The 57,671-nt window shown below is 73.2% G+C and carries 47 protein-coding genes and 1 pseudogene (2 of these 48 cut by a window edge); 28 read left to right on the plus strand and 20 right to left on the minus strand.

What is annotated here, in order from left to right; translation table 11 throughout:
- Positions 1–264 carry the 3' portion of a helix-turn-helix transcriptional regulator gene (locus tag O7599_RS31515; protein ID WP_281619010.1) on the plus strand. 21 nt of this gene lie to the left of the window's left edge, so only the last 264 of its 285 coding nucleotides appear in the window; its start codon lies beyond the left edge, outside the window; the stop codon is at positions 262–264.
- Positions 265–357: 93 nt separating this feature from the next.
- Positions 358–1,200: a hypothetical protein gene (locus tag O7599_RS31520; RefSeq protein WP_281619011.1), complete on the plus strand. Its 843-nt coding sequence runs from the start codon at positions 358–360 to the stop codon at positions 1,198–1,200.
- A 48-nt stretch (positions 1,201–1,248) separates the two neighbouring features.
- Here the strand turns inward: O7599_RS31520 and O7599_RS31525 are convergent, their stop codons facing one another.
- From O7599_RS31525 to O7599_RS31535, 3 genes are all read right to left on the minus strand, one after another.
- Complete coding sequence (locus O7599_RS31525; protein ID WP_281623595.1) at positions 1,249–2,133, minus strand: PfkB family carbohydrate kinase; 885 nt, start codon at positions 2,131–2,133, stop codon at positions 1,249–1,251.
- A gap of 106 nt (positions 2,134–2,239) precedes the next feature.
- On the minus strand, positions 2,240–3,148 hold the full coding sequence (locus O7599_RS31530) for a pseudouridine-5'-phosphate glycosidase (protein ID WP_281619012.1): 909 nt from the start codon (positions 3,146–3,148) through the stop codon (positions 2,240–2,242).
- 41 nt (positions 3,149–3,189) lie between these two features.
- Entirely contained in the window at positions 3,190–3,681 is a 492-nt protein-coding gene (locus O7599_RS31535; RefSeq protein WP_281619013.1) for a hypothetical protein, read from the minus strand.
- A 106-nt stretch (positions 3,682–3,787) separates the two neighbouring features.
- Here O7599_RS31535 and O7599_RS31540 point away from each other — a divergent pair, with 106 nt between their 5' ends.
- Positions 3,788–4,357 carry an HAD domain-containing protein gene (locus O7599_RS31540; RefSeq protein WP_281619014.1) on the plus strand — a complete coding sequence of 190 codons (570 nt, stop codon included), beginning with the start codon at positions 3,788–3,790 and terminating at the stop codon, positions 4,355–4,357.
- An 85-nt stretch (positions 4,358–4,442) separates the two neighbouring features.
- Here O7599_RS31540 and O7599_RS31545 read toward each other — a convergent pair whose 3' ends face one another.
- Both O7599_RS31545 and O7599_RS31550 read right to left on the minus strand, forming a co-directional pair.
- A complete protein-coding gene (locus O7599_RS31545; protein ID WP_281619015.1) occupies positions 4,443–4,985 on the minus strand; it encodes a DUF1697 domain-containing protein in 543 nt (180 codons plus the stop codon).
- Between the two features lie 127 nt (positions 4,986–5,112).
- Positions 5,113–5,640, minus strand: a complete 528-nt coding sequence (locus O7599_RS31550) for a methylated-DNA--[protein]-cysteine S-methyltransferase (RefSeq protein WP_281619016.1) — start codon at positions 5,638–5,640, stop codon at positions 5,113–5,115.
- A gap of 239 nt (positions 5,641–5,879) precedes the next feature.
- Here O7599_RS31550 and O7599_RS31555 point away from each other — a divergent pair, with 239 nt between their 5' ends.
- Positions 5,880–6,734, plus strand: a complete 855-nt coding sequence (locus tag O7599_RS31555) for an MHYT domain-containing protein (RefSeq protein WP_281623596.1) — start codon at positions 5,880–5,882, stop codon at positions 6,732–6,734.
- 43 nt (positions 6,735–6,777) lie between these two features.
- On the opposite strand, the gene O7599_RS31560 is transcribed toward O7599_RS31555, so the two are convergent.
- The gene (locus O7599_RS31560; RefSeq protein ID WP_281619017.1) at positions 6,778–7,704 is read right to left on the minus strand and encodes a glycerophosphodiester phosphodiesterase family protein; all 927 of its coding nucleotides are present in this window, start codon (positions 7,702–7,704) and stop codon (positions 6,778–6,780) included.
- A gap of 299 nt (positions 7,705–8,003) precedes the next feature.
- Between O7599_RS31560 and uvrB the strand changes: the two genes are divergently transcribed.
- The 4 genes from uvrB to O7599_RS31580 all read left to right on the plus strand — a co-directional run bounded on the left by uvrB (position 8,004) and on the right by O7599_RS31580 (position 14,277).
- Positions 8,004–10,133, plus strand: a complete 2,130-nt coding sequence (gene uvrB / locus O7599_RS31565) for an excinuclease ABC subunit UvrB (RefSeq protein ID WP_281619018.1) — start codon at positions 8,004–8,006, stop codon at positions 10,131–10,133.
- A 194-nt stretch (positions 10,134–10,327) separates the two neighbouring features.
- A complete protein-coding gene (locus O7599_RS31570; RefSeq protein WP_281619019.1) occupies positions 10,328–10,906 on the plus strand; it encodes a TerD family protein in 579 nt (192 codons plus the stop codon).
- Between the two features lie 76 nt (positions 10,907–10,982).
- Positions 10,983–13,046 (plus strand): TerD family protein, encoded by a 2,064-nt coding sequence (locus tag O7599_RS31575; protein WP_281619020.1) that lies wholly within the window; start codon positions 10,983–10,985, stop codon positions 13,044–13,046.
- A 229-nt stretch (positions 13,047–13,275) separates the two neighbouring features.
- Positions 13,276–14,277, plus strand: a complete 1,002-nt coding sequence (locus tag O7599_RS31580) for a TerC family protein (protein ID WP_281619021.1) — start codon at positions 13,276–13,278, stop codon at positions 14,275–14,277.
- A gap of 63 nt (positions 14,278–14,340) precedes the next feature.
- Here O7599_RS31580 and O7599_RS31585 read toward each other — a convergent pair whose 3' ends face one another.
- The 3 genes from O7599_RS31585 to O7599_RS31595 form a co-directional block, all read right to left on the minus strand.
- Positions 14,341–14,562, minus strand: coding sequence for a DUF397 domain-containing protein (locus O7599_RS31585; RefSeq protein ID WP_281619022.1), 222 nt, complete (start codon positions 14,560–14,562; stop codon positions 14,341–14,343).
- A gap of 1,265 nt (positions 14,563–15,827) precedes the next feature.
- Positions 15,828–16,484: an MBL fold metallo-hydrolase gene (locus O7599_RS31590; protein ID WP_281619023.1), complete on the minus strand. Its 657-nt coding sequence runs from the start codon at positions 16,482–16,484 to the stop codon at positions 15,828–15,830.
- 12 nt (positions 16,485–16,496) lie between these two features.
- Positions 16,497–17,192, minus strand: coding sequence for a maleylpyruvate isomerase family mycothiol-dependent enzyme (locus O7599_RS31595; protein WP_281623597.1), 696 nt, complete (start codon positions 17,190–17,192; stop codon positions 16,497–16,499).
- 225 nt (positions 17,193–17,417) lie between these two features.
- Here O7599_RS31595 and uvrA point away from each other — a divergent pair, with 225 nt between their 5' ends.
- A complete protein-coding gene (gene uvrA / locus O7599_RS31600) occupies positions 17,418–20,390 on the plus strand; it encodes an excinuclease ABC subunit UvrA (RefSeq protein ID WP_281619024.1) in 2,973 nt (990 codons plus the stop codon).
- Between the two features lie 472 nt (positions 20,391–20,862).
- The gene (locus tag O7599_RS31605; protein ID WP_281619025.1) at positions 20,863–24,222 is read left to right on the plus strand and encodes a phosphodiester glycosidase family protein; all 3,360 of its coding nucleotides are present in this window, start codon (positions 20,863–20,865) and stop codon (positions 24,220–24,222) included.
- Between the two features lie 53 nt (positions 24,223–24,275).
- On the opposite strand, the gene O7599_RS31610 is transcribed toward O7599_RS31605, so the two are convergent.
- Positions 24,276–25,220: a carbohydrate kinase gene (locus tag O7599_RS31610; protein ID WP_281619026.1), complete on the minus strand. Its 945-nt coding sequence runs from the start codon at positions 25,218–25,220 to the stop codon at positions 24,276–24,278.
- Between the two features lie 74 nt (positions 25,221–25,294).
- Complete coding sequence (locus tag O7599_RS31615) at positions 25,295–25,909, minus strand: hypothetical protein (RefSeq protein ID WP_281619027.1); 615 nt, start codon at positions 25,907–25,909, stop codon at positions 25,295–25,297.
- Between the two features lie 166 nt (positions 25,910–26,075).
- Here O7599_RS31615 and uvrC point away from each other — a divergent pair, with 166 nt between their 5' ends.
- From uvrC to O7599_RS31680, 13 genes are all read left to right on the plus strand, one after another.
- Positions 26,076–28,094, plus strand: coding sequence for an excinuclease ABC subunit UvrC (gene uvrC, locus O7599_RS31620; protein WP_281619028.1), 2,019 nt, complete (start codon positions 26,076–26,078; stop codon positions 28,092–28,094).
- Between the two features lie 18 nt (positions 28,095–28,112).
- Positions 28,113–29,069: an RNase adapter RapZ gene (gene rapZ / locus O7599_RS31625; protein ID WP_281619029.1), complete on the plus strand. Its 957-nt coding sequence runs from the start codon at positions 28,113–28,115 to the stop codon at positions 29,067–29,069.
- The gene (yvcK, locus tag O7599_RS31630; protein ID WP_281619030.1) at positions 29,066–30,100 is read left to right on the plus strand and encodes a uridine diphosphate-N-acetylglucosamine-binding protein YvcK; all 1,035 of its coding nucleotides are present in this window, start codon (positions 29,066–29,068) and stop codon (positions 30,098–30,100) included. Before rapZ ends, yvcK begins: the two co-directional genes overlap by 4 nt.
- Complete coding sequence (gene whiA / locus O7599_RS31635) at positions 30,091–31,068, plus strand: DNA-binding protein WhiA (protein ID WP_027771335.1); 978 nt, start codon at positions 30,091–30,093, stop codon at positions 31,066–31,068. The genes yvcK and whiA overlap by 10 nt, the downstream gene beginning before the upstream one ends.
- Before the next feature lie 178 nt (positions 31,069–31,246).
- Complete coding sequence (locus tag O7599_RS31640) at positions 31,247–34,234, plus strand: M14 family metallopeptidase (RefSeq protein WP_281619031.1); 2,988 nt, start codon at positions 31,247–31,249, stop codon at positions 34,232–34,234.
- Positions 34,235–34,434: 200 nt separating this feature from the next.
- Positions 34,435–35,439, plus strand: a complete 1,005-nt coding sequence (gap, locus tag O7599_RS31645; protein WP_281619032.1) for a type I glyceraldehyde-3-phosphate dehydrogenase — start codon at positions 34,435–34,437, stop codon at positions 35,437–35,439.
- A gap of 190 nt (positions 35,440–35,629) precedes the next feature.
- Complete coding sequence (locus O7599_RS31650) at positions 35,630–36,850, plus strand: phosphoglycerate kinase (protein ID WP_281619033.1); 1,221 nt, start codon at positions 35,630–35,632, stop codon at positions 36,848–36,850.
- 8 nt (positions 36,851–36,858) lie between these two features.
- A complete protein-coding gene (gene tpiA / locus O7599_RS31655) occupies positions 36,859–37,644 on the plus strand; it encodes a triose-phosphate isomerase (RefSeq protein WP_281619034.1) in 786 nt (261 codons plus the stop codon).
- A 146-nt stretch (positions 37,645–37,790) separates the two neighbouring features.
- The gene (gene secG, locus O7599_RS31660; RefSeq protein WP_281623598.1) at positions 37,791–38,018 is read left to right on the plus strand and encodes a preprotein translocase subunit SecG; all 228 of its coding nucleotides are present in this window, start codon (positions 37,791–37,793) and stop codon (positions 38,016–38,018) included.
- A gap of 160 nt (positions 38,019–38,178) precedes the next feature.
- Positions 38,179–38,466, plus strand: coding sequence for an RNA polymerase-binding protein RbpA (locus O7599_RS31665; protein WP_027742945.1), 288 nt, complete (start codon positions 38,179–38,181; stop codon positions 38,464–38,466).
- A gap of 243 nt (positions 38,467–38,709) precedes the next feature.
- Positions 38,710–39,936: an MFS transporter gene (locus tag O7599_RS31670; RefSeq protein WP_281619035.1), complete on the plus strand. Its 1,227-nt coding sequence runs from the start codon at positions 38,710–38,712 to the stop codon at positions 39,934–39,936.
- 10 nt (positions 39,937–39,946) lie between these two features.
- The gene (gene pgi / locus O7599_RS31675) at positions 39,947–41,599 is read left to right on the plus strand and encodes a glucose-6-phosphate isomerase (RefSeq protein WP_281619036.1); all 1,653 of its coding nucleotides are present in this window, start codon (positions 39,947–39,949) and stop codon (positions 41,597–41,599) included.
- 110 nt (positions 41,600–41,709) lie between these two features.
- Complete coding sequence (locus O7599_RS31680) at positions 41,710–42,771, plus strand: PP2C family protein-serine/threonine phosphatase (RefSeq protein ID WP_281619037.1); 1,062 nt, start codon at positions 41,710–41,712, stop codon at positions 42,769–42,771.
- On the opposite strand, the gene O7599_RS31685 is transcribed toward O7599_RS31680, so the two are convergent.
- Positions 42,741–43,502 (minus strand): SIS domain-containing protein, encoded by a 762-nt coding sequence (locus O7599_RS31685; protein WP_281619038.1) that lies wholly within the window; start codon positions 43,500–43,502, stop codon positions 42,741–42,743. The genes O7599_RS31680 and O7599_RS31685 overlap by 31 nt on opposite strands.
- A 110-nt stretch (positions 43,503–43,612) precedes the next feature.
- Between O7599_RS31685 and O7599_RS31690 the strand changes: the two genes are divergently transcribed.
- The gene (locus O7599_RS31690) at positions 43,613–44,551 is read left to right on the plus strand and encodes a BadF/BadG/BcrA/BcrD ATPase family protein (protein WP_281619039.1); all 939 of its coding nucleotides are present in this window, start codon (positions 43,613–43,615) and stop codon (positions 44,549–44,551) included.
- A 5-nt stretch (positions 44,552–44,556) separates the two neighbouring features.
- Here the strand turns inward: O7599_RS31690 and pgl are convergent, their stop codons facing one another.
- The 5 genes from pgl to tkt are packed head-to-tail and all read right to left on the minus strand — an operon-like array spanning position 44,557 to position 51,265.
- Positions 44,557–45,339 (minus strand): 6-phosphogluconolactonase, encoded by a 783-nt coding sequence (gene pgl, locus O7599_RS31695; RefSeq protein ID WP_281619040.1) that lies wholly within the window; start codon positions 45,337–45,339, stop codon positions 44,557–44,559.
- 11 nt (positions 45,340–45,350) lie between these two features.
- Entirely contained in the window at positions 45,351–46,454 is a 1,104-nt protein-coding gene (gene opcA, locus O7599_RS31700) for a glucose-6-phosphate dehydrogenase assembly protein OpcA (protein ID WP_281619041.1), read from the minus strand.
- Entirely contained in the window at positions 46,451–47,980 is a 1,530-nt protein-coding gene (gene zwf, locus O7599_RS31705) for a glucose-6-phosphate dehydrogenase (RefSeq protein WP_281619042.1), read from the minus strand. Before zwf ends, opcA begins: the two co-directional genes overlap by 4 nt.
- A 6-nt stretch (positions 47,981–47,986) precedes the next feature.
- Positions 47,987–49,105, minus strand: coding sequence for a transaldolase (tal, locus tag O7599_RS31710; protein WP_281619043.1), 1,119 nt, complete (start codon positions 49,103–49,105; stop codon positions 47,987–47,989).
- A 60-nt stretch (positions 49,106–49,165) separates the two neighbouring features.
- A complete protein-coding gene (gene tkt, locus O7599_RS31715) occupies positions 49,166–51,265 on the minus strand; it encodes a transketolase (RefSeq protein ID WP_281619044.1) in 2,100 nt (699 codons plus the stop codon).
- 252 nt (positions 51,266–51,517) lie between these two features.
- On the opposite strand from tkt, the gene O7599_RS31720 reads away from it, so the two are divergent.
- Both O7599_RS31720 and O7599_RS36930 read left to right on the plus strand, forming a co-directional pair.
- On the plus strand, positions 51,518–52,459 hold the full coding sequence (locus O7599_RS31720; RefSeq protein WP_281619045.1) for a heme o synthase: 942 nt from the start codon (positions 51,518–51,520) through the stop codon (positions 52,457–52,459).
- Between the two features lie 25 nt (positions 52,460–52,484).
- A pseudogene (locus O7599_RS36930) lies at positions 52,485–52,790 on the plus strand (hypothetical protein); the annotation flags it as partial.
- 282 nt (positions 52,791–53,072) lie between these two features.
- Here O7599_RS36930 and O7599_RS31730 read toward each other — a convergent pair.
- The 3 genes from O7599_RS31730 to O7599_RS31740 all read right to left on the minus strand — a co-directional run bounded on the left by O7599_RS31730 (position 53,073) and on the right by O7599_RS31740 (position 55,865).
- Positions 53,073–54,053, minus strand: coding sequence for a COX15/CtaA family protein (locus O7599_RS31730; RefSeq protein ID WP_281619047.1), 981 nt, complete (start codon positions 54,051–54,053; stop codon positions 53,073–53,075).
- Between the two features lie 88 nt (positions 54,054–54,141).
- Positions 54,142–54,933 (minus strand): ABC transporter permease, encoded by a 792-nt coding sequence (locus O7599_RS31735; protein WP_281619048.1) that lies wholly within the window; start codon positions 54,931–54,933, stop codon positions 54,142–54,144.
- Positions 54,930–55,865 carry an ABC transporter ATP-binding protein gene (locus tag O7599_RS31740; protein WP_281619049.1) on the minus strand — a complete coding sequence of 312 codons (936 nt, stop codon included), beginning with the start codon at positions 55,863–55,865 and terminating at the stop codon, positions 54,930–54,932. Before O7599_RS31740 ends, O7599_RS31735 begins: the two co-directional genes overlap by 4 nt.
- Before the next feature lie 180 nt (positions 55,866–56,045).
- On the opposite strand from O7599_RS31740, the gene O7599_RS31745 reads away from it, so the two are divergent.
- Entirely contained in the window at positions 56,046–56,807 is a 762-nt protein-coding gene (locus O7599_RS31745) for a metalloregulator ArsR/SmtB family transcription factor (protein ID WP_281623599.1), read from the plus strand.
- A protein-coding gene (gene sufB / locus O7599_RS31750) for a Fe-S cluster assembly protein SufB (protein ID WP_281619050.1) crosses the window boundary here: on the plus strand, positions 56,804–57,671 show its 5' portion. It continues 563 nt past the right edge of the window; the window shows 868 of its 1,431 coding nt (coding positions 1–868); it begins with the start codon at positions 56,804–56,806; the stop codon falls past the right edge of the window. The genes O7599_RS31745 and sufB overlap by 4 nt, the downstream gene beginning before the upstream one ends.

Consider the following 57,671-nt stretch of genomic DNA (forward strand, 5'->3'; position numbering starts at 1 on the left):
CCCGAGGAGCGCCGCCGCGGCGAGCGCTTCGGCGCCCTGCTGCGCGCCGCCCGAGGCGAGCGCAGCATGACCGACGTCGCCGCCGCGGCCGGCATCTCCGCCGAGACCCTCCGCAAGATCGAGACCGGCCGCGCCCCCACCCCGGCGTTCTTCACGATCGCCGCGCTGGCGGCCACCCTGGGCGTCTCCCTCGACGCACTCGCCGGCGCCTGCACCGCGCCCGAGCCGGAGGCCACCGCCGACAGCACCGTCCACGCGGCGTAGCGCGGGGTCAACTCCCGTCCCGGGCTGCGCCCGACCCGGTGACTCCGACGCCGGAACGCCGTAGCGGGACGCCGCGGCGGGCATGGCGCCCCCATGACGTACGCGAACGGCACCCGTGACACCCGTGAGACCCGCGGCGGCGGCTGGGAGGCGCGCTACCGCGCCGCCCTGGAGCGCGGCGCGGGGCGCGGAGAGGCCCTGCTGACGGGGGTGGCGGCGCTGGCGCTGTACGGGTTCCGGGGCGTGCCCGCCGCCGCGGACGTGCGCGTGGTCGACGTGCTCGTACCGCCTCGCCGCCGCCTCACCGCGCCGCCCGGCATCCGCATCCACCACGCCCCGCGCCGCCTGCCCCCGCCCGTCCGCCTGCCACCCGGACTCCCGGCCGCCCCGCCGGTCCGCGCCGCCGCCGACGCGCTGCGCGGGGTGCTCGACCACGACCGGACCGCCGCCCTGCTCCGCGAACTGCTCGACGCCCGCGCCACCCCGCCCGCCGCCGCGGCCACCGCACTCCGCGCCGCCGGCCTGCACACCCGCCCCGACGTCGCCGCCGCACTCGCCGCGCTCGGCTCCGCCGCCCGGCCACCCGCCGAAACGCGCGCCCGCGCGCTGCTCCACACCGCCGGCCTGCCGCCGCCGCTCTGGCACACCCCCCTGCACCTCGACGGGTACTGGCTCACCACCGCGCACGCCCACTGGCCCCGCACCGGCGTCCTCCTCCACCTCACCGAGCCGCCGTACCGCACCGACGACGGCACCGTGGAGCACCACAACGCCCTCGAAGCCCTGGGCCTGCACCTCGTCCACACCACACCGCGTCAGTTGTTCCGCGAGCCGGACGCCTTCACCGCCGCCGTCCGCGACGCCCTCGCCGCCGCCCCGCACGGGCCGGACCCCGGCCGCCTGCGCGCGCGCCCGCGGCGCAGGCGCGTGCGTTGAGGCGCGGTGCCCGCTGCGGGTCGCCACCGCGCGCCTCCCGGCCCGCCGCTACGCCCCCTGCCCCGGCCGTCCGCCCGGCGTACGGACCGCCGTTGCCGCCGTGGCACAGCCCGCAGCCGCAGCAGCGCGCGGGGCGCTGCCCGCCTGCACGGCCGCCAGATAGGCGCCGGCGAAGGCGTCGCCCGCGCCCGTGCTGTCGAGGGGCGTGACCGGGCACGCGGGGACGTGCACGGCGGGGACGCCGGGGGTGGCGAGGTGCGCGCCGTCCGCTGCGGCGGTGACCACGGCGGTGGCGCCGAGCGAGGCGGCCAGGGCCCCGGCCGCGGCGGCGGGGGAGGGGAGCCCGGTGAGCAGCGCGGCCTCCGCGGAGTTGGGGAAGAGGGTGTCCGCGTCGGCGATCGCGGTGAGGAACGCTCCGACCCCCGACGCCGAGAGGAAACCGGCCGACGCCGGATCCACGCTGACCGTCGCCCCGCGCGCGTGTGCGGCGGCGGTGGCGAGCGTGGCGAGGGCGCGGCCGGGAGCGGTGAAGAACAGGTAGCCGGAGAGGTGTACGTGCGTGACGCCGGCCAGCAGCCCCGGCTCCCAGTCGTCCGGGCCCAGCCGGGACGACGCCCCGCTGTCCGTCAGGAACGACCGCTCCCCGTCGCCGTCGACCAGGGCGACGACCTTGCCGGTGGGCGCCTCCGGGTCGACGCGGACGCGGGCGTCGACCCCGGCGCGTACCAACGCGGCGCGATGCCAGTCTGCGGAGTCCCGGCCCGCGCGCGCCAGCAAACGCACCCGCGCGCCACAATGCGCCGCCCACGCCGCGACGTTCGCGCCGGCGCCGCCGGGCAGGATCGCGATCCCCGCAGGAGTGTCCGTGCCGACGGCGAGCGGGGCGGTGTGGCGGGCGACGACGTCGGTGACGACGTCGCCGATGACGAGCAGGACGGGGCGGCGAGCGCCGTCCGCGGACGATCCCGTCCGCCCCCGCGCCCCTGTCTCCGTACGGTCCTCAGCCCGGCGCTCCGTCCGGTCGCTCACCCCCGGCCCCTCACACCCCGCCCCGCCCGCCCTGCACCGCGATCTCCGCCGCCAGCTTCACGTTGCCCCGCACCGCCGCGAGGTTCGCCTCCAGCGAAGCCCCGTGCGTGTGCTCGGTGAGATACCCGAGCAGGAACGGCGTGATCGCCTGCCCGCTCACGCCCCGCCGCGCCGCCTCGCCCAGGGCGTCCGCCAGTACCGCGTCGTGCACCGCCGGGTCCAGTTGCTCGGCCGCCGGCACCGGGTTGGCCACGATCACCGCCGACGGCTCCACGTCCAGCTCGCGTTGGGCGCGGAGCACGGCCGCGACCTCCTCGGGCGTACGGACCGTCCAGTCCACCGGCTCCCCGGACGTGCGGAGATAGAACCCCGGGAACTCCGCCGTGCCGTAGCCGAGGACCGTCACACCCAGCGTCTCCAGGCGCTGCAGCGTCGCCGGCACGTCCAGGATCGACTTCACCCCCGCGCACACCACGGCGATCCGCGTCCGCGCCAGCAGCCGCAGGTCCGCCGACTCGTCCTGCGACTGCGTCCACTCCCGGTGCACCCCGCCGAGACCGCCGGTGGCGAAGACCCCGATGCCGACGCGGGCCGCGAGGAACGCCGTGGCCGCGACGGTCGTCGCGCCGCTCGCGCCGAGGGCGGCGGCCGGCGCGAGGTCGCGTACGGTCAGCTTGCGCACGGAGTCGTCGGACGCGATCCGCTCCAGTTGCGCCCCGCCGAGCCCGACGTGCGGGGTGCCGTCCAGGACGGCGATGGTGGCGGGCACGGCGCCGGCGGAGCGGACGATGTCCTCCAGCTCGGCCGCCACCCGCAGGTTGCGCGGGCGGGGCAGGCCGTGGGCGATGATCGTCGACTCCAGGGCGACGACCGGCCGCCGGTCCGCGAGCGCGGCGCGTACCTCGTCAGTCAGGTGCATGCGACCACGGTACGTGCCGTCCGTACCCCGGTGATCAGCGCCTACGTGTCGTACAGCCCGTCCCACGGCTCGTGGAACCCGAGCCGGTCCGGGTACAACTCCGCCCAGTCCGGCTCGCCTTCACCGGCGTCCGGGCCGCCCGCGCCGCCCGGCGCCGGCTCCGCGTGCCGCTCCGCGACCAGCCCGAAGCGGATCCCGTCGACCGAGACCTCGAACGGCCTGATCGCGATGTCGCAGAACGCCAGCCCCGGCAGCTCGTCGAGCCAGCCCTCCATCTTCGCGTCCAGCCGGCCGTCCGCGGGCACGCCCGGGCCCGGGGTCCAGATGTCGGAGCCGGTGTGGTGGCCTTCGGCGTCGAAGCGGTGCAGCACGGCGTACCAGCGGCGATGCTCCAGCCAGTCGGGGCCCATGCGGTAGTCGGGCGGGTACGCGGCGGTGATCGAGGCGAGGAACTGCCCGTCGTCGTAACGGCCGATGTTCTCGGTGCGGTATCCGGGCTCGTGACGTATCGGGATGACCTCAGGGATCGCCATGGCCCAGACCCTAAGGGGTGGCCGCCGGGAGCGGCATCCGGGTCCCGCCCGGACGGACGGCCGCGCGGGGGGATACGCGGAGGGCGTCAGCGCTTACCTTCGGAGGATGGACGACGTTGACCGCGCTGCCGCTCCTGACGCCGCCCCCCACGCCTCCGCCGCCTCCGCGCGCCCGCTCCTCCTGCTGGACGTCGACGGCCCCCTCAACCCGTACGCCGCGCACGAACAGCCGCCCGGCTACGGCGAGTACGTGGTCACCGGCATGCCCGCCGGGCCCATCCGGCTGTGGCTGCGGCCGGCGCACGGGGAGCGGCTGCTGTCGCTGCCGTACGAGCTGGTGTGGGCGACCACGTGGATGCACGAGGCCAACACCGTCATCGGCGACCGGGTGCTGGGGCTGCCGCCGCTGCCGGTCATCGAGTGGCCGTCGATGTTCACCACCGACGACCCGGACGGGCTGTACTGGAAGACGCGGCACGTCGCCGCCTGGGCCGCCGGCCGGACGTTCGCCTGGGTGGACGACGAGATCACGGCGGCCGACACGGCGTGGATCGCGGAGCACCACGCGGGGGAGGCGCTGCTGCGGCGGATCGACCCGGCGCGGGGGCTGGTGGAGGAGGACTTCGAGGCGCTGGAGGCGTGGGCACGGGAACGGGACCGGCGCCCGCCGGAGTGAGCCGGCGGACGGGTGGGGCGCGGCATCGCCGCGTCTCACCTCGTCGCGTACGGAGCGGGCGGGCCGGGCCGGCCGCGTCCCGGCGTCAACCGTCCGCCATCTCCAGCAGCTTGAGGACCGTGTTCCAGTTGCGGGCCGTGGCCGTCACGGCCAGCCTGCGGCTGGAGAAGTCGGCCGCCAGCTTCGACCGCCCGAGCCCGCCGGGACACCAGACGTAGACGACGCGGTCCCCGAGCTCGTACCGGTCGGGTGCGTACGAGGCGGGGTCGGCGGTACGGAACCAGGCGTCGTCCGGCGCCGGCTCGGACAGGAACACGGCCAGGAAGCGGGCCGGTTCCGCGGCGCCCTCCGGCAGGGGGTTGCCGGCGACGACGGCCGCGATCTCGTCCCGCGTGCGCACGACGACCGGTATCCGCAGGCCGAACTCCTCGGCGACGACCGCCTCAACGGCCGCGGCGGTCTTCTCCGGCGGCGTGCCGGGGTCGTCGAAGACGACGTTCCCGCTGGCCACGTACGTGGCGACGCCGCCGAAGCCGCGGTCGGTCAGCGCTTGGCGCAGCGCGGCCATGGGGACCTTGTTCTTGCCGCCGACGTTGATGCCGCGCAGCAGGGCGATCTGCTTGCTCACACCCGGCGCCTCCCTTGTCCGTTCACCCGGCCCGCCCGCGCCCCGTGGCCGGGCACGGGGCAGCCCTCCCGCACCGTCAGAACCTTCACACCGTCAGACCCTGCGTCCCGTCAGGCCTTGCACACCGTCAGAACAGCGGTTCCGGCAGCACGCCCTCCAGCGCCAGCAGGCTCCGCTTCGTGTCGAGTCCGCCGCCGAAGCCGCCCAGCCCGCCGTCGCTCTCGATCACGCGGTGACAGGGCACGACGATCGGCAGCGGGTTCGACGCCATGGCCCGGCCGACCGCCTGCGCGGCGCCGGGCTCACCGACGCGGTCGGCGAGGAACTGATAGCTGACCACCGAGCCGTACCCCACCCGGGCCGCCAGCTCCTCCAGCACCCGCCGGTTGAAGCCGGCGGACAGCGACCAGTCCAGCTCCAGCCGGAACTCCTTCAGCTCGCCCGCGAAATACGCCCGCAACTGCCGCTCGGCCACCGCTATGTGCTCCGCGGGACCCGCCGGCTCCTCCCGGCCGCCCGCGCCCGCGGCGCCCGGCTGGGCATGGAACCCGACCTTGACCAGCCCCCGGTCCGTGGCGGCGAGCAGCAGCGGGCCGATCGGCGAGTCGACCACCCGGCGGCCCTGCCGGGGTGCGACGGCATCGGTGGCATCCATGCCGCGAGCGTAGGACACGGCACTGACAACCGCCCCGCGGCGCTCCGCCCCCGGGGCACGGCTCGACGGCACGGATCGGCCGCGTACCGATTGCGTATCGGCTGTGCGGGGGCCGTTCGAACCATTCCGGTCGTGACTCGCACACACCTACGATTCCCTCTGGTTGCCCCGTACATCTGTCGACACACCCGCAGACACACACCAGTAGACCCGGGAGTCACTCCGTGCTTGCTGCCCCCGTGCCCGTCGACGGGTTCACCTATGGCCTGCTCACCCCCGCCACCGCCTTCGCCATGGCCGCGGTCGGCAGCGCCCTGGGGCTGCGCTGCACCATGCGCGCGCTGTCCGCCGAGCCCACCCGGCGGGCCGGCTGGCTGCTGCTCGGCGCGGTCGCCATCGGCACGGGGATCTTCGCCATGCACTTCATCGCGATGATGGGCTTCACGGCCGACTCCGTCCACATCGGCTACGACGTGCCGGTCACCCTGGCGAGCCTCGGGGTCGCCATCGTCGTCGTCGGCATCGGCGTCTTCATCGTCGGCTTTCTCGGCCGCACCGCCCTCGCCCTCACCACCGGCGGCATCGTCACCGGTCTCGGCATCGCCGCCATGCACTACCTGGGCATGGCGGGCATGCGGCCGGACCGGGGGCGGCTGGTCTACGACGGCGCCGTCGTGGCGCTGTCCGTGCTCATCGCCGTGGTCGCCGCCACCGCAGCGCTGTGGCTGTCGATGACCGTGAAGCGGTTCGGCGTGGCGGTCGGGGCCGCGCTGATCATGGGGGTCGCCGTGTCCGGCATGCACTACACGGGCATGGCGGCGCTGGAGGTGCAGGCCCAGGTCACCACCGCGGCCGCCGAGGGCAAGAGCCCGGCCGAGATCCTGGCGCCGATCCTGATCGGTCCGGTGCTGCTGCTGGTGTTCGTCGGGCTGTTCGTCGGCATGGACCCGCTGGAGAACGAGTGGCGGGTGCCGGTGGGGGACGAGGGCGTCGCCGGCGGGGAGGCCGCGGCCCCCGAGCCGGCGGGCTCGGGGGCGGCGGTGTACTACGAGCGGGGCGGCGGCCGTACCGGCGGCGTCTGGCACCGCCCCTGACCACCCCGCCGCGGCGACTGCTCCGCGGCGACTGCTGCGGCGGCTACTCCGCGGCGACGTCGAATCCCGCGTCGCCAAGCGCCTCGGCGATCACGTCCGGCCTGTTGGTGATGATGCCGTCCGCGCCCCACCGGGCCAGCTCGACGGCCCGCGCCGGGTCGTCGACCGTCCAGGTGTAAGCCTCCAACTGCCTGCCGTGCGGCCCCTTGAGAGCGTGCACGGCCGCGTAGTACTCGGCGGACATGGTGCCGTGGTTGGAGTTGATCTGGTCCGAGAAGGCGGCGTACGCCGGCAGGTCCGCCACCGCGGGGGTGCCGAGGAAGCCGGTCTTCACGTCCGGCCGCAGCTCGTGCACGGTCTTGATGGAATCCGCGCCGAAACTCTGCACGACGAGCTTGTGCTTCACGGCCGTACGGCTCAGCCAGCCCAGCTTGCGCAGCTCGGTGAGGACCTCCTTCTCGATGCCCGGGTACAGCTCCGGCTTCTTGATCTCCAGCACCAGCTTCTGGCGGTTCTTCGTCACGCGCTTCATGTACTGCGTCAGGTTCGGCACCCGGGCACCGGCCCACTCCTCGCCCTTCCAACTGCCGGCGTCGAGCGTGCGGATCTCCTTCCAGGTGAAGTCGGAGACCTTCCAGGGCGCCCGGTCGGGGAACAGGTCCTCCACGTCGGTGGTCCGCGCGAGGGTGTCGTCGTGCATGATGACCAGCTCGCCGTCCTTGCTGCGCTGCACGTCGTTCTCGACCCAGTCGATGCCCATCTCGCGGGCCGCGTCGATGGCTTCGAGGGTGTTCTCCGGGGCGTCAGCGGAGGCGCCGCGGTGGGCGATCGTCACGACCGGTGCGGCGGCGGAGGAGGCGGCGGCGGAGTCGGCGGCGGTCGCGGTGGCGGACGTGGCGGCCGCGGTGAACACGAGACCGGCCAGGGCCGTCAGGGCGCCGGACGCGCGCGTAAGCGTGCGGGAGGGCATGCAGTCTCCTCGACTAGAGGTGATCACTTGTCGCCGCAGGGTCCCAGTGGCAGGCGACAGAGTACGAGGCCGGGGATGGCCAGAGATTGAACGCCGATATCGGCGCGGTGAACACGGGCCGGTCCCGGTCGGCGCAGGTGGAGGAGGTGGGGAAGCGCTTGCTGCACTCTTTCGGGCCCCGTCGATCTGGCTGGAAATGGCCTGGCCGGGTGCCCCGGGAGTTCGGTATTGAGCCAGGTCAGCGAGGGCGCCGGAGCGCTCCGGGTCGCGTTGTCAGCGGCGGGTCGTACGGTGGGGGCATGCGGCCCGTCACAGACATCGAACGCACCATGGCGCCCTTCGAGGTCGTCAGCCCGTATCAGCCGAACGGCGACCAGCCCGCCGCCATCGACGACCTCGAACGGCGGATCAGGGCGGGCGAGCGGGACGTCGTGCTGCTCGGCGCGACCGGCACGGGCAAGTCGGCGACGACGGCCTGGATGGTCGAGCGCCTGCAGCGGCCCACGCTGGTCCTCGCGCCCAACAAGACGCTGGCCGCCCAGTTGGCGAACGAGTTCCGCGAGCTCCTGCCGAACAACGCGGTGGAGTATTTCGTCTCGTACTACGACTACTACCAGCCCGAGGCGTACGTCCCCCAGACGGACACGTACATCGAGAAGGACTCCTCGATCAACGAGGAGGTGGAGCGGCTGCGCCACTCCGCGACGAACTCGCTGCTCACCCGGCGCGACGTCATCGTGGTCGCCTCCGTCTCCTGCATCTACGGCCTGGGCACCCCGCAGGAGTACGTCGACCGGATGGTGCCGCTGAAGGTCGGCGAGGAGATCGACCGGGACCAGTTGCTGCGCCGGTTCGTCGACATCCAGTACACCCGCAACGACCAGGCGTTCACGCGCGGCACGTTCCGCGTCAGGGGCGACACCGTCGAGATCTTCCCGGTGTACGAGGAGCTGGCCGTCCGCATCGAGATGTTCGGGGACGAGATCGAGGCCCTGTCCACGCTCCACCCGCTGACCGGCGAGGTGGTGAGCGAGGACGACGCGCTGTACGTCTTCCCCGCCTCGCACTACATCGCGGGCCCCGAGCGCATGGCGAAGGCCGTCGCCGGCATCGAGGACGAGCTGGGCGTGCAGCTCGGCGCGCTGGAGAAGCAGGGCAAGCTCCTGGAGGCGCAGCGGCTGCGCATGCGGACGACGTACGACCTGGAGATGCTCCAGCAGATCGGCACCTGCTCCGGCGTCGAGAACTACTCACTGCACATGGACGGCCGCGAGACCGGCTCCCCGCCGCACACCCTGCTGGACTACTTCCCGGAGGACTTCCTCCTGGTCATCGACGAGTCGCACGTCACCGTCCCGCAGGTCGGCGCGATGTACGAGGGGGACGCCTCCCGCAAGCGGACCCTGGTCGACCACGGCTTCCGGCTGCCGTCCGCGCTGGACAACCGCCCGCTGAAGTGGGAGGAGTTCCTGGAGCGCATCGGCCAGACGGTCTACCTCTCCGCCACCCCCGGGCCGTACGAGCTGTCCCGCGGCGACGGCGTCGTCGAGCAGATCATCCGGCCCACCGGGCTCGTCGACCCCGAGGTCGTGGTCAAGCCCACCGAGGGCCAGATCGACGACCTGGTGCACGAGATCCGCACCCGCGCGGAGAAGGACGAGCGCGTCCTCGTCACCACGCTCACGAAGAAGATGGCCGAGGACCTCACGGACTACTTCTTGGAGCTGGGCATCCAGGTGCGCTACCTGCACAGCGACGTCGACACGCTGCGCCGCGTCGAGCTGCTGCGCGAGCTGCGCTCCGGCGAGTACGACGTGCTGGTCGGCATCAACCTGCTGCGCGAGGGCCTGGACCTCCCCGAGGTCTCCCTCGTCGCCATCCTCGACGCCGACAAGGAGGGCTTCCTCCGGTCGGGCACCTCGCTCATCCAGACCATCGGCCGCGCCGCGCGCAACGTCTCCGGCCAGGTGCACATGTACGCCGACAAGATCACGCCGGGCATGGAGAAGGCGATCGACGAGACCAACCGGCGCCGGGCCAAGCAGATCGCGTACAACGAGGAACACGGCATCGACCCCCAGCCGCTGCGCAAGAAGATCAACGACATCGTCGCGCAGATCGCGCGCGAGGAGGTCGACACCGAGGCGCTGCTCGGCACGGGGTACCGGTCCACGAAGCCCGACACGCAGGTGAAGGCGCCGGTGCCCGAGCTGCGGCAGAAGACGAAGCCCGCCGGCCGCGGCGCCGAGGCGGGCGCGGCGCCCACCGAGACGCCCGCCGCCGACCTGGCCGCGCAGATCGAGGACATGACCGCCCGGATGCGGTCCGCGGCGGCGGACCTCCAGTTCGAGGTGGCGGCCCGGCTGCGGGACGAGGTGGCGGAGATGAAGAAGGAGCTGCGCCAGATGAAGGAGGCCGGGCTGTCGTAGCACCGGGGTGGTGCGGGGCGCGGGAGCCCCCTCGGGCGTACGCGGAGCGTGGCCGTCCGGGGGCGCACAACCGGTGGTGTGTAGCAGGAGCGCCACAAATCCTCCTCCGGGGGGACCACAGGGCCGCTGTCCTGCGTAATGTGCGTGACAGCGCGCCGGTCATGGCGCGTTCGGAGCAGGAGGGGAACGTAAGCGTGTCGATCAACTTGTCCAAGGGTCAGGCCATCAGCCTGCAGAAGTCCGATGGCGGCACCCTCAGCGCGGTCCGCATGGGGCTCGGCTGGCAGGCCGCCGAACGGCGCGGTCTCTTCGGTAAGCGCACGCGCGAGATCGACCTCGACGCCTCCGCCGTGCTCTTCGCCGACAAGGAGCCCGTCGACGTCGTCTTCTTCCGCCACCTCGTGAGCGACGACGGCTCGGTGCGGCACACCGGTGACAACCTTGTCGGTGGTGCAGGGCAGGGCGGCGACGACGAGTCGATCCTGGTCGACCTGCAGCGTGTACCGGTGCACATCGACCAGATCATCTTCACCGTGAACTCCTTCACCGGCCAGACCTTCGAAGAGGTGCAGAACGCGTTCTGCCGGCTCGTGGACGAGAGCAACGGCCAGGAGCTGGCGCGCTACACGCTCACCGGCGGTGGCACGTACACCGCCCAGATCATGGCGAAGGTGCACCGGACGGGGTCCGGCTGGGGCATGACCGCCCTCGGCTCGCCGGCCAACGGCCGTACCTTCCAGGACCTCATGCCGTCGATCCAGCCGCTCCTCTAGGGGCGGCGACGCGACGGACCGGTTTCCGAGGCATGACGCGACGTCGACGGCCGCAGCGAGTGCAGGGGAGGGCCGCATGACGGCCGAGTTGGTCCGCGGGCAGAACCATCTGCTGCCGCAGACCCGGGTGGAGATCAGGATTTCGGCGGGGAGCCCGGTGACGCCGGGCGCCACGCTGGGGGGAGAGGACGGCAGGGTCAGCGACCCGGGCCGGATCGCGCACCCCGGTGCGCCGCACCTGCCGGGCCTTGAGGTGCCCGGCCAGGCCGCGGCGGAGCACCGGCTGGCGGTGGACCTGGACGCGGTCCCGCCGGACGTGGAGCGCGTGCACGTGCTGCTGGCGCTGCCCGCGGGGGTGCCGGGACCGCGGAGCTTCGGCGCCATAGCGCCACCGTCGGTGGCCGTCACCGGCCTCGACGGCACGGCCATCGCGCGCTTCGTCATCACCGGCCTGGACAGCGAGTCGGCGGTCACCGCCGTGGAGCTGTACCGGCGGGGTGACGCCTGGAAGATCAGAGCCGTGGGCCAGGGATACGCGGGCGGGCTCGCCGCCATGCTCGCGGACCAGGGCCTGCCCGAGGCGCAGCAGCTCGCCGCGGACATCGAACGGGCCGTGGCCGAGGGGCTGGCGCGCGCCGTCGCCCCGGCGCCGCCGCCGGCCGCCGGTCAGCAGACCGGGGCGGGCACGCGCCGTGCGCAGCCGGCGGAGGAGCGGCAGGCGCAGGCGGGGCCCGTCGACTACCGGCATCCGCGCCGCGCCGCTGCGGCGGGGGCCGCGGGCGCGGCGAACGGCGGAGCGGGCACGTCGGGCGCGTCCAGCGCGCCACGCGCCCCCGCGTCCGCCGCGGCGCCCCCGCCCACCCCGCCGCCGGGGGTCGGGGCCGGAAGCGGCACCGGAGGCACCGCGGCGGGAGCACGGCAGGGCGCCGGTGCCCCCGCGGGCGGCGTGCCGCCGCAGCCCGACCGCGCCGCGTCGGGCCCCCCGGAGCCGGTCGCGGGCGACGCGCCCGGCTGGAGCATGGAGGAGCGGCTGTACAACCAGGTCTGGGGCATGTTCGAGGACCTGGCCCGCACGGTCGCCGCGTACCGCAGCGCCGTCGACTTCGCCGACTCCCGGATGGACCGCGAACTCGACCGGCTCCTGGCCGATCCGCGCGCCCGCATGGGCTCCATCGCCGACTCGGCGCGCGCCGAGGTACTCGCCCGCCACTCCACCCTGGTCGACCGGGCGCGCGAGGTCCTGGACCGCGACCTCGGGCAGCTCGTCGCCGAGGCCGGCGTCGTCGAGCCCGCGCTGCCGCCCGCGTTCGCCTCCTGGGCGAGCCCGGTGTGGCACGAGTACGAGGTGCCCGAGGACGCCCCGATGGCCCTGCGCCTCGGCGACCTCCACCTCCCCGAGCACACGGAGCTGCGCGTTCCGCTGCTCGTACGGCTGCCGCTGGAACGCGGCCTGTGGGTGGACAGCGGCACGTCCTCGCTCGGCCCGGGCGCGCTCGAAGGCGACCCGGAGCGGGGCTTCCCGGACGCCGCGGAGCGGCGCGCGCTGGCGCTCGACACCGCCGTGGCGCACGCCGCCCGGCTCATGTCGGTGCACCCGGCGGGTGAGTTCAACGTCCACTTCATCGACCCGGGCGCCACCGCGACCGCGGCGCTCACCCCGCTGCTCCACTCCGGCGTCCTCGCCGAGCCGCCGCCGAGGGGCGCCGCGGGCGTCACCGACACCCTCACCCGGCTGACCCAGCGCATCGACCTCGTCCAGATGGCGCTGCGTAGCGGGGCGGCCGACGCGCTGCCGCCGGACCTGGACCCGGCGCAGCAGCTCCTCGTGGTGAACGACTTCCCGCACGGCTTCGACGACCGCGCCATCAACCAACTGCGGTACCTCGCGGACGAGGGCCCGTCCGTCGGCGTGCACCTGCTGGTCGTCGCCGACCGCGAGGACGCGAAGGGCTACGGCCCGCTGCTGGACCCCTTCTGGCGCGGCATGCTGCGGCTCACCCCCACCCCGGACGACCATCTGGCCGACCCCTGGATCGGCCACGCCTGGACGTACGAACCGGCCCGGGCGCCGATGGGCAGCCGGGTGCTGGAACAGGTCCTGGCCCAGGTCGCGGCGGCCCGCCGCGCGCTGCGCCGCTGATCGGTCGGTCCCGCTCGACGTACGGCCCGCAGGCACCGCGCCTGCGGGCCGTACGCATGCGGCACGCGAACCGCTCCTACGCTCCTGACCTGCACACTTGATCGGAACTTTGCCATGGCTTGGCTCGTTCTATACAGTCAGGCGTTGGGGGTGAGCTTCCAGTTCTTCGAGTGGAAGGCACGCCCGGCAACCATGACGCTGAACATGCCGGACTTGCCGCGGAGGACGAGTGGACGTATCGCTGACCCTGTGGGTGCTCACGATCGTGGGCCTGTGTGCCCTGATCGGCATCGACTTCTTCGTCGGCCGGAAGCCCCATGAGGTGTCGCTCAAGGAGGCCGGCACCTGGACGATCATCTGGATCGTGCTCGCCGGGCTCTTCGGCGTCGGGCTGCTGATCTGGGGCGACGGCCAGGCGTCCGGTGAGTTCTTCGCCGGCTACGTCACGGAGAAGTCGCTGAGCGTCGACAACCTCTTCGTCTTCGTGATCATCATGGGCAAGTTCGCGGTCCCGGCGGAGTACCAGGCCCGGGTGCTCATGATCGGCGTCCTCATCGCGCTGGTGATGCGCGCGGCCTTCATCGCCGCGGGCGCCGCGCTGATCGCGTCCTTCTCCTGGGTCTTCTACATCTTCGGCGCGTTCCTCATCTACACCGCCTGGAAGCTCGTCCAGGAGGCCAGGGCCGAGGAAGCGGAGGAGGAGTGGGAGGAGAACCGGCTGCTCAAGATGGTCGAGCGCCGCTTCGCCGCCACGGACAAGTACCACGGCACGAAGCTGTTCATCATGGAGAACGGCAAGCGGCTGATGACGCCGATGCTGATCGTCATGCTGGCGATCGGCACCACGGACCTGCTCTTCGCGCTGGACTCCATCCCCGCGATCTTCGGCCTCACCCAGGACCCGTACATCGTCTTCACGGCCAACGCCTTCGCGCTGATGGGCCTGCGGCAGCTCTACTTCCTGATCGGCGGACTGCTCAAGAAGCTGGTCCACCTCTCGTACGGGCTGTCGGTCATCCTCGGCTTCATCGGCGTGAAGCTGGTGCTCCACGCCCTGCACGAGAACGGGGTCCACGTCCCGGAGATCAGCACGGCGGTCTCCCTGAGCGTCATCGGCGGCGTCCTGATCATCACGACGATCACGAGCCTCCGCGCCTCCCGCCGCATCGACGCGGAGGAGAAGGAGCACCCCGCGGAGACGGCCCGCCGCCCCGGCACGGGCCACGACTGAGGGTCCAGCGGATGTGCCCTGCCCCGGAGGTCGTCCGGGGCAGGGCACATAGCACCTACGGCGTCAGCGGGGGTCCTGGGCAGCGGCGAAGGCGAGGAACGAGGTCCATGCCTCGGGGGAGACGGTGAGGACGGGCCCGGACGGATCCTTGGAGTCACGCACGTGTACGCCTTCCGCCGCGGCGGCCACCTCGACGCAGTTGCCGCCACCCGACCCGCTGTAGCTGCTCTTCACCCATGCCAACTCATGCGAACCGACGGTGCCCGCTGCGTGCTCCACGCTCATAACTCTCTCCTGACCCATACGTGTCACCCCTTGCCAAGTGCCGATGGGCCCAGGCTATTCACGTAATCGAGCGACTACCCTGCGAAGTCGGAGTTCGCCACCGCCAAGCCACCCACCCGGCGGCCCCGCCGTATAGAACAGCAAGGGGCCTCGGCATCCCCTGTGTTTCCGGGGGTTCGCGTCTACTTTGCCGTCTCAGGTTCGCTCGGGCCGCGGTGTCGGCCTGCCCGGGGTGGGTGTGCGTGTGGATGGGCAAAACTCGACCTTCGTGGGTGATTTGACCCGGTTTTGTGGGCCTGTGGGGGTGAGTTTGTGCCGGTGGCGCGCATTCCGGGCGCCGCGGGGCGGTGGGCGCAGGTCTCGGCGGGCTGTGGTCGGGTGGATGCGTGTGGGGTAGCGAAAGTCGGTGTTGGGGGCCTGTTTTGGGGCGTATCCGGGGGTGTTACCGCGAGTTACGGCCGGATTTCTCCGCTCGGGGCGGCCAGGGGCGGGGTCCCGGTGGGGTTGCCTGTGCTCGGGCGGGCTCGTTTTCGGGGGCCGCGCCGTCCGGCGGGTGGGCCGCGTTGGGGTCTGGCCCGTCTTGGGGTTCCGGCCCCCGTCCGGCGGGGTCGTCCGCGTTGGGGCCTGGGCCGTCTTCCGGGCGCAGTATCCGCCGCAGCACCGGGCGCAGTGCCTGCCGCAGTACCCGCCGCAGTGCCTGCCGCAGCGCCGGCCCCCTCGCCGTGGGAAGGGGCGGTCGGGGCAGTGCCGCTGCTCGGGGCGTTGCCGGGCGCCGCGGGGGCGGCCCGCAGCGTCGGGCGCCGCGGGGGGCGGCGGGGGACGGTGCAGATGCCGGTGGACGGATCGCACAGGCCATCGGGTGCGCCGTCCCGGTGGCCCCCGGAGGAAGCCTCAGCCTGGGGGAGACCCCCGTACTGCGGCGTAAGTCGGTCGAGAAGGAGTTCGGGCCCCTGCCTCGGTAGAGCCCGCGCCACCTCCAGCGCGAACACGCCGTCGACGCCCTCCCGGGCCCGCTGCGCCACGCCGGCGCACCGCGGAGCCATACGTACGTATCGCCGTAGGTCCGGGTCCGGGTCCGGGTCCGGGTCCGGGTCCCGGGTACAGATCCTCCCGAAGGCGTACCGGCTCGCCCGGACACGGCTGGACCGCCGGGACCTCCCGGCCGCCCGGCGGCCGACTCCGACACAGGAACGCACGGGCCGCACCGGCCGCACGGGCCCCACCGCCCCCACCGCCCGCGCATAGCGCTGCCTGCTGCCGTACCGCTACCAGCCGCGTTCGCGCCACTCCGGCAGGTGCGGGCGCTCCGCGCCCAGGGTGGTGTCGTCGCCGTGGCCCGGGTAGACCCAGGTCTCGTCCGGCAGCTCCGCGAAGATCTTGGTCTCCACGTCGCGCAGCAGCGACGCGAAGCGCTCCGCGTCGCCCCAGGTGTTGCCGACTCCGCCCGGGAAGAGGCAGTCGCCGGTGAAGACGTGCGGGTGGCCGTGGGGGTCGTCGTAGACCAGGGCGATGGAGCCCGGGGTGTGGCCGACGAGGTGGCGGGCGGTGAGGGGGATGCGGCCCACGGTGATCGTGTCGCCGTCGTCCACGAGGACGTCCGTGGGGACGTCGATGTCGCCGGCGTCCGCGCGGCCCGCGTAGGTGCGGGCGCCCGTGGCCGCGACGACCGGGGCCAGGGCCTGCCAGTGGTCGCCGTGGCCGTGGGTGGTGACGGCGGAGGTGATGCCGTCGGGGCCGACGAGGGTGAGCAGCGTGTGGGGCTCGTTCGCGGCGTCGATGAGCAACTGCTCGTCCGTGGCGCGGCAGCGCAGCAGGTAGGCGTTGTTGTCCATCGGCCCGACGGCGACCTTGGAGATCATCAGATCAGTCAGCTCGTGCACGTCGGCGGCGCCGCCGACGGTGACCTTGCCCGTGTACGACATGGTCTCAGCCTCTCAGAGCGGGGGCAGGGTCGGCAGCACGGCGCCGTCCTCGGTGCGTACGCCCGCGCCCGTGGTGCGGCCGGCGAGCCAGCCCATCAGGGCGTACGGGGCGCCGGTGACCCGTACCGGTCCACCGGTACCGGTGGACCGCGCGGCGCCCGTGGTCCAGGTCTGCCCGCCGGGCGCGTGGAGCGACAGCGGGGGAACCTCCTCGTTGCCCGCGAAGCGGGCGGAGAGGAACTCGATCTCGCGGGTCACGAAGTCCTCCGGGAGCTGGTCCAGCGTGTACCCGGCGGCCAGGTCCACGTGGTGCAGCTCCACCTCCACCAGCCGCCGGAACGGGATCCGGGCCATGACGTCCGTCACGCCGCCTCGCAGCTCGCACCGCGCCGACCAGCCGTCCGACGGGATGCCCGCCGCCGTCTTCGCCAGCCGGTCCGCCGTCGCCCGTACGTCGTCGAGCTGCTCGGCCAGCGGGCGGGGGGCGCCCGCGGCGATGTCGGCGTCGCGGGCTTCGGCGCTCGGGTACATGGGGCGGCCGGTGAGCACGTTGACCAGGGCGTCCGCGTTGCGGGCGAGGTGGGTGAGCACGTGGCCGCGGGTCCAGCCGGGCAGCGCGCTGGGCGCGCGGACCGCGTCGTCCCCGAGCGAGTCGAGGCCGGCGGCACGGTCGAGCAGGCTGTCGGTGGCGGCTCGTAGGGTGGCCATGTCGCGTACGGGCTCGTACGTGCGACCTGCGCTTTCTGTCATCGGATCCCCTGGAGTCGAGCGGGTGGGAATGCTGGGCAGGGCTGCGTTGTCAGACCCAGACGTTAGCGTGTGGCTCGATGGGAGAAAGCCGCGGACAGCTCCGCGGCCACCCCCATACGCTTGACAAGGGGTGCCGCCCGCACCGGACGGTCCCCGCCGCTCATCAAGAAAGGTCCGACCGGCGTGGCCGACCGTCTCCTCGTCCGTGGCGCTCGCGAGCACAATCTGAAGAACGTCTCCATCGACCTGCCCCGCGACTCCCTCATCGTCTTCACGGGACTCTCGGGGTCGGGCAAGTCGTCCCTGGCGTTCGACACGATCTTCGCCGAGGGTCAGCGCCGCTACGTCGAGTCGCTGTCCAGCTACGCCCGGCAGTTCCTCGGCCAGATGGACAAGCCGGACGTCGACTTCATCGAGGGCCTGTCGCCGGCCGTCTCGATCGACCAGAAGTCCACGTCGCGCAACCCGAGGTCGACGGTCGGCACGATCACCGAGGTCTACGACTACCTGCGGCTGCTCTTCGCCCGTATCGGCAAGCCGCACTGCCCGGAGTGCGGCCGGCCGATCACCCGGCAGTCGCCGCAGGCGATCGTGGACAAGGTGCTCGCGCTGCCGGAGGGCAGCCGCTTCCAGGTGCTGTCGCCGCTGGTGCGCGAGCGCAAGGGCGAGTTCGTGGACCTCTTCTCCGACCTGCAGTCGAAGGGGTACAGCCGGGCGCGGGTCGACGGGCAGACGTCGTCGCTGACCGACCCGCCCAAGCTGAAGAAGCAGGAGAAGCACACGATCGAGGTGGTCGTCGACCGCCTCACCGTCAAGGAGAGCGCCAAGCGGCGGCTGACCGACTCCGTCGAGACCGCCCTCGGGCTCTCCGGCGGCATGGTCATCCTCGACTTCGTCGACCTGGACGAGGACGACCCGGACCGCGAGCGGATGTACTCCGAGCATCTCTACTGTCCGTACGACGACCTGTCCTTCGAGGAGATGGAGCCGCGCTCCTTCTCCTTCAACTCGCCGTTCGGCGCCTGCCCCGACTGCACGGGCATCGGCAGCCGGATGGAGGTCGACCCGGAGCTGATCGTCCCCGACCCGGACAAGTCGCTGGACGAGGGTGCCATCCACCCGTGGTCGCACGGGCACACGAAGGACTACTTCGCCCGGCTCGTCGGCGCGCTCGCCGACGACCTCGGCTTCCGTACGGACATCTCCTGGGCGGGGCTGCCGCAGCGGGCGCAGAAGGCGCTGCTGCAGGGGCACCGGACGAAGATCGAGGTGCGCTACCGCAACCGGTACGGGCGCGAGAGGTCGTACACCACGTCCTTCGAGGGCGCCGTGCCGTTCGTCAAGCGGCGGCACGCGGAGGCGGAGAGCGACGCCAGCCGCGAGCGCTTCGAGGGGTACATGCGGGAGGTCCCCTGCCCGACGTGCAACGGGACGCGGCTGAAGCCGGTCGTCCTCGCGGTCACGGTGCAGGACAGGTCCATCGCCGACATCTCGGCGATGTCGATCAGCGACTGCGCCGACTTCCTCGGCGCGATGGAGCTGACCGACCGGGAGAAGACCATCGCCGAGCGGGTGCTGAAGGAGGTCAACGAACGGCTGAGGTTCCTGGTCGACGTCGGCCTGGACTACCTGTCGCTCAACCGCGCCGCGGGCACCCTGTCCGGCGGCGAGGCCCAGCGCATCCGGCTCGCCACGCAGATCGGCTCCGGCCTCGTCGGCGTGCTGTACGTGCTGGACGAGCCGTCGATCGGGCTGCACCAGCGGGACAACCACCGGCTGATCGAGACCCTGGTGCGGCTGCGGAACCTGGGGAACACGCTGATCGTCGTCGAGCACGACGAGGACACCATCAAGACCGCCGACTGGATCGTCGACATCGGCCCGGGCGCCGGCGAGCACGGCGGCACGGTGGTGCACAGCGGCTCGATGAAGGAGCTGCTGGACAACGAGGCGTCGGTCACCGGGCAGTACCTGTCGGGGAAGAAGGAGATCCCGACGCCGGAGATCCGCCGGCCCGTCGACGGCAAGCGGCAGCTCGTCGTCCGCGGGGCACGGGAGAACAACCTCCAGGACATCGACGTGGCCTTCCCGCTCGGGGTGCTCACGGCGGTCACGGGCGTCTCGGGGTCGGGGAAGTCGACGCTGGTCAACGACATCCTGTACACGCATCTGGCGCGCGAGCTGAACGGCGCGCGGAGCGTGCCCGGCCGGCACACCCGGGTCGACGGGGACGACCTGGTGGACAAGGTGGTGCACGTCGACCAGTCGCCCATCGGCCGTACGCCGCGCTCCAACCCCGCGACGTACACGGGCGTCTTCGACCACGTCCGCAAGCTGTTCGCGGAGACGACGGAGGCGAAGGTCCGCGGCTATCAGCCGGGCCGCTTCTCCTTCAACGTCAAGGGCGGTCGCTGCGAGAACTGTTCCGGCGACGGCACCATCAAGATCGAGATGAACTTCCTCCCGGACGTGTACGTGCCGTGCGAGGTCTGCCACGGGGCGCGGTACAACCGCGAGACGCTGGACGTGCACTACAAGGGCAAGTCCATCGCCGAGGTGCTGGACATGCCGATCGAGGAGGCGCTGTCCTTCTTCGAGGCGGTGCCGGCCATCGCGCGCCACCTCAGGACGCTCAACGAGGTGGGCCTCGGGTACGTGCGGCTGGGCCAGCCCGCGCCGACGCTGTCGGGCGGCGAGGCGCAGCGGGTGAAGCTGTCGAGCGAGCTGCAGAAGCGCTCGACCGGCCGCACGGTGTACGTGCTCGACGAGCCCACGACGGGGCTGCACTTCGACGACATCAAGAAGTTGATAGGAGTGCTGACCGGGCTGGTCGACAAGGGCAACACGGTGATCGTCATCGAGCACAACCTGGACGTCATCAAGACCGCGGACTGGGTCGTCGACCTCGGCCCGGAGGGTGGCAGCGGCGGCGGGCTGGTGGTCGCGGAGGGCTCGCCGGAGGAGGTGGCGGCGGTGCCGGCCAGCCACACCGGGAAGTTCCTGCGGGAGATCCTGGGCGACCGGGTGAGCGATTCACCTCCGGTGCGGAAGCGGGCGACGGCTAAGAAGGCGGCGACGGGCGCGAAGGCGACGGCGGCCAAGGCGCCCGCCAAGGGGGCGGCGGCGAAGAAGACGGCGGCCAAGCGGCGCGGCTGAGGGCCGCGGCCGCCCCCTCGGCCCGCCACCCGCGTCCGGGCGGTGCAAGCCGCGCGCCGCCTGCCGCACGGGGCCGCGCCGGCACGCCCAGCGCGGGCCGAGCGGCGTGGCTGACGCGCGGGCCCGGCGTGTGGGAGGCCGTCTTCCGTCGGGCCGCCTCGCTGCGCGCCGGTCGCCCTTACCGCGCCGCGCGGTGCCCGCGCACGGCCGGGTCCCGCCGACACGCCGCCCACCGCGTCCCACCTGGTACGGACCTGCCTGACGGGGTCTCAAATGACGGACCCGCGGCGGCAATTGTTCCGTCGGAGTTTGCGCGCGCCCTCTGGTGTAGACCACCTTCCGCTGCCAGGCTGTGGCCCGCCGTGCGCAAGAAGCGTGCGTTCCCGTGTCGTTCCAAGGAGAAAACGTGCTCAGAGCGGGAGTACGCAGTAAACCCTTCCGACCCAGAGCCGTCGCGGCAGCGGCGGCTTCCTTGTTGCTCCTCGGGGCCCCCGCGGCCGTCGGCCAGGAGCGGCCCGCCGCGGGCGGCGCCGCCGGCCCCGTCTCCGTACCGGCCGGCGAGGGCATGGACATCGCCTCCGTCTCCCGGCCCGTCGCCCCCGGCATGGAACTGACCTCCTTCGAGCGGCTGGAGACCGACAAGTGGCTCAAGGCCGACGCGCTCAGCGTCGACCTGAGCGCCGGCACCCGCGTCGACCACCTCGGCGGCAAGGTCTCCCAGCGCGCCCCCGTCTCCGAACTGGCCGCCGAGCACGACCCCGGCCCCGGCCGCACCACCGTGGCCGCCATCAACGCCGACTTCTTCGACATCAACGAGACCGGCGCGCCGCTCGGCCCCGGCGTCGAGGAGGGCCGCCCCACGCACTCGCCCGCGCCCGGTGTCTCCGAGGCGGTCGGCGTCGGTCCCGACCAGGCGGGCCGCGTGCTCGACCTCTACTTCGACGGCACCGTCACCCTCCCCGACGGCGAGCGCCCCCTCGGCGCCTACAACGCCGCCAACGTCCCCGCGGACGGCATCGGCGCGTACAACGCCCAGTGGGGCGAGGCCGACCGCGCCCTGACGGTCGACGGCGCCACCGAGGTCACCGAGGTCGCCGTCCGGGACGGCAAGGTCGCCGAGGTGACCGCCGGGCCCGGGAAGGGCGCCATAGCCGAGGGCACCACGGTGCTGGTCGGCCGCGACACCGGCGCGAAGGTCCTCGCCGAACTCGCGCCGGGTGACGCCGTGCAGGTGGAGTACGACGTCCGCACCGACGACGGCAGCCCGGTGCCCCGTACCGCGGTCGGCGGGCGCGGCATCCTCGTCCAGGACGGCGTACCGCAGGACTGGGAGGGCCGGCCGAACAACACCGCCGCCCCCCGCACCGCGGTCGGCTTCTCCCAGGACGGCGGCACCATGCACGTGCTGACCGTCGACGGCCGCCAGGCGGACGCCGGTGGCGTCACGCTCACGCAACTGGCGAAGATGATGGACGCCCTCGGCGCGTACGACGCGCTGAACCTCGACGGCGGCGGCTCCTCCACCCTCGTCGCCCGCGCGCCCGGCTCCGACGAGCGGTTCGTGGAGAACTCGCCCTCGGACGGCCAGGAGCGGGAGGTCCCCAACGGCCTGGCGTTCACCGCCCCCGGCGGCAGCGGCAAGCTCAAGGACTTCCGCGTCACCACCGCCGCCGACCCGGCGCTCGCCCCCGGCGTCGACCCGGTGCCCGGCGGCCACCCCGACCGCGTCTTCCCGGGCCTGACCCGCGACCTGGACGCCGCCGGTTACGACGAGACGTACGGTCCCGCCGCCGGCAACCCGTTCTGGTACAGCACCAGGCCCGACGTGGGCACCGTCGACCGCGACGGCACGTTCACCGCCCGCCGCGGCGGCACCGCGAAGGTCACCGCCCGGCGCGGCGGCGCGGACGGGAGCGTCGAACTGACCGTCCTGGACCGGCTGGAGCGGATCACGCCCACCAGCGAGCGCGTCGGCCTCGCCGACCCGCGGGACGAGACGGCCTTCGGCATCGTCGGCCGCGACGCCCACGGCGTCAGCGCCCCCGTCGACCCCGCCGACGTACGCCTCGACTACGACCGCGCGCTGTTCGACATCGCCCCCGACGCGCGCGGCGGCGGCTTCACCGTCCGCGCCCGTACCTCCGAGCCGACCGCCTCCGGCGTGCTCAAGGCGACCGTGCAGGGGAAGGTCACCCACGTCGCGCTGACCGTCGGCCTCACCGCGGCGGAGCTGGCGGACTTCGACGACGCGGCCGACTGGACGTTCTCCACCGCCCGCGCCACCGGCTCGCTCGCTCCGGAGCCGGAGGGCCACACGGGCGCCGGGATGAAGATCACGTACGACTTCTCCCAGTCCACCGCCAACCGCGCCGCCTACGTCACGCCCCCGCAGCGCATCGACGTCCCGGGCCAGCCGCTGAGCTTCGGGCTGTGGATCAAGGGCGACGGCAAGGGCGCCTGGCCGTCGCTGCACCTGAAGGACGGCGCGGGCGCCGACCTCGTGCTCCGCGGCGACTACGTCACCTGGCAGGGCTGGAAGCAGGTGGTCTTCCAGGTGCCGGAGGGCACGCAGTACCCGCTGTCCGTCTTCCGCTTCTACCTCGCGGAGGCCAAGCCCGCCAGCCAGTACAGCAGCGAACTGGTCATAGACGAGCTGACCGCGCAGAGCCCGCCCGAGGTGGACCTGCCGCAGACGCCGGCGCACCGCGACCCGCTGATCGACTCCGGTGCCGAGACGGCGGACCGGGACTGGCAGTACGCGGTGATGTCCGACGCGCAGTTCGTCGCCCGCGAGCCGGACAGCGCCATCGTCCGGCAGACCCGGCGCACGCTGCAGGAGATCAGGGCGGCCCGGCCCGACTTCCTCGTCATCAACGGCGACCTGGTCGACGAGGGTTCGCCCGAGGACCTGACGTTCGCCCGCTCGATACTCGAAGAGGAACTGGGCGACGCCGTGCCCTGGTACTACGTGCCCGGCAACCACGAGGTGATGGGCGGCTCGGTGGCCAACTTCGTCGCCGAGTTCGGCCCCGCGCAGCGGACGTTCGACCACAAGGGCACCCGCTTCCTGACCCTCGACACCTCCTCGCTGACGCTCCGCGGCGGCGGCTACGCGCAGATCGCCGAGTTCAAGCGGCAGTTGGAGGCGGCGGCGCAGGACCCGTCGGTGCGCTCGGTGACCGTCGTCCAGCACGTGCCGCCGCGGGACCCGACGCCGCAGCGCGCCAGCCAGCTCAGCGACCGCAAGGAGGCGCGGGTGCTGGAGGACTGGCTGGCGGACTTCCGGGCCCGTACGGGCAAGGGCGCGGCGTTCGTCGGCGCGCACGTCGGCACCTTCCACGCCGAACACGTCGACGGCGTGCCGTATCTGATCAACGGCAACTCCGGGAAGAACCCGTCCACCGCCCCCGGCGAGGGCGGGTTCTCCGGCTGGTCGCTGATCGGCGTCGACCACGTCTCGTGGGGTGAGCAGCAGAAGGCCCGGTACGCGCCGTACCGCGGGCTGCCCGACTGGGTCTCCGTGCAGACCCGGCCGCACGTGGACGGGCTGGCGGTGACCGCGCCCGAGGAGGTCCGCGTGGGCCGCTCGTCGGCGGCGACGGCGTCGGTCGCGCAGGGCACGCGGCAGGTGCCGGTGGCCTGGCCGGTCAGCGCGGACTGGTCGGGTACGGACCGGCTGCACATCGGGCCGCCGCGGTCGGCGGACCGGGGCGACATCGCGGCGTACGACCCGGCCACCGGCGAGGTGACGGGGCTGCGGCCGGGGACGGTCACGCTGACGGTGACGGTCAACGGCGTCACGCAGGGCGACCGGGTCACGGTCACCCGGTAGCGGCGGGGCGGCCGCGGGGTCCCGAGGGGCCCCGCGGCCGTATCCGGCCCGGGTCAGCCGTCCGCGGTCTCCGCCAGCTCCGCCGCGTACGGGGGCTCGGCGCCGGCGCGCGAACAGGTGATCGCCGCCGCCCGGGCGGCGTAGCCGAGCGCGGCGCGCCAGCCGGCGGCGTCGAGACCGGCCAGGGCGCCGGGGGTGAGGGCCCCGTGGGTGCCGAACCAGTGCAGCAGCGCCGCGTTGACGGTGTCGCCGGCGCCGATCGTGTCGACGACGTCGACCGGCGGCGCGGCCACGTCGTACCGCTCCGGCCCCTGCGCGAGGACCGCGGTCAGCCCGTCGCCGCCGCGGGTCAGCACCGCGGCCCGCGGGCCTGCCGCCAGCCACTCCGGCAGCGCCTCGGCCCAGGGCCGCCCGCCGGCGAGCCACTGCGCGTCCTCGACCGACAGCTTCAGCAGCGCCACGTGCGGCAGCCAGGAGCGGAAGCGGGCGCGGTAGGCGTCGGCGTCCGCGATGAGCCCGGCCCGGATGTTCGGGTCGAGGAGGGTGAACACCCCGTCCGCGCAGGCCCGTTTCAGCAGCGTCTCGTACGCGGTCGCCCCCGGCTCCAGCACCAGCGAGCACGTCCCCACAGCCAGCGCCCGCGACTGCGCGGGAAGCGCGTCGGGCGCCCGGAACAGCCGGTCGGCGGTGCCCTCGGCGTAGAAGCGGAAGCCGGCCGACCCGTCCGGGCTGACGTCGGCGACGGCCAGCGTGGTGGGCTCCGCCCCCCGCTGGACGAGGCGGGTGTCCACCCCCGCGGCGTCGAGTCCGGCCATCAGCGCCGCCCCGAAGGCGTCCGTGGACACCCGCGAGGCGAACGCCACGTCCGCTCCGAGCCGCCCGAGCGCCACCGCCGTGTTGTACGGCCCACCGCCGCGCACGGGCCGCAGCGCGGGAAGCACGCCCCCGCCGCCGCCCGGCACGAGGTCGATCAGAGCTTCCCCACCAACCACGATCATGCGCCAAGTATGACCGCACCCCGCCCACACCCCGGGCCCGTATCCCCACGCCCCGACGCCCGCCTCGTGCCCGCTCAGTCGCCCGGGGCGACCCCCGTCCGGCCCAGGAGCCGGCCCGCCCGCTCCCGCGTACGCCGGGTGGCGGCCTTGCCCGACGACAGGACGACGATCAGGAGCACGACCAGGACGCCGTCGATGACGAGGATCGCCTCCAGGTAGTCGCGCACGGAGTCCGCATGGAAGGCGGCGGCCACCGCGACGATGACGATCCACAGGACCATGACGACCACGAACTGGCGTCTGCGCTTGCCGACGTAGGACTTCTCGGTCGCATCCAGCCGGAACCGGGCAAACAGCAGATCGACTTCGGGTCCGACCTCCGGCAGGGGGACCAGCCGCCGGCGGCCGGGGCGCATGCCCGGGAGCCGGCCGCCGCGGTGCGCATCCGGGTGGGCCCGTGCGGTGCGGTTCGCCCGGTCGGCGGCGTCCGGCAGGCGCCGGAAGAGGAGGGCCGGGGCGGAGGCCGTGGGCGAGGAGACGATGCGGTCGTAACGGTAGCCGTACTGTTCGGCGACGTAGACGAAGGCCGCCAGCTTCCGCGACGAGATCCACGGGCTCCGCAGCAGATGCGTGCCGCTGCCCTGCCCCGCGCTGCGCAGGAGGGATGCGACTTCCCGCTGCACCGCCACCGAACCTCCCCGGGGTCGCCCGCCACCACGACTCTCGCAGGTGTACGGGGGCGGCGGAACCGGATCCGCGGTCGCCGGGTCCCGGATGTCACCGGTGTGTCGCGGGCTTGGTACACGGGTGTCGGCGGGCGGCCCGGCGTCGGTGGGCGACAGTAGGGTGGGGACCATGGCCGATCCGTCCAGTTACCGTCCCAAGCCCGGACAGATTCCCGACTCTCCGGGGGTCTACAGGTTCCGGGACGAGCACGGCCGGGTCATCTACGTCGGCAAGGCCAAGAGCCTGCGGCAGCGGCTCTCGTCGTACTTCCAGGACCTCGCCGGGCTGCACCAGCGCACGCGCACGATGGTCACGACCGCCGCCTCGGTGGAGTGGACCGTGGTGGCCACCGAGGTCGAGGCGCTCCAACTGGAGTACACCTGGATCAAGCAGTACGACCCGCGGTTCAACGTCAAGTACCGGGACGACAAGAGCTATCCGTCCCTCGCCGTGACCCTCAACGAGGAGTTTCCGCGCGTGCAGGTCATGCGCGGCCCCAAGCGCAAGGGCGTGCGCTACTTCGGGCCGTATGCACACGCGTGGGCCATCCGCGAGACCGTCGACCTCATGCTCCGCGCCTTCCCGGTGCGGACCTGTTCCGCCGGGGTGTTCAAGCGCAGCGAGCAGATCGGCCGGCCCTGCCTGCTGGGGTACATCGACAAGTGCTCCGCGCCCTGCGTCGGCCGGGTCACGGCCGCGGAGCACCGGGAGCTGGCCGAGGAGTTCTGCGACTTCATGGCGGGCCGCACGGGGACGTACCTGAAGCGGCTGGAGCGGCAGATGCACGAGGCCGCAGACGAGATGGAGTACGAGAAGGCAGCGCGGCTGCGTGACGACATAGGGGCGCTGACGAGCGCCATGGAGAAGAACGCGGTCGTCCTCGCCGACGCCACCGACGCCGACCTGGTCGCCCTCGCCGAGGACGAGCTGGAGGCGGCGGTGCAGATCTTCCACGTCCGCGGCGGCCGGGTCCGCGGCCAGCGGGGCTGGGTCACCGACCGGGTGGAGGCCGTCGACACCGCTGGTCTCGTGGAGCACGCGCTGCAGCAGCTCTACGGCGACGAGCAGGCCGAGGGCATCCCGCGCGAGGTGCTGGTGCCGGCGCTGCCGGAGCCGGCGGGGCCCGTGCGGGAGTGGCTCACCGAGCGCCGCGGGGCCCGGGTGGACCTGCGGGTGCCGCAGCGCGGCGACAAGAAGGACCTGCTCGCCACGGTCGCGCGGAACGCGCAGCAGGCCCTCGCCCTGCACAAGACCAAGCGCGCCTCCGACCTGACCACCCGCTCGCGGGCGCTGGAGGAGATCGCCGAGGCGCTGGAGCTGGACTCCGCGCCGCTGCGCATCGAGTGCTACGACATCTCCCACCTGCAGGGCGACGACGTCGTCGGCTCCATGGTCGTCTTCGAGGACGGCCTCGCCCGCAAGAGCGAGTACCGCCGCTTCGAGATCAAGGGCTTCACCGGCCAGGACGACGTGCGCGCGATGCACGAGGTGGTCACCCGCAGGTTCCGGAGGTACGTGCAGGAGAAGCAGAAGACGGGGGAGTGGGGTGATCCTGAGGCCGAGGCGGCGGCCGAGCGCAGTCACGGGGACGCCCCCGCGGTCGCGATGGGGGACGGGCCCGCCGGGCGGGATCCCGACACCGGGCGGCCCCGGAAGTTCGCGTACCCGCCCCAGCTCGTGGTCGTCGACGGCGGTCAGCCGCAGGTCGCCGCCGCCAAGCGGGCCCTCGACGAGCTGGGCGTGGACGACGTGGCCGTCGTGGGCCTCGCCAAGCGCCTCGAAGAGGTCTGGCTGCCGCACGGCGACGACCCCGTCATCCTGCCGCGCAGCAGCGAGGGCCTGTACATGCTGCAGCGCGTACGGGACGAGGCCCACCGCTTCGCCCTCGCCTACCAGCGCAAGAAGCGGGCCAGGAGCATGAAGGCCGGACCGCTGGACGACGTGCCAGGGCTGGGCGAGAGCCGCCGCCGGGCGCTCCTGAAACATTTCGGTTCGGTGAAACGGCTCAGAGCTGCGACTATTGATCAGATCTGTGAGGTTCCCGGCATCGGCCGCAAGACGGCCGAAAACATCGCCGCGACCCTCGCGCAATCGGCACCGGCCGCGCCGGCGGTGAACACCGCCACCGGAGAGATCATGGACGAGTGAGGACCGGGGGACAGAACGATGAACGAGCACGGGACAGACGAGACCGACGAGACCGCCGTGACCACGGGTGACCTTGCCCCCGGGCAGGGCGAGACGGGTGACTCCGGGCAGGCGGGCATCCCCGAGCTGGTGATCATCTCCGGGATGTCGGGTGCCGGCCGGAGCACCGCCGCGAAGTGCCTGGAGGACCTCGGCTGGTTCGTCGTGGACAACCTGCCGCCCGCCCTCATCCCCACCATGGTGGAGCTGGGTGCCCGCTCGCAGGGGAACGTGGCGCGGATCGCGGTCGTCGTGGACGTCCGCGGCCGGCGCTTCTTCGACAATCTGAAGGAGTCCCTGGCGGACCTGAAGGAGAAGCACGTTCCCCGGCGCATCGTCTTCCTGGAGGCGGCGGACAACTCGCTGGTGGCCCGCTTCGAGTCCGTACGCCGCCCGCACCCGCTGCAGGGCGACGGCACGATCCTCGACGGCATCACCGCCGAGCGCGACCTGCTGCGCGAGCTGCGCGGCGACGCCGACCTGGTGATCGACACCTCCAGCCTGAACGTGCACGAGCTGCGCGCGAAGATGGACGCCCAGTTCGCCGGCGGCGAGGAGCCCGAGCTGCGGGCCACGGTGATGTCCTTCGGCTACAAGTACGGCCTGCCCGTGGACGCCGACCTGGTGGTGGACTGCCGCTTCCTGCCGAACCCGCACTGGGTCCCCGAGCTGCGCCAGTTCACCGGGCTGAACGAGGACGTCGCGCAGTACGTCTTCAACCAGCCGGGCGCCAAGGAGTTCCTCAACGGCTACGCGGAGCTGATGCACCTGGTCACCGAGGGGTACCGGCGCGAGGGCAAGCGGTACGTGACCGTCGCCGTCGGCTGCACCGGCGGCAAGCACCGCTCCGTCGCGATGTCCGAGCGGCTGGCCCGCCGGCTCGCCTCGGACGGGATCGAGACCGTCGTCGTCCACCGGGACATGGGGCGCGAGTGAGCCGGATCGCCGGCGGCCGGAACCTCCGGCTGCGCCGCCGGGGCGCACGCAGGCCCGGTTCGCAGCCGAAGGTGGTCGCGCTCGGCGGGGGGATGGGCCTGTCGGCCTCCCTCGCCGCGCTGCGCCGGATCACCGGCGATCTCACCGCGGTCGTCACGGTCGCCGACGACGGCGGCTCGTCCGGCCGGCTCCGCGCCGAGCTGGGCGTGCTGCCGCCGGGCGACCTGCGCAAGGCGCTGGCGGCGCTCTGCGGCGACGACGACTGGGGCCAGACCTGGTCCCGCGTCATCCAGCACCGCTTCACCAGCCAGGGCGAGCTGCACGACCACGCCGTCGGCAATCTGCTGATCGTCGCGCTCTGGGAGCAGCTCGGCGACCACGTCCAGGCCCTCGACCTGGTCGGTACGCTCCTGGGCGCACACGGCCGGGTGCTGCCGATGTCCGCGGTGCCCCTGGAGCTGCGCGCCGACGTGCGCGGCCACGCGCCGGAGCACCCCGAGCAGGTCACCACGGTGGCCGGCCAGGCCACCGTGGCGCTCACGCCCGGCGAGGTGCAGCAGGTCCACCTGGTGCCCGCCGACCCGCCGGCCGTCCCGGCCGCCGTCGAGGCCGTCCGCGAGGCGGACTGGGTGGTGCTCGGCCCGGGCTCCTGGTTCTCCTCCGTCATCCCGCACCTGCTGGTGCCCGATCTGCGCGAGGCCCTGGTGGAGACCAAGGCCCGCAAGGTCCTCTCCCTGAACCTCGCCCCGCAGCCGGGGGAAACGGACGGATTTTCCCCGCGGCGTCATTTGGAGGTTTTGCGACGACACGCCCCTAAACTCGCCTTCGACGTGGTGCTGGCCGACAAGGATGCAGTGCCCGGCGCGGCAGAGCGCGACGGGTTGCGCGAGGCTGCGAAAGAGCTTGAGGGCTCGGTCGAGCTGGCGCCGGTGGCGCGGACCGACGGGACTCCCCGGCACGATCCGGAGCTGCTGGCCGCCGCGTACGACCGTATTTTTCGGATGCATGGAAGGATCGGGCCATGGCGATGACGGCAGCGGTGAAGGACGAGATCTCGCGGCTCCCCGTGACCCGCACGTGCTGCCGCAAGGCGGAGGTCTCATCCACGCTGCGGTTCGCCGGCGGGCTGCACCTGGTCAGCGGCCGGATCGTGATCGAGGCCGAGCTGGACACCGGGGTCGCCGCGCGCCGGCTGAAGAAGGACATCCTGGAGATCTTCGGGCACGGCTCCGAGATGATCGTCATGGCCCCGGGCGGGCTGCGCCGCAGCAGCCGGTACGTGGTCCGCGTCGTCGCCGGCGGTGAGCAACTGGCCCGGCAGACCGGCCTGGTCGACGGCCGCGGCCGGCCCATCCGCGGGCTGCCCCCGCAGGTCGTCTCCGGCGCCACCTGCGACGCCGAGGCCGCCTGGCGCGGCGCCTTCCTCGCCCACGGCTCCCTGACCGAGCCGGGCCGCTCCTCCTCGCTGGAGGTCACCTGCCCGGGCCCGGAGGCGGCCCTCGCCCTGGTCGGCGCCGCCCGCCGGCTCAGCATCCCGGCCAAGGCCCGCGAGGTGCGCGGCGTGGACCGCGTGGTCGTACGGGACGGGGACGCCATCGGCGCCCTGCTCACCCGGCTCGGCGCGCACGAGTCGGTGCTGGCCTGGGAGGAGCGCCGGATGCGGCGCGAGGTGCGCGCCACGGCCAACCGGCTGGCCAACTTCGACGACGCCAACCTGCGCCGCTCCGCGCGCGCGGCGGTCGCGGCGGGCGCGCGGGTGCAGCGGGCCCTGGAGATCCTCGGCGACGAGGTGCCGGAGCACCTGGCGGCGGCCGGCCGGCTGCGCATGGAGCACAAGCAGGCGTCGCTGGAGGAGCTGGGCGCCCTCGCCGACCCGCCGCTGACGAAGGACGCGGTCGCGGGGCGTATCCGCCGGCTGCTCGCCATGGCCGACAAGCGCGCCGGCGACCTCGGCATCCCCGGCACGGAGGCGAACCTGACGGAGGAGATGGTGGGCTGACGCCCCGTCCGCCCGTCCGCCGGCTGCTGCTCCGCTCCCGTCTCCCGTCCCCCGGGCGTCCCCTGCCCCGCGTCCGCACCGCGGGTTCTCCGCCCCTCCGGCATCTTGACGTGGACATGAGCGACCCGCAGCCTGACTGCTGTTCGGCCACCAGACAGGCAACCCCAAAGGGGGGCACATGAGACGAAGAGCCGGTGCGATCCTCGCGTCAGCCGCCTTGCTGCTCGGCGGCCTCGCCGCCGCGCCCACCGCCGGTGCCGTCCCCGGCGACGGGCCGGCCCCGGCCGCCGGGGCCGGCGCCGACGAGGTCAAGGTCTTCACCGCGGACGTCACCCGCGCCCAGGTCCCGCTGTTGCTCGCCGCGGGGCAGGACGCCCACGAACTCGGCGAGCGGGCCCCGGCCCGCGGCACCGCCGAGGTCGAGCTGTTCCTGACCGACGCCCAGGCCGCGGACCTGGAGCGGCAGGGCGTCGACCTCACCGAGCGCACCGTCCCGGCCCGCGCCGAGGCGCGCACCGAGGCCGCGGCCGAGGGCGTCTTCCGCCCGTACGGCGGTGCGGGCGGGCTGCAGGAGGAACTGGCCGGGATCGCCCGGCAGTACCCGAAGCTCACCAAGCTCGTCTCGATCGGCACGACCCTCCAGGGCCGGGACATCCTCGCCCTGAAACTCACCAGGGGCGCCAGGACGGTCCGGGACGGCGCCAAGCCCGCCGTGCTCTACATGTCCAACCAGCACGCCCGCGAGTGGATCACCCCGGAGATGACGCGCCGGCTGCTGCACCACTTCCTCGACGGCTACGGTACGGACCGCAAGCTCACCCGGATCGTCGACTCCACCGAGCTGTGGTTCGTGCTGTCCGCCAACCCCGACGGCTACGACTGGACGCACGACCCCGACGGCGCGCGCCTCTGGCGCAAGAACATGCGCGACGTCAACGGCGACGGACAGTACACCGCCGGCGACGGCGTGGACCTGAACCGCAACTTCTCCTACAAGTGGGGCTACGACAACGAGGGTTCCTCGCCCAGCCCGCGCAGCGAGACCTACCGCGGCCCCGGACCCGCCTCCGAACCCGAGACCCGCGCCGTCGACGCCTTCCAGAAGCGCATCGGCTTCGAGTACGGGATCAACTACCACTCCGCCGCCGAACTGATCCTCTACGGCGTCGGCTGGCAGGTCGCCACCGACACCCCCGACGACGTGCTCTACCGCGCGCTCGCCGGCACCCCGGAGAACTCCGCCGTCCCCGGCTACCGCCCCCAGGTCTCCTCCGAGCTGTACACCACCAACGGCGAAGCCGACGGCCACGCCGCCAACGTCAACGGGATGATGATGTTCACCCCGGAGATGACGACCTGTCAGACGGCGTCCGCCATCGACCCCGACGACGCCTGGCACCCCGGCGACTGCCAGTCGGGTTTCAACTTCCCCGACGACGAGAAGCTGATCCAGGACGAGTTCGCCAAGAACATCCCCTTCGCCCTCTCCGTCGCCGAGACCGCCGCCCACCCCGACCAGCCGTCGTCCTCCGTCGGCATCGAGGCCCCGGACTTCACACTCGACGAGTTCGACACCTCCTACGCCCGCTCCCGCGGGCACCGCGCCGGCGGCGCCGATCAGGAAGTCTCCGTCGTCGCCCGCAAGTCCGTACGGGACAAGGAGCTGAACTACCGCGTCAACGACGGCCGTACCCGCGACGAGGACGTCCGGCCCTGGAAGGGCGGCGAGACCTACGGCGGCGAGGACAACGTCCTCTTCGACGAGTACCGCGCCGAGGTCGAGGACGTCGGGCCCGGCGACGAGGTGGAGGTCTGGTTCACGGGCCGCACCCGCACCGGCAAGCGCACCGCGAGCGAGCACTTCACGTTCACCGTCGCCGAGCGCCCCCGCGCCGACGTCCTCGTCGTCGCCGAGGAGGGCGCCGAGGCCCGGCACGCGCGCACCTACGTCGACGCCCTGCGCGCCTCCGGCCGCTCCGCCGCCGTCTGGGACGTCGCCGTCCAGGGGCCCCCGCACGCCCTCGGCGTCCTCGGCCACTTCCGCGGCGTCGTGCACTACACCGGCGCCGGCGCCCCCGGCGGCGACACCCAACTCGCCCTGCGCGCCTACCTCAACGAGGGCGGCAAGCTGGTCGAGGCCGGCGAGCAGGCCGGCGGCGACGCGCTCGTCGGCCGGGCCGAGACGGACGACTTCAGCCAGTACTACCTGGGCGCCTACTCCCGCTCCGCCACCGTCGGGCCCGGCGGCTTCACCGGCGCCGGCGCACTGCGCGGCGCGAACGGGAGCCTCGGCGACGCCGGGGGCGGCAACCCGCTGGACGGCGCCGGCGCGTACACCGTCACCTCCGACGCGCTGCCGCCCGCCGAGTTCCCGCAGTTCGCGTCCGCGCAGGCCGGGACGTACGAGGGCGGCGTCAACCCGTACGCCCCGTACGAGGGTGAGTGGATGACGATCGCCGGGCACGAGAACAACGACTGGCAGCGGCTCACCCGCACCGTCGACCTCACCGGCGTCACCGCCGCCGAGGCACCCGAGTTGCGCACCGCGCTCAACTGGGACACCGAACCCGGCTACGACTTCGTCCTGCTGGAGGCCCGCACCGCAGGCGGTGAGGACTGGACGACGCTGCCGGAGGCCGGCGGGGCCACCACGGACCAGGTGCCCGAGGAGTGCGGCGCGGGCTTCTTCATCCAGGCCCACCCCTTCCTGCGCCGCTACCTCACGCAGGGAGCCGACGGCTGCACCGCGAGCGGCACCAGCGGCGCCTGGCACGGCCTGACGGACTCCTCCGGCGGCTGGCAGGAAGTTGCGTACGACCTGTCCGCCTACGCCGGCAAGCAGGTCGAACTCTCCCTGTCGTACGTCACGGACCCGGGGACCGGCGGCAGCGGCGTCTTCGCCGACGACACCGCCGTCGTCGTGGGCGGCGCAGAGCGCGACGCCGAGGGCTTCGAGAGCGGACTCGGCGCCTGGTCGACGCCGGGACCGCCGCCCGGCAGCCCCGCGGCCGAGGCCGACTGGGCGCGTTCCGGCAAGCTCTTCGAGAGCTACGCGGCCGTCTCCACCCGCGACACCGTCCTCGTCGGCTTCGGGGTCGAGCACCTCGGCGACCCGGCCGCACGCGCCGCTCTTCTGAGCCGCGCACTGTCCCATCTGAGGCGCTGACACAGGCCCGCTGACCGGCGACGACGCCGGATCGCCGCGGCGGCCCGCAGCCCCGCTCGAGGGTTCGGGCCGCCGTCGGCGTCACCGGCGGGGTCCGGGCCCCCCGCGGGGGCGGAAGCGGTAGGGTCGGCAGTGGTCGGGGATTCCCAGTCAGAGCACCGGTCGATGAAGGACCGGCGTACCAACGAGGAGATCGGTTCGTGACGATCCGCGTAGGCATCAACGGCTTCGGCCGCATCGGCCGCAACTACTTCCGCGCCATCCTGGACCAGGGTGCGGACATCGAGGTCGTGGCGTTCAACGACCTGGGTGACGCCGCGACCATCGCACACCTGCTGAAGTACGACACCCTGCTCGGCAAGCTCAAGGCCGAGGTGAGCCACACCGCCGACGCGATCACCGTCGGCGGGCGCGCCATCAGGATGCTCGCCGAGCGCGACCCGGCGAACCTGCCCTGGGGCGACCTCGGCGTGGACGTGGTCATCGAGTCCACCGGCATCTTCACCAAGGCCGAGGACGCGAAGAAGCACCTCGACGCCGGCGCCAAGAAGGTCATCATCTCCGCGCCCGCCAAGGGCGAGGACATCACCATCGTGATGGGGGTCAACGAGGACTCCTACGACCCGGCCTCCCACCACATCATCTCCAACGCCTCGTGTACGACGAACTGCGTCGCCCCGATGGCCAAGGTGCTGGACGAGAACTTCGGCATCGTGCAGGGCATGATGACCACCGTCCACGCCTACACCAACGACCAGCGCATCCTGGACTTCCCGCACAAGGACCTGCGCCGCGCCCGCGCCGCCGCCGAGAACATCATCCCGACCACCACCGGCGCCGCGAAGGCCACCGCGCTCGTCCTGCCGCAGCTCAAGGGCAAGCTGGACGGCATCGCCATGCGCGTGCCGGTGCCCACCGGCTCCGTCACCGACCTGGTGGTCGAGCTGAGCCGCGAGGTCACCAAGGACGAGGTCAACGCCGCGTACCAGAAGGCCGCCACGGGCCAGCTCAAGGGCATCCTGGAGTACACCGAGGACCCGATCGTCTCCTCGGACATCGTCAACACCGCGCCGTCCTGCACCTTCGACTCCCTGCTGACGATGGCGCAGGGCAAGCAGGTCAAGATCGTCGGCTGGTACGACAACGAGTGGGGCTACTCCAACCGCCTGGTCGACATCACCTCCTTCGTCGGCGAGCGCCTCTGAGGGCGGCACACCCGCCGCGCCGGCCCTGCCGGGCGGCAGCCGGGGCGCCGCGGCTCCCCGTACACCTCACGTGGGCCGGGGCCCGGCCGCCGCACGGCGGCGGGGCCCCGCTCGTTCCGACGACCGGGCCGCCGCGCGCGCCGCTTCGCGGCGGCGTGCGGGCGGTGTCAGCAGTGACGCAGGAGTCTCCATGAAGACGCTCGACGACCTCCTCGGCGAAGGCATCGCCGGCAAGCGGGTCTTCGTCCGCGCCGACCTCAACGTGCCGCTGGACGGCACCACCATCACCGACGACGGCCGCATCCGCGCCGTCGCCCCGACGATCGCCAAGCTGGCCGAGGCCGGCGCGCGGGTGGTCGTCGCCTCCCACCTCGGCCGCCCCAAGGGCGCGCCGGATCCGGCGTTCTCCCTCGCACCGGTGGCGCGCCGGCTGGGCGAACTGCTCGGGGACTCCGCGAAGAAGACGGAGTTCGCCACGGACACCGTGGGCGAGAGCGCGAAGGCCACCGTCGCCGGGCTCGGCGACGGCGAGGTCACGCTGCTCGAGAACCTGCGGTTCAACCCCGGCGAGACCGCGAAGGACGACGCCGCGCGCGGCGCGTTCGCCGACGAGCTGGCCGGGCTGGCCGACGTGTACGTGGGCGACGGCTTCGGCGCCGTCCACCGCAAGCACGCCTCGGTGTACGACCTGCCCGCCCGGCTGCCGCACTACGTCGGCTACCTCATCGCCGCCGAGGTGGGCGTCCTGCGCAAGCTCACCGAGGACGTCGCGCGGCCGTACGCGGTCGTGCTCGGCGGCGCCAAGGTCTCCGACAAGCTCGGGGTCATCGACCACCTGCTGGAGAAGGCCGACCGCATCCTCATCGGGGGCGGCATGGCGTACACCTTCCTCAAGGCCCAGGGGTACGAGGTCGGATCCAGCCTGCTGCAGGAGGAGCAGGTGCCCGCCGTCCGCGAGTACCTGGCGCGGGCCGAGCGACTCGGCGTGGAGTTCGTGCTTCCCGTCGACGTGGTCGCCGGCCGGGAGTTCCCGGACGTCAAGGCGCAGGCGCCGACCGAGCCCGTGACCGTACCGGCCGACGCCATCCCCGCCGACATGATGGGGCTGGACATCGGCCCGGAGTCCGGCCGCCTCTTCGCCTCGAAGATCGCCGACGCCGCCACGGTCTTCTGGAACGGGCCGATGGGCGTCTTCGAGCACCCCGACTACGCCGAGGGCACCCGCGCGGTCGCGCAGGCCCTGGTGGACAGCTCCGCGTTCTCCGTCGTCGGCGGCGGCGACAGCGCCGCCGCGGTGCGGATCCTGGGCTTCGACGAACGGGCATTCAGCCACATCTCGACCGGTGGCGGCGCCAGCCTCGAATACCTCGAGGGCAAGACGCTCCCCGGCCTCGCCGCACTGGAGGACTGAGCAGAACGATGACCGACAAGCCCACCCGCATCCCGTTCATGGCGGGCAACTGGAAGATGAACCTCAACCACCTCGAGGGCATCGCACACGTCCAGAAGCTCGCCTTCGCGCTCCACGACAAGGACTACGAGGCCGTCGAGGTCGCGGTCCTGCCGCCGTACACCGATCTGCGCTCGGTGCAGACGCTCGTGGACGGCGACAAGCTGAAGATCAAGTACGGTGCCCAGGACATCTCGCCGCACGACGCCGGCGCCTACACGGGCGACGTCTCGGGCCCGATGCTGGCCAAGCTCCACTGCACGTACGTCGTCGTCGGCCACTCCGAGCGGCGGCAGTACCACGGCGAGGACGACGCGCTCGTCAACGCCAAGGTGAAGGCCGCGTTCAAGTACGGCATCACGCCCATCCTGTGCATCGGCGAGGGTCTGGACGTGCGCAAGGCCGGCGACCAGGTCGCGCACACCCTCGCGCAGCTCGACGGGGCGCTGCAGGACGTCGGCGCGGCGGACGCGGAGAGCATCGTCGTCGCGTACGAGCCGGTGTGGGCCATCGGCACCGGCGAGGTCGCCACCCCGGAGGACGCCCAGGAGGTCTGCGGCGCGATCCGGCGGCGGCTGGGCGAGCTGTACGACGAGGACGTGGCGGGCGCGGTACGCATCCAGTACGGCGGCTCCGTCAAGAGCGGCAACGTCGCGGCGATCATGGCCCAGCCCGACGTGGACGGCGCGCTGATCGGCGGCGCCTCGCTCGACGCCGACGAGTTCGTCAAGATCGTCCGCTTCCGCGACCAGTGAGGCCGGCGGCCCCGGGCCACTTCCCCCCAGCCGGGGAGTAGGCCCGGGCCGCCTGTTCGTCGTAGGCTGGCGGGGGTCACGCAGGATGACTGCGCCGGCCCCTTCCGTACCCGTCCGTCACCGAGAGAGTTGGAAAAGCCGTGACCGTGGCGTTCTCCATCGCCCTGATCATCTTCAGCGGGCTGCTGATGATGCTCGTCCTCATGCACAAGGGCAAGGGCGGCGGCCTGTCCGACATGTTCGGCGGCGGCATGCAGTCCTCCGTCGGCGGCTCCTCCGTCGCCGAGCGCAACCTCGACCGGATCACCGTGGTCGTCGGCGTGATCTGGTTCGCCATCATCGTCGTGCTGGGCCTGATTATGAAGTTCGACTGATGATGAAGTTCGACGGCTGAGCCACCACAGCGACCGACGGTACGTAGACTAGGGCGCCCGCGGCGGGGTCGCCGACGATGCCTCGCCGCATTTCACGCAGGGAGTTACGACCGTGGCAAGTGGCAACGCGATCCGTGGAAGCCGGGTCGGCGCCGGGCCGATGGGGGAGGCGGAGCGGGGCGAGTCGGCCCCGCGCCTGCGGGTCTCCTTCTGGTGCTCCAACGGGCACGAGACCCGACCCAGCTTCGCCACCGACGCACAGATCCCGGACAGTTGGGACTGCCCGCGCTGTGGTTTCCCGGCGGGCCAGGACCGGGACAACCCGCCGGACCCGCCGCGCACCGAGCCGTACAAGACGCACCTCGCGTACGTGCGCGAGCGGCGCAGCGACGCCGACGGCGAAGCCATCCTCGCCGAAGCCCTCGCCAAGCTCCGCGGCGAGATCTGAACCACCGCCGTGCTCGCGGGCGGCCCCCGGCCCCAGGCCCTGCCTGACGCCGAGCCGCCCGGGCCGCGGCCACACCGCGACGGCGGCACCCGCATCCTCCACGGCACCGGCACCGGCACCGGCACCGGCAGCGCGCCCCCGCGCGCCTCTCCGCGCCGCCGGGGGACCGGCCGCCCGATCTGAGGCGGCGGATAGGGCAACCGCCCGAGGCGCCCGGCACACCCGCGTACCTACGGTCCCGGCATGCGATCCGAGGCCGTACCTCCGCGGCAGAGCGCCGCACCGCCCTGGCGCGGCGGGTTCGGGCGGCTGTGGTCCGCCGCCGTCGTCTCCCGCTTCGGCGACGCCCTGCGGGGTGCCGCACTGCCGCTGCTCGCCGTCGAGCTGACCGACTCCGCGCTGCTCGTCGCGCTCGTCACCGCCTGCGGCTTCCTGCCCTGGCTGCTCTTCGGGCTGCTCGGCGGGGCGCTGGCCGACCGCGTCGACCAGCGGCGCGCGATGTGGATCACCGACGTGCTGCGCGGGCTGCTCATGGCCGCGTTCGCGCTCGCGGTGTGGCTGGACCGGGCCGGCATCGCCCTGCTCCTCGTCCTCGCCTTCGCGCTCACCACGCTCCAGACCGTCTTCGACAACGCCGCCACCGCCCTGCTGCCCGCCGTCGTGCCCGCCACCGCGCTCGGCACCGCGAACGGGCGGCTGCTGGCCGGTCAGGAGGCCGTGCACCGCTTCGCCGGCACCCCGCTGGTGCCCGTGCTCGTCGGCGCGGGGGCGGCCGTGCCGTACGCCGTGGACGCCGCCTCGTACCTGCTGGCCGCCGCGCTCGTCGCCGGGCTGCCGCACCGCCCCCGCCCGGCCGCGCGGCGGCCCCGGACCCCGCTGCGCCGGGACGTCGCCGACGGGCTGCGGGCGCTGTGGGCCGATCCGGTGCTCCGGGGCATCTGCGCGGCCACCGTCGTGGCCAACACCGGCTTCGGCGCCCTCGTCGCCACCCTCGTCCTGCACCTCACCGGCCGGCTCGGCGCCGGCACCACGGGCTACGCCCTCGTGCTCACCGCGTACGGCATCGGGAGCGTCGCCGGCGGCCTGGGCGCGGGCCGTGTCGTCGCCGCCCTCGGCGCGCCGCGCACCCTGGTCTGCGCGGGCCTCGCCCAGGTGGCGTGCCTGACGGCCTTCGGCACCGCGCGCGGCCTGCCCGCGGCCGGTGCCGCGCTCGCCGTGCTCGGCTTCGCCGGGATGCTCTGGACCGCCACCGAGGTCACCGTGCTGCAGCGGCGCAGCCCCGCCGGCGCCATCGGCCGGGTCAGCGCCGCGTTCCGTACCCTGTCGATCTCCGTGGTGCCGCTGGGGGCCGTGCTCGGCGGCGTGCTCGCCGGCTCCCTGGGAGCGCACACCCCGGCGCTCGCCGCCGCCGTCCTCGTCGGCCTCGGGGTGGCCGCCCTCGGACCGGCGGTGCGCTCGGGGATCAATTAGGTTGGGTGCCATGGCCGACACCACGTCACGCACCAGGCTCGACCAGACCCCCGAGTGGCACGCACTCGCCAAGCACCGCGAGGAGTTCGGCGCCACGCACCTGCGCGAGCTGTTCGACGCCGACCCCGAGCGCGGCCGCCGGTACACGCTCCGCGTCGGCGATCTCTACCTGGACTACTCCAAGCAGCTCGTCACCGACGAGACGCTCCGTCTGCTGCGCGACCTGGCCGCCGCGACCGGTGTCGCCGAGCTGCGCGACGCGATGTTCCGCGGCGAGAAGATCAACATCACCGAGGACCGCGCCGTGCTGCACACCGCGCTGCGCGCGCCCAGCGCCGAGTCCGTCGAGGTGGACGGGGTGGACGTGGTCCCCGGCGTGCACCACGTGCTGACCCGGATGACGACCTTCGCCGACCGGGTCCGCTCCGGCGACTGGCGCGGCCACACCGGCAAGCCGGTCCGCACCGTCGTGAACGTCGGCATCGGCGGCTCCGACCTGGGCCCGGCCATGGCGTACGAGGCGCTGCGCGCGTACACCCAGCGGGATCTGGCCGTCCGCTTCGTCTCCAACGTCGACGGCGCCGACCTGCACGAGGCGGTGCGCGACCTCGACCCCGAGACCACGCTGTTCGTCATCGCCTCCAAGACCTTCACCACCATCGAGACGATCACCAACGCCACGGCCGCGAAGCGCTGGCTGCTGGCGGGCCTCGGCGCCGGGGACGAGGCGGTCGCCAAGCACTTCGTCGCTTTGTCGACCAACGCCGCGAAGGTCGCCGAGTTCGGCATCGACACGGACAACATGTTCGAGTTCTGGGACTGGGTCGGCGGGCGCTACTCGTACGACTCCGCCATCGGCCTGTCCCTGATGGTGGCCATCGGCCCCGTCGCCTTCCGCGAGATGCTGGCCGGCTTCCGGCTCGTCGACGAGCACTTCCGCACCGCGCCGCCGGAGGAGAACGCGCCGCTGCTGCTGGGGCTCCTCGGCGTCTGGTACGGCGAGTTCTTCGACGCGCAGTCCCACGCCGTGCTCCCGTACAGCCACTACCTGTCGAAGTTCACCGCCTATCTTCAGCAGCTCGACATGGAGTCCAACGGCAAGGCCACCGACCGCGGCGGCGAGCGGGTCGGCTGGCAGACCGGGCCCGTGGTCTGGGGCACGCCCGGCACCAACGGCCAGCACGCGTACTACCAACTGCTGCACCAGGGCACCAAGATGATCCCCGCCGACCTGATCGGCTTCGCCCGGCCGGTGGCCGAGCTGGGCGAGCTGGCCGGGCAGCACGACCTGCTGATGGCCAACCTCTTCGCCCAGGGCCAGGCGCTCGCCTTCGGCAGGACGGCGGCGGAGGTGGCGGCCGAGGGCGTGCCCGCGGCGCAGGTGCCGCACCGTACGTTCCCGGGCAACCACCCGACGACGACGATCCTGGCCGACGGCCTCACGCCCTCGGTACTGGGACAGCTCGTCGCGCTGTACGAGCACAAGGTGTTCGTGCAGGGCGCGGTCTGGGACATCGACTCCTTCGACCAGTGGGGCGTCGAGCTGGGCAAGGTGCTCGCCAAGCGGCTGGAGCCGGCGCTCGCGGACGGTGCGGAGGTGGCGGGGCTGGACAGCTCGACGCTGGCGCTGGTCGACGCCTACCGGGCGCTGCGGGGCCGCTGAGGGCCGTACGAGGGGCGCCGACGACGGCTGAGGCCCGTTGAGGGCGCTGACCTGCGGCGTTCGGCGGCCTTCTGCTGGCGGTACCGGATCCCGCGCGGCAGCCTGGGGATATGCGGGTGCTGCGCGGGACCTCGTACCGGGTCGCCGGGCTGTTCCTCGCGGCGGTCACCGTCGTGGACATCGTCGGCTCGCGGGGGCAGACGGTGTCGGGCCTGTTCGCCGTCGTGCCGGTGTTCGTCGCGATCGACGGCACGAGACGGGCGATCCTCGTCTCGGGCCTGGTGGCGCTGGCGCTGGGCACCCTGCTGAGCCTGTGGAACTTCGACCTGCCCGACCTCGGCTTCCTCGCGCGCGTCCTCGCCATCGTCTTCGCCACCGCGATCGGGTTCGTCGTGTACCGCGAACGGACCGCGCGCGAGCAACGGCTCACCAGCGTCACCCGGGTCGCCAACGTCGCCCAGAAGGCCCTGCTGCCCGCACCGCCCGCCCGCGTGGGACCGCTGGACGTGGCGCACTCATACCGCTCCGCCGCCGACGAGGCGATGATCGGCGGCGACTTCTACAAGGTGCTCAGCACCCGCTGGGGCGTGCGCATCGTCATCGGCGACGTACGCGGCCACGGCCTCGGCGTCGTCCCCACCACCGGCATGGCCATCGGCGTCTTCCGCGAGGCCGCCCACGAGGAGCCGGAACTGGACCGGATCGCCGCCCGCCTCGACCGCAGCCTGGCCCGCGACGGCGGCTCCGAGAGCTTCGCCACCGTCCTGCTGCTGACGATCTCCGCGGGGGGCCTGTGCCGGGTCCTCAACCACGGCCACCCGCCGCCGCTGGTGCGCAGCGCCGCGGGGCGCGTACGCGAGGCCGACCTGCACGGCGACCCGCCGCTGGGCCTCGGGCTGGCGAAGTCCACCGAGGGCGCGCAGGAGAGCGCCATGGCGCTCGCCGACGGCGACGAGCTGCTGCTGACCACCGACGGCGTGCTGGAGGCGCGCAGCGCGGCGGGCGAGTTCTTCCCGCTGGCGCAGCGGTACGCCCGCGCGCCGCGCGGGGAACCGCCCGCGGACGTGCTGGCGGCGCTGCGGCGCGACCTCGAGGACTGGGCGCCCGGGCTCCACGACGACTCGGCGCTGGTGCTGCTGCGCTACGCCCCGCGGCGGATCCGGCCCGCGTAGCGGGCCTCCAGCGCGGCGTTGTGCCCGTCGCCCTCGGGGATGTTCGCCGACAGGTACACCGGCGGCGTCGCGCCGCGCTCCAGCAGCAGCCGGATCGCCTCGGCGACGACCTGCTGCACGAGCAGCGCGCCGGTGATCGACGACACCGCGCACGCCGTACCGCCGCCCGGCAGCGGGAGCACGGAGTCGCCGAAGGGGGCGCCGTTGTCGAGCACGACGTCGGCGTGGTCGGTGAGCCGCTTGCCGGAGGGGTGCCGGGACTCGGCGCGGGTGCCGTGCGACAGCGAGGTGATCGCGATCAGCGGGTGCCCGTGCTCCTTGACGACGGCGGCCATCTCCACGACGCAGCCGTTGATGCCGGAGTTCGAGGCGATGACGAAGGCGTCCCCGGGGTGCGGCGCGGCCAGCTCGTACAGCCGGCGCGCGGTGCCGGGGTCGCGCTCCAGCTTGGCGTCGGCGAGGAGCGCGGGGGGCTCGCCGCCGTAGATCACGAGATCGCGCAGGGCGATCTTGTTCGTAGGCACGAAGCCGCCGGCGCGGCCGGCGATCTCGGTCGCCAGCGACTCGGAGTGCCCGGTGCCGAACGCCTGGATCACGCCGTCGCCGGTCAGCGCGTCGGCGAACACCCGGGCGGCGGCGCCGACCTCGGTGCGCTGGCCCTCCGCCACCCGCCGGAGTGAGGCCAGGGCGGCGGCGGTGAAGGCGGCTGCGCTGATCGGCTGGAGGGTCATCGGTGCTCCCGGGAGTGGTCTGGACAACGTGCCGTACGCGGGGTCAATCTCAGGCAGTCGCGCACCGCACGTCAAGGGCGCGACGCGGCGCCGACCACGGGGAGCGGGCAGTGGAGAAGCTGGTCATCGGCATCGACGCGGGGGGTACGAGGACCCGGGCGGCCCTGGCACGGGCGGCGGGGGGCGCGGCGCTGCGCACCGCGGCGGCGGGGGCGGGAAACCCGCGCTCGGTGCCCGAGGAGGTGCTGACGGACCGGCTGACGGCGTGCGTGGCGCCGCTGGCGGAGGCGGGCGGCCCGGGGCGGATCGCGGCGTTGGTCGCGGGCGTCGCCGGCGCGGAGCCCGCGGACCCCGACGACGCCGGCACGCGCCGCACGCACGCCGCCCTGCGCGCGGCGCTGCGCCGCTGCGGGGTGGGGGAGGCGCGGGTGCGGATGCACGGCGACGCCGAGATCGCCTTCGCGGCCGGCCCGGGAGCGCCGGCGGCCGGGGTGGTGGTGATCGCCGGCACCGGTGCGTCGGCGGCACGGATCGCGGACCGCCGGCAGACGGCGACGACCGACGGCCACGGATGGCTCCTCGGCGACGAGGGCAGCGGCTTCTGGATCGCCCGCGAGGCACTGCGGGCGGCGCTGCGCGCGCTCGACGGTCGGGGGCCGGCGACGGGGCTGGTGGACGTGCTGGCGGCGGCGACGGGAGGTGGGGGCGGGAAGCGGGCCGCCGTGGCGCGGATCGCGCTGGTGGACGCCGGGTTCGCGGGGGCGCCGGTGGAGATCGCGCGGCTGTGCCCGGTGGTCGTACGGGCCGCGGAGGCGGGTGACGCGGTGGCCGGGGCGATCCTGGACGAGGCCGCGGACCGCCTCGCGGAGACCGTCGCCGTGCTCGCCCCGGCGCCCGGCGAACCTCTGGTCACCACCGGCGGCCTTCTCGCCCCCGCGGGACCCCTGCTGCCCCGCTTCACCGCCCGCATGCGCCCGTACGGCCTGACCCCGGCCCCGGTCCCCGACGGCCTGGCGGGCGCGGTGGCGCTGGCCCGCGCGATGCTCTGATCCCGCTACGGCGATGCCGGCGGGTACAGCGTCGGCGGGAGCAGTGCCGCCGCCGGGCGGTCCAGGAGCCACAGGGTGCGCGTGCGGCCGGTGGCGCCCGCCGCCGGGGCCTGGATCTCGCCCGCGCCCGACAGCGCCATCGCCGCCGCCCGGGCCTTGTCCTCGCCCGCCGCCAGCAGCCACACCTCCCGCGCCGCCCTGATCGCCGGCAGCGTCAGCGAGATCCGCGTCGGCGGCGGCTTCGGCGCCCCGTGGACGCCGACGACCGTCCGCTCCGTCTCCCGTACCGCCGGCAGCTCCGGGAACAGCGACGCGACGTGCGTGTCGGGACCCACGCCCAGCAGCAGCACGTCGAACGCCGGGACAGGACCGTGGTCCTCCGGCCGGGCCGCGGCGGCCAGCTCGCGCGCGTACGCCGCCGCCGCCGCGTCCGCGTCGGCGCCGAACTCCGCCTGCGCCGCCGGCATCTCGTGCACCCGCGCCGGGTCGAGCGGCACCGCGTCCAGCAGTGCCGCTCGCGCCTGGGTCGCGTTGCGGTCGGGGTCGCCGGGGGGCAGGAAGCGCTCGTCGCCCCACCACAGGTCCAGCCGCGACCAGTCGACCGCGTCCCGGGCCGGCGCGGCGGCCAGCGCCGCCAGCAGCCCGTTGCCGTTGCGGCCGCCCGTGAGCACCACCGACGCCGTGCCCCGGGCCGACTGCGCGTCCACGAGCTTCGTGATCAGCCGGGCGGCGGCCGCCTCGGCCATCAGCTCCTTGTCGCGGTGGACGACGATCTGCGGCGTGCTCACGGCGCCCGCGCTCACGACGTCCCGGCCGAGGGCGACTTCGCGCCGCCCTGCTTCGCCGGCTGCTTCTTCGCCGCCGCCTTCTTCGCGGGCGCCTTCCCGGCGTCGTCCTTGCCGTCGTCGGCCCGCGCGGCCTTGGCCTCCGCTTTCGCCTTGGCTTCCGCTTCCGCCACGTCCGCCTTCACGGCCCCGGCCGGCGCCAGCCGCTCCACGCCGTACGCCACCGCGTGCGCGTACGCCTCGTCCGGGTCCAGCCGCCGCAGCTCCTCCGCGATCAGCTCCGCCGTCGTGCGCCGCTTGAGCGCCACGTGCCGCTCCGGCTGCCCCGGCACGGCCAGCTCGGCCAGCGCGCCGTTCGGCCGGTCGAGGCAGATCACGCCGTCCGTCGTCACCAGCCGCACCGCGGTCAGCCCGGGGCCGGGCGAGCCCGTGCGCTCCACCGGCACGTGCAGCCGGTCCGCCAGCCACAGCGCCAGCAGCTCGGTGGAGGGGTTGTACTCCTCGCCCTCCACCACCGCGGACTCGATGGGCGGGTGCCCCTGGTCCAGCGCCGACGCCAGCACGCTGCGCCACGGCGTGATCCGCGTCCACGCCAGGTCGGTGTCCCCGGGCGCGTACGCCGTGGCCCGCTGCCGCAGCGCGTCGACCGGGTCCTCGCAGGACGCCGCGTCGGTGATCCGGCGGGCGGCGAGCCGGCCGAGCAGGTCCTCCGCCGGGTTCTCCGGCGCGTCCTCCGGCCACCACACCACCACGGGCGCGTCCGGCAGCAGCAGCGGCAGCACGACGCTCGCTGCGTGCCCCGCCAGCTCGCCGTGCAGCCGCAGCAGCACCGTCTCGCCGGTGTCCGTCTCGTTGCCGACGCGCACCTCCGCGTCCAGCCGCGCCTGCGCGCGCTCGCGCGGGGAGCGGCCGGGGCGCTTGATGACGACCAGGATCCGCGACGGGTGCTCCTTGGACGCCTGGCTGGCGGCCTTGAGCGCGTCGTAGTGGTTGCCCTCGTCCGTGACTATCACCAACGTGAGCACCATCCCGACCGCCGGCGTGCCGGTGGCCCGCCGGGCGCCCACGAGCGCGGCGTTGATCTGGGCCGAGGTGGTCTCGGTGAGGTCGATGTTCATGGCCGCCGCCAGCTCCGTCCGTCTCGTGCCAGCATCTCGTCCGCCGCCTGCGGTCCCCAGGTGCCCGCGGTGTACGACTCGGGCTTGCCGTGCGCGGCCCAGTGCTCCTCGATCGGGTCGAGGATCTTCCAGGACAGCTCGACCTCCTGGTGCCGGGGGAAGAGGTTCGCGTCGCCGAGGAGTACGTCCAGCAGCAGCCGTTCGTACGCCTCGGGGCTGGACTCGGTGAAGGACTCGCCGTAGGCGAAGTCCATCGTCACGTCCCGCACCTCCATCGAGGTGCCCGGCACCTTGGAGCCGAACCGCACGGTGATGCCCTCGTCCGGCTGGACGCGGATCACCAGCGCGTTCTGGCCCAGCTCCCTGGTGTCGGTGGTGTCGAAGGGCAGGTGCGGCGCCCGCTGGAAGACCACGGCGATCTCGGTGACCCGGCGGCCGAGCCGCTTGCCGGCGCGCAGGTAGAACGGCACACCCGCCCAGCGGCGGTTGTCGATCTCCAGCTTGATCGCGGCGTAGGTGTCGGTCCCGGAGTGCGGGTCGATGCCGTCCTCCTCCAGGTAGCCGCGCACCTTCTCGCCGCCCTGCCAGCCGGCCGCGTACTGCGCGCGCACCGTGTGCCGGCCCAGGTCGGCGGGCAGGTGCACCGACTCCAGCACCTTGATCTTCTCCGCCACCAGCCCCTGCGCGTCGAACGCCGTCGGCTCCTCCATCGCGGTCAGCGCCAGGAGCTGGAGCAGGTGGTTCTGGATGACGTCGCGGGCGGCGCCGATGCCGTCGTAGTAGCCGGCCCGCCCGCCGATGCCGATGTCCTCGGCCATGGTGATCTGCACGTGGTCCACGTAGGACCTGTTCCAGAGCGGCTCGAACATCGTGTTGGCGAAGCGCAGCGCCAGGATGTTCTGGACGGTCTCCTTGCCGAGGTAGTGGTCGATGCGGAAGACCTGGTCGGGCTCGAAGACCTCGTAGACGATCCGGTTGAGCTCCTTGGCGCTCTTCAGGTCGTGCCCGAACGGCTTCTCGATGACCGCGCGCCGCCAGGAGTCGCCGGGCGGGTCGGTGAGGCGGTGCGCCTTGAGCTGCTGGACGACCAGCGGGAAGAACTTCGGCGGGACGGAGAGGTAGAACGCGAAGTTCCCGCCCGTCCCGCGCGCCTTGTCCAGGTCCTCGACGGTGGCGCGCAGCCGCTCGAACGCGTCGTCGTCGTCGAAGTCGCCCTGGACGAACCGGAACCCCTCGGAGAGCTGCTGCCACACCTCCTCGCGAAAGGGCGTGCGGGCGTGCTCCTTGACCGAGTCGTGTACGACCTGGGCGAAGTCCTCGTCCTCCCAGTCGCGGCGGGCGAAGCCCACCAGGGAGAAGCCGGGCGGCAGCAGCCCCCTGTTCGCCAGGTCGTACACGGCGGGCATCAGCTTCTTGCGCGACAGGTCGCCGGTGACTCCGAAGATCACCAGGCCCGAGGGCCCCGCGATCCGCGGCAGCCGCCGGTCCTGCGGATCCCGCAGCGGATTGGCGTCAGCGCCGGTCACCGTCGACTACGCCCCCTTCGGTGCACGGCGTTCGAGCTCTGTCCGGGTGGAGTCGAGCAGGTCGGTCCAGGACTTCGCGAACTTCTCCACACCCTCGTCCTCCAGCACGCCGACCACGTCGTCGTACTGGATGCCCAGCTTCTCCAGGGCGTCGAGGTCGGCGCGCGCCTCGGCGTACGTGCCGCGCACCTCGTCCCCGCGGATCTCGCCGTGGTCGGCGACCGCGTGCAGCGTGGCCTCCGGCATGGTGTTGACCGTCCCCGGGGCGACCAGGTCGTCCACGTAGAGCGTGTCCTTGTACGCCTTGTCCTTCACGCCCGTCGACGCCCACAGCGGGCGCTGCTTGTGGGCGCCGGCCTTCTCCAGCGCGGTCCAGCGGTCCGAGGAGAAGACCTCCTCGTACGCCTCGTAGGCCAGCCGGGCGTTGGCGACGGCGGCCCTGCCGCGCAGCTTCTTCGCCTCGTCGGTGCCCAGGGCGTCGAGCCGCCTGTCGACCTCGGTGTCCACGCGGGAGACGAAGAACGAGGCGACCGAGCGGATCTCCGCCAGGTCCAGACCCGCGGCCTTCGCCTGCTCCAGGCCGGCGAGGAAGGCGTCCATCACCTCGCGGTAGCGCTCCAGGGAGAAGATCAGCGTCACGTTGACGCTGATGCCCTTGCCGAGCACCTCGGTGATGGCGGGGAGCCCCGCGCGGGTGGCGGGGATCTTCACGAACAGGTTGGGCCGGTCCACCAGCCAGGCCAACTGCTTGGCCTCCGCGATGGTGGCGGCGGTGTGGTGGGCCAGCCGCGGGTCGACCTCGATGGAGACCCGGCCGTCCTGGCCCTCGGTCGCGTCGTGCACCGGGCGGAGCACGTCGGCGGCGTCGCGTACGTCGGCCGTCGTGATCATGCGGACGGCCTCCTCGACGGTGACGCCCCGGGTGGCGAGGTCCGTGAGCTGGCCGTCGTAGCCGTCGCCCGCCGAGATGGCCTTCTGGAAGATCGTGGGGTTGGTGGTCACGCCCACGACGTGGCTCTCGTCGATCAGTTCGGCGAGGTTGCCGGACGTGATGCGCTTGCGGGACAGGTCGTCGAGCCAGATCGCGACGCCTTCACCGGAGAGGCGCTCGAGTGCGTCGGTCATCGGTATTGCATCTCCTGCCGTCGTTATCGTCTGTGTGCCCGTCTGTAACCGTCAGCGACTTCAGGCCCGCAGGGATTCCCGGGCCGCGTCGGCGACGGCGTCGGCGGTGAGCCCGTACTCACGGAAGAGAACCTTGTAGTCGGCGGAGGCGCCGAAGTGCTCCAGCGAGACGATGCGTCCGGCGTCCCCGACGAAGCGCCGCCACGTCATCCCGACGCCCGCCTCGACCGCCACCCGGGCCCTGACCGCGGGCGGCAGCACGGCGTCGCGGTACTCCCGCGGCTGCTCGTCGAACCACTCCACGGACGGCATCGAGACCACCCTCGTCGGGACGCCCTCGGCCTGCAACTGCTCGCGGGCGGCGACCGCGAGCTGCACCTCGGAGCCGGTGCCGATGAGGATCACCTGCGGCTCGGCCTGCGCGCCGCCGGGGCCCTCGGCCTCGAACATCACGTAGCCGCCGCGGGCGGTGTTCTCGACGGCACCGTTCGTCTCGAACGTCGGCACGCCCTGCCGGGTCAGCGCCAGGCCGTGCGGGGCGCCGACGCCGTACTCCTTGGTGTAGCGGCGCAGGATCTCGCGCCAGGCGACGACCGTCTCGTTGGCGTCCGCGGGGCGGACCACGTTCAGCCCGGGGATCGCGCGCAGGCTCGCCAGGTGCTCGACGGGCTGGTGGGTCGGGCCGTCCTCGCCGAGGCCGACGGAGTCGTGCGTCCACACGTACGTCACCGGCAGGTGCATCAGCGCCGACAGCCGCACCGCGTTGCGCATGTAGTCGGAGAAGACCAGGAACGTGCCGCCGTACACACGGGTGTTGCCGTGCAGCGTGATGCCGTTCATGGCGGCGGCCATGGCGTGCTCGCGGATGCCGTTGTGGACGGTCCTGCCGTACGGGTCGGCGCCGCTCAGCGGGTTGTCGGAGGGCAGGAACGAGGCCGAGCCGGGAATGGTGGTGTTGTTGGACCCGGCGAGGTCGGCGGAGCCGCCCCACAGCTCCGGCACCACCGGGCCGAGCGCCTTCAGCACCTCGCCCGACGCCTTGCGGGTGGCGACGGACTTGCCGGCCGGGAAGGACGGCAGCCTGTCCGTCCAGCCCGCGGGCAGTTCGCCGGCGCGGATCCGGTCGAACTCGGCGGCGCGCACGGGGTTCTCCTCGCGCCAGACGGAGAACTGCTTGTCCCACGCGGCGTGCACCTCCGCGCCGCGTTCGCCGAGCGCGCGGGCGTGCGCGAGCACGTCGGCGTCGACCTCGAAGTGCCGCTCGGGGTCGAAGCCGAGGATCCGCTTGGTCGCGGCGACCTCCTCCTCGCCCAGCGCGGAGCCGTGCGCGGCCCCGGTGTTCTGCGCGTTCGGGGCCGGCCAGGCGATGATCGAGCGGGCGGCGATGAACGACGGCCGGTCGGTGACCGCCTTGGCCTCCTGGAACGCCCGGTACAGCGCCTCGGGGTCGAGGTCGCCGTTCGGCTTCTGCGCGACCCGCTGGACGTGCCAGCCGTACGCCTCGTAGCGCGCGACGGTGTCCTCGGAGACGGCGGCGGCGGTGTCGCCCTCGATGGAGATGTGGTTGTCGTCCCAGAGCAGTATGAGGTTGCCCAGCTTCTGGTGGCCGGCCAGCGAGGACGCCTCGTGCGAGATGCCCTCCTGCAGGCAGCCGTCGCCCGCGACCACCCAGATGTGGTGGTCGAACGGGGAGGTGCCGGCGGGCGCGTCCGGGTCGAACAGGCCGCGCTCGTAGCGCGCGGACATCGCCATGCCCACGGCGTTGGCGACGCCCTGGCCGAGCGGCCCCGTCGTCGTCTCGACGCCGGGGGTGTGCCCGTACTCCGGGTGCCCGGGGGTCCTGGAGCCCCAGGTGCGGAACGCCTCCAGGTCGGCCAGCTCCAGGCCGAACCCGCCCAGGTAGAGCTGGGTGTAGAGCGTCAGGCTGGAGTGTCCCGCGGAGAGGACGAAGCGGTCCCGCCCGGTCCACTGCGGGTCGGCGGGGTCGTGCCGCATCACCTTCTGGAAGAGGGTGTACGCGGCGGGGGCCAGGCTGATCGCCGTGCCGGGGTGGCCGTTACCGACCTTCTGTACGGCGTCCATGGCCAGGACGCGTGCGGTGTCCACCGCGCGGTCGTCCAGTTCGTTCCACTCGAGGTCGGTGGTCGGCTGCGTGCTCACCCTTGTTCAGGGCTCCTCTCTCCACGGTCGGGAACTCCGGCGACCGGAAAGCACCGGGCGCCTTCGAGCCTATCCCGCTGATATCCAGACTGCCGGTGCCGGGCCGGTCGCGCCCGCCGGACGGCGTCCGGGCGCCCCCGCGCGGGCGGTTCCGAGCCCGTCCAACACGGGGCACCCCCCGCGCGGGGGGCCCATACGCAGCGTCTACAGTGACGACGTACAGAAATCCCTTGACCCCGAGCAGAGGTGTCCGTGACGGCCGTCGAATCCCGACCCGCGGGTGTACTCGGGCAGGGCACTGTGCACCGGCCGACCGGTGCCCGGGTCAAGGCGTTCGTGGCGCTGACCAAGCCGCGCATCATCGAGCTGCTGCTCATCACCACCGTTCCGGTGATGTTCCTGGCCGCCGAGGGCGTGCCCGACCTGTGGCTGGTGCTCGCCACCTGCGTCGGCGGCTACCTCTCCGCCGGGGGCGCCAACGCGCTGAACATGTACCTGGACCGGGACATCGACGCGCTGATGCACCGCACGGAGCAGCGTCCGCTGGTGACCGGGATGGTCCGGCCGGCCGAGGCGCTGGCCTTCGGCCTCGCCCTGACCGTGGTGTCCACTGTGTGGTTCGCCACGCTCGTCAACCCGCTGTCGGCGGCGCTCGCGCTCGGCGCGAACCTCTTCTACGTCCTCGTCTACACGATGCTGCTGAAGCGGCGCACCTCGCAGAACATCGTCTGGGGCGGCATCGCCGGCTGCATGCCGGTCGCCATCGGCTGGTCCGCGGTGACGAACTCCGTCTCCTGGGCCTCGCTGATCCTCTTTCTGGTGATGTTCTTCTGGACGCCGCCGCACTACTGGCCGCTGTCGATGAAGGTCAAGGACGACTACGCGCGGGTCAAGGTGCCGATGCTGCCGGTGGTGGCGTCGAACAAGGTCGTGGCGCGGCAGATCGTCGCCTATAGCTGGGTGATGGTCGCGGTCTCGCTGCTGCTCTGGCCGCTGGGCTACACCGGCTGGTTCTACCCGGCGGTGGCCGCCGTGCTCGGCGCGGTGTGGCTGCGCGAGGCGCACGGGCTGCTGCGGCGGGCGAAGAGCGGGGTCGTGGGCGCGAAGCTCAAGGAGATGCGGCTCTTCCACTGGTCCATCACCTATGTGTCGCTGCTGTTCATCGCGGTGGCCGTGGATCCCTTCCTGCGTTGACTTACCGGCGGGTAGCATCTGCGGCATGAGCGACGACGACCGCAGGACCCGCAAGCTCACCCGGCAGATCGAGTCCTTCGCCGGCCGCCACGGCGGCGCGCGGGGGCAGGTCGCGTACCTCGGCGAACCGGGCGCCCGGCTGGTGCTCGTCGGGGCGGACGGGACGTGGGGCGACCTGGTGGCGCCGAGCATGCGGAGCGCGACGGAGGCGGCGCGGGCCGCGGGGGTGGCGCTGCAGGAGAGCTTCGACGGCGAGCTGGCGGCGGGGGTGAGGACCGGCCCGTACGAGTGGACGCGGATGGCCGGAATCCAGGTGGGCGGCCCCGAGAACCCGGGCGTCGAGCGCGGTGAGCCCGAGGCGGAGCCGGCCACGCCGGCGGCTTCCGCCGGGGAGGCCGGGCAGAACGAACCGTCCGCGCCCGAGCCGGCAGAGCCTCCCGCGGTCGCGGCCGAGGCGGCGGCGGAAGCCGCCGCGGAGCCCGGCGACGGCCGTGGTGCAGCCGGGGCAGAGGGCGGCGGGGAAAAGGGTTCCTGACCGTGACCGCGGCGCCGTGGCGCGCTGACCGCGGGGGTGGCGGATCCTTCCGCCCCGTCCCCGCCGGAGGCGGGCCTGCTACCGAGCCGGGGACCCCACCGGCCGCGCCTCCGCACCCACCGCCGGAGGCGGCACCGCGGGTCCGGTCTGCGGCCGGTGCCGCAGCGAGACCAGCACCCGTAGCACCGCGATCCACACCAGCGTCGAACCCAACAGGTGGATCATGACGAGGTATTCGGGCACATCCGTGAGGTACTGCGCGTAGCCGACGACGGCCTGCGACATCAGCACCAGGAACAGATCCCGGGTGCGGGACAGCGGCCCCGGCGGGCCGTCGAGGAGCTTCAGCGCCACCCAGATCGCGACCGTGAGGGCGATCACCCCCCAGGCCGCGGCCGAGTGCACCCGGGCCGCGTTGTCCCAACTGATCCACCCCATCCGGGGCACGTCGCTGGAGTCGCCCGCGTGCGGCCCGGTGCCGGTCACGACGGTGCCGGCGGCCAGCAGCACGACGGACAGCGCCACCAGCGCCCGGGTCAGCCGGCGGACCACCACGCCGACGAGCATGTCGGGCCCGCCGTCGCCCTCGCGGGCGCGGTGCCAGGTGAGGTACGTGACCGTGATCAGCCCGGTGGCGAGCAGGAAGTGGGCGGCGACGGTGTACGGGTTCAGCTCGGTGAGCACCGCGGCGCCGCCGAGGACGGCGTTGCCCATGACCACCCAGAACTGCAGCCAGCCCAGCCGCGTCAGCTCGCGGCGCCACGGTTTGGTGGCGCGGGCGGCGACGATGGCCCAGCCGACCGCCGCGCACAGCACGTAGGTGAGGAGCCGGTTGCCGAACTCGATGGCTCCGTGCACGCCCATCTCGGACGTCGCCAGCAGGCTGTCGTCGGAGCACTTCGGCCACGTGTCGCAGCCGAGCCCCGAGCCCGTCAGCCGGACCGCGCCCCCGGTGACGACGATGACGATGCTCATCAGCAGCGCGGAGAGCGTCGCGCGCTGGACCGTCTGCTGCGTCGGGGTCCAGCGCTCGGCGACGAGGGCGAGGGGGTTCTGCACGGCGCTATCGTATGCCGCCCCTTGTGCCCGGTTTCACGAGGGGTGAGCCGGACGTTTCCCCGCCGCGCGTGAGCCCGTCCGGGCGCCGTCACTCCCAGCGGAAGAACCGCGCGGCGGCGCCGAGCCCCAGCACCGCCCAGCCGGCCAGCAGCCCCAGGTCGCCCCACGGCATGCCGCCGCCGTCCCGGAGGACGTCGCGCAGCCCGTCGGACAGCGCCGCGACCGGCAGCACGTCGAGCACCGCGCGGACGCCGTCGGGGAACCTCTCCAGCGGCACGAGCACGCCCCCCGCCACCAGCAGCAGCACGAAGACCAGGTTCGCCGCCGCGAGCGTGGCCTCGGCGCGCAGCGTGCCCGCCATCAGCAGCCCCAGCCCCGCGAACGCCGCCGTGCCCAGCGCCACGAGCAGCGCCACGGCGAGCGCGCCGCCGGCCCCGCCGCGCGGCGACCAGCCGAGCGCGAGCGCGATGGCGGTCAGCAGCACGAGTTGCAGCGCGATGGTGGCCAGGACCGAGGCGGCCTTCGCCGCCATCAGCCCGGCGCGCGGCAGCGGCGAGGCGCCGAGCCGCTTCAGCACGCCGTAGCGGCGGTCGAAGCCGGTGCCGATGGCCAGGCCGGTGAAGGCGGTGGCCATGACGGCGAGCGCCATGGCGCCGGGGGTGAGGAAGTCGACGCGCTGGCCGGGGCCGGTGTCGACGACGTCGACCGTGCTGAAGAGCAGCAGCAGCACCGCCGGGATGATCATGGTGAGGAGCACCTGCTCGCCGTTGCGCAGGAGCAGCCGGGTCTCCAGCCCGGCCTGCGCGGCGACCATGCGGGGCAGCGGCGCCGCCCCCGGACGCGGCGCGTGGACGCCGGTCCCCGCCTGCCGAGCCCTCATGCGCGCAGGTCCTTTCCGGTCAGCTCCAAGAAGACGTCCTCCAGCGTGCGCCGCTCCACCGTCATCTGTTCCGGCAGCACCCCGTTCTGCGCGCACCAGGTCGTGACCGTCGCCAGCAGCTCCGGGTTGATCTCGCCGCTTATCCGGTACGAGCCGGGGGCCAGCTCCAGCGCCGCGGTCTCCGGCGGCAGCGCCTTCAGCAGCGAGCCGAGGTCGAGTCCGGCCCGTCCGGTGAAGCGCATGGTGTTCTCCGCGCCGCCGCGGCACAGCTCCTCCGGGGTGCCGTCGACCAGCAGCCGGCCGCCGTCGATGATCGCGACCCGGTCGGAGAGCTGTTCCGCCTCGTCCATGTGGTGCGTGGTGAGCACCACGGACACCCCGTCGGCGCGCAGTTCGCCGATCAGCTCCCAGGTCGCGCGGCGGGCCTGCGGGTCGAGGCCGGCCGTCGGCTCGTCCAGGAAGACCAGCTCGGGGCGGCCGACGACGGCCATCGCCAGCGCGAGCCGCTGCTGCTGGCCGCCGGAGAGGCGGCGGTAGGGGGTGCGCCCGCAGGAGCCGAGGCCCAGCCGCTCGATCAGCGCGACGACGTCGAGGGGGTGGGCGTGCAGCCGCGCGACGTGCCGCAGCATCTCCTCGGCGCGGGCCGCGGGGTAGACGCCGCCGGACTGCAGCATCACGCCGACGCGGGGCCGCAGCTCGGCGGCGTCGGCCAGCGGGTCGAGGCCGAGGACGCGTACGGTGCCGGCGTCCGGACGGCGGTAGCCCTCGCAGATTTCGACGGTGGTCGTCTTGCCCGCGCCGTTGGGGCCGAGGACGGCGGTGACGTCGCCGCGGGCGGCGGTGAGGCCGAGCCCGGCCACGGCGGTCTTCTCGCCGTACCGCTTGACGAGGCCGGACACCTCGACGGCCGCGTCGGTGGAGGGCTGTTGCATGAGTGCGAGTCTAAAGAGCCCGCGTCCCCTCCCGGAGCCGCCCCGGGAGGGTTCACGCCAGGGGTGGACGGAGTCCGTGCGGAACTTAGGTGACCCTAAGTGATGCATGCCACCGCGCGGTGATCGAGACCCGGCTTGTCGTGCCGCGCCGAATTAAGCAACAATGGCGTTGTGAAAAACGTGGACCCGGGTGGGAGCACGGCGAAGGACCAGGCGGCCGGGCCGGCCGCCGGTGCTGCCGTGCCCGCGGACGGGACGCGCAACCGCGTCGCCCGCTCCATCCTCGACCACGGCCCCTCGACCGCCGCCGACCTGGCCCACCGGCTCGAACTCACCCCCGCCGCCGTCCGGCGGCACCTCGACGCGCTCGTCGCCGAGGGCATCGTCGAACCCCGCGACCAGCGGGTCTACGGGACCCGCGGGCGCGGCCGGCCGGCCAAGGTCTTCGCCCTGACGGACTGCGGCCGGGACGCCTTCGACCAGGCGTACGACCAGCTCGCCGCGGACGCCCTGCGCTGGATCGCCCAGAGCGCGGGCGGCGGCGTGCGGGGCGAGGCGGCCGTCGCCGCCTTCGCCCGCGACCGGGTCGCCGAGCAGGCCGAGCGGTACGCCGCGGAGCTGGCCGGCGTCCCGCCCGAGAGCCGGGTCGAGGCCCTCGCCCGGCTGCTCTCCGAGGACGGGTACGCTGCCACGGCGCGCAGCGCGCCCGGAGCCCCCGGCGAGCAGCTCTGTCAGCACCACTGCCCGGTGGCGCACACCGCCGAGCAATACCCGCAGCTCTGCGAGGCGGAGACCGAGGTCTTCTCCCGCCTGCTCGGCACCCATGTGCAGCGTCTGGCCACCATCGCCCACGGCGACGGGGTGTGTACGACGTTCGTTCCCGAAATCCGCGAGCACCACGCTCGCAGCAAGCCACCCACGTCCGGGAGGAACCCCGCATGACTGCGCCCATCGAGACCGCCACCTCGGAGCATCCCGAGCTCGAAGGCCTGGGACGCTACGAGTACGGCTGGGCCGACTCCGACGCGGCCGGCGCCGCCGCGAAGCGCGGCCTGTCCGAGGACGTCGTCCGGGACATCTCCGGCAAGAAGTCCGAGCCCGACTGGATGCTGAAGACCCGGCTGAAGGGCCTGCGGCTGTTCGGCAAGAAGCCCATGCCCACCTGGGGCTCCGACCTCTCCGGCATCGACTTCGACAACATCAAGTACTTCGTGCGGTCCACCGAGAAGCAGGCCCAGTCCTGGGAGGACCTGCCGGAGGACATCAAGAACACCTACGACAAGCTCGGCATCCCCGAGGCGGAGAAGCAGCGCCTGGTCGCCGGCGTCGCCGCGCAGTACGAGTCGGAGGTCGTCTACCACCAGATCCGCGAGGACCTGGAGGAGCAGGGAGTCATCTTCCTGGACACCGACACCGCGCTGAAGGAGCACCCGGAGCTGTTCAAGGAGTACTACGGCACGGTCATCCCGCCCGGTGACAACAAGTTCGCCTCCCTGAACACCGCGGTGTGGTCCGGCGGCTCGTTCATCTACGTGCCGAAGGGCGTGCACGTCGAGATCCCGCTCCAGGCGTACTTCCGGATCAACACCGAGAACATGGGCCAGTTCGAGCGGACGCTGATCATCGTCGACGAGGGCGCGTACGTGCACTACGTCGAGGGCTGCACCGCGCCGATCTACCAGTCGGACTCGCTGCACTCCGCGGTCGTCGAGATCATCGTGAAGAAGAACGCCCGCTGCCGGTACACCACGATCCAGAACTGGTCGAACAACGTGTACAACCTGGTCACCAAGCGCGCGGTGGCCT

The sequence above is a fragment of the Streptomyces sp. WMMC500 genome (assembly GCF_027497195.1).
Classification (GTDB): Bacteria; Actinomycetota; Actinomycetes; order Streptomycetales; family Streptomycetaceae; genus Streptomyces.

Excerpts from the sequence above, each read along its gene's own strand:
- O7599_RS31735 (WP_281619048.1), bottom strand. The coding sequence starts at position 54,933 with ATGAGGGCTCGGCAGGCGGGGACCGGCGTCCACGCGCCGCGTCCGGGG.
- rapZ (WP_281619029.1), top strand. The coding sequence starts at position 28,113 with ATGAACGAGCACGGGACAGACGAGACCGACGAGACCGCCGTGACCACG.
- O7599_RS31640 (WP_281619031.1), top strand. The coding sequence starts at position 31,247 with ATGAGACGAAGAGCCGGTGCGATCCTCGCGTCAGCCGCCTTGCTGCTC.
- uvrB (WP_281619018.1), top strand. The coding sequence starts at position 8,004 with ATGCGGCCCGTCACAGACATCGAACGCACCATGGCGCCCTTCGAGGTC.
- uvrC (WP_281619028.1), top strand. The coding sequence starts at position 26,076 with ATGGCCGATCCGTCCAGTTACCGTCCCAAGCCCGGACAGATTCCCGAC.
- O7599_RS31685 (WP_281619038.1), bottom strand. The coding sequence starts at position 43,502 with ATGACCCTCCAGCCGATCAGCGCAGCCGCCTTCACCGCCGCCGCCCTG.
- whiA (WP_027771335.1), top strand. The coding sequence starts at position 30,091 with ATGGCGATGACGGCAGCGGTGAAGGACGAGATCTCGCGGCTCCCCGTG.
- O7599_RS31550 (WP_281619016.1), bottom strand. The coding sequence starts at position 5,640 with ATGGATGCCACCGATGCCGTCGCACCCCGGCAGGGCCGCCGGGTGGTC.
- O7599_RS31595 (WP_281623597.1), bottom strand. The coding sequence starts at position 17,192 with ATGGCCACCCTACGAGCCGCCACCGACAGCCTGCTCGACCGTGCCGCC.
- O7599_RS31610 (WP_281619026.1), bottom strand. The coding sequence starts at position 25,220 with ATGATCGTGGTTGGTGGGGAAGCTCTGATCGACCTCGTGCCGGGCGGC.
- O7599_RS31535 (WP_281619013.1), bottom strand. The coding sequence starts at position 3,681 with ATGGCGATCCCTGAGGTCATCCCGATACGTCACGAGCCCGGATACCGC.
- O7599_RS31540 (WP_281619014.1), top strand. The coding sequence starts at position 3,788 with ATGGACGACGTTGACCGCGCTGCCGCTCCTGACGCCGCCCCCCACGCC.
- O7599_RS31520 (WP_281619011.1), top strand. The coding sequence starts at position 358 with ATGACGTACGCGAACGGCACCCGTGACACCCGTGAGACCCGCGGCGGC.
- O7599_RS31560 (WP_281619017.1), bottom strand. The coding sequence starts at position 7,704 with ATGCCCTCCCGCACGCTTACGCGCGCGTCCGGCGCCCTGACGGCCCTG.
- tal (WP_281619043.1), bottom strand. The coding sequence starts at position 49,105 with ATGACCGACGCACTCGAGCGCCTCTCCGGTGAAGGCGTCGCGATCTGG.
- pgi (WP_281619036.1), top strand. The coding sequence starts at position 39,947 with ATGGCCGACACCACGTCACGCACCAGGCTCGACCAGACCCCCGAGTGG.
- O7599_RS31650 (WP_281619033.1), top strand. The coding sequence starts at position 35,630 with ATGAAGACGCTCGACGACCTCCTCGGCGAAGGCATCGCCGGCAAGCGG.
- O7599_RS31740 (WP_281619049.1), bottom strand. The coding sequence starts at position 55,865 with ATGCAACAGCCCTCCACCGACGCGGCCGTCGAGGTGTCCGGCCTCGTC.
- opcA (WP_281619041.1), bottom strand. The coding sequence starts at position 46,454 with ATGAACATCGACCTCACCGAGACCACCTCGGCCCAGATCAACGCCGCG.
- O7599_RS31530 (WP_281619012.1), bottom strand. The coding sequence starts at position 3,148 with ATGCACCTGACTGACGAGGTACGCGCCGCGCTCGCGGACCGGCGGCCG.
- O7599_RS31670 (WP_281619035.1), top strand. The coding sequence starts at position 38,710 with ATGCGATCCGAGGCCGTACCTCCGCGGCAGAGCGCCGCACCGCCCTGG.
- O7599_RS31665 (WP_027742945.1), top strand. The coding sequence starts at position 38,179 with ATGGGGGAGGCGGAGCGGGGCGAGTCGGCCCCGCGCCTGCGGGTCTCC.
- O7599_RS31680 (WP_281619037.1), top strand. The coding sequence starts at position 41,710 with ATGCGGGTGCTGCGCGGGACCTCGTACCGGGTCGCCGGGCTGTTCCTC.
- O7599_RS31575 (WP_281619020.1), top strand. The coding sequence starts at position 10,983 with ATGACGGCCGAGTTGGTCCGCGGGCAGAACCATCTGCTGCCGCAGACC.
- tpiA (WP_281619034.1), top strand. The coding sequence starts at position 36,859 with ATGACCGACAAGCCCACCCGCATCCCGTTCATGGCGGGCAACTGGAAG.
- O7599_RS31590 (WP_281619023.1), bottom strand. The coding sequence starts at position 16,484 with ATGTCGTACACGGGCAAGGTCACCGTCGGCGGCGCCGCCGACGTGCAC.
- O7599_RS31585 (WP_281619022.1), bottom strand. The coding sequence starts at position 14,562 with ATGAGCGTGGAGCACGCAGCGGGCACCGTCGGTTCGCATGAGTTGGCA.